Annotated in this window: 50 protein-coding genes and 3 riboswitches (2 of these 53 running past the window's edge); of the genes, 18 read left to right on the forward strand and 32 right to left on the reverse strand. The window is 32.2% G+C overall.

Features of this window, described 5'->3' with window-relative positions; genetic code table 11:
* From lysA to ribD, 5 genes are all read right to left on the reverse strand, one after another.
* Positions 1-568: the 5' portion of a diaminopimelate decarboxylase gene (gene lysA / locus AC0N0V_RS10590; protein ID WP_474463990.1), read on the reverse strand. 731 nt of this gene lie to the left of the window's left edge; only the first 568 of its 1,299 coding nucleotides appear in the window; it begins with the start codon at positions 566-568; its stop codon lies beyond the left edge, outside the window.
* A 140-nt stretch (positions 569-708) separates the two neighbouring features.
* Positions 709-877, reverse strand: a riboswitch (Lysine riboswitch).
* 98 nt (positions 878-975) lie between these two features.
* Positions 976-1,154, reverse strand: a riboswitch (Lysine riboswitch).
* A 390-nt stretch (positions 1,155-1,544) separates the two neighbouring features.
* On the reverse strand, positions 1,545-2,006 hold the full coding sequence (gene ribH / locus AC0N0V_RS10595; RefSeq protein ID WP_474463991.1) for a 6,7-dimethyl-8-ribityllumazine synthase: 462 nt from the start codon (positions 2,004-2,006) through the stop codon (positions 1,545-1,547).
* 1 nt (position 2,007) lies between these two features.
* Positions 2,008-3,219 carry a bifunctional 3,4-dihydroxy-2-butanone-4-phosphate synthase/GTP cyclohydrolase II gene (locus tag AC0N0V_RS10600; RefSeq protein WP_474463993.1) on the reverse strand — a complete coding sequence of 404 codons (1,212 nt, stop codon included), beginning with the start codon at positions 3,217-3,219 and terminating at the stop codon, positions 2,008-2,010.
* Between the two features lie 43 nt (positions 3,220-3,262).
* The gene (locus tag AC0N0V_RS10605; protein WP_474463995.1) at positions 3,263-3,913 is read right to left on the reverse strand and encodes a riboflavin synthase; all 651 of its coding nucleotides are present in this window, start codon (positions 3,911-3,913) and stop codon (positions 3,263-3,265) included.
* Positions 3,914-3,990: 77 nt separating this feature from the next.
* Positions 3,991-5,088: a bifunctional diaminohydroxyphosphoribosylaminopyrimidine deaminase/5-amino-6-(5-phosphoribosylamino)uracil reductase RibD gene (gene ribD, locus AC0N0V_RS10610; RefSeq protein WP_474463997.1), complete on the reverse strand. Its 1,098-nt coding sequence runs from the start codon at positions 5,086-5,088 to the stop codon at positions 3,991-3,993.
* Between the two features lie 179 nt (positions 5,089-5,267).
* A riboswitch (FMN riboswitch) is annotated at positions 5,268-5,382 on the reverse strand.
* A 335-nt stretch (positions 5,383-5,717) separates the two neighbouring features.
* Between ribD and mreB (AC0N0V_RS10615) the strand changes: the two genes are divergently transcribed.
* A complete protein-coding gene (gene mreB / locus AC0N0V_RS10615) occupies positions 5,718-6,719 on the forward strand; it encodes a rod shape-determining protein MreB (protein WP_474463998.1) in 1,002 nt (333 codons plus the stop codon).
* 377 nt (positions 6,720-7,096) lie between these two features.
* On the opposite strand, the gene AC0N0V_RS10620 is transcribed toward mreB (AC0N0V_RS10615), so the two are convergent.
* Positions 7,097-8,209 carry an Ig-like domain-containing protein gene (locus AC0N0V_RS10620; protein WP_474464000.1) on the reverse strand — a complete coding sequence of 371 codons (1,113 nt, stop codon included), beginning with the start codon at positions 8,207-8,209 and terminating at the stop codon, positions 7,097-7,099.
* 577 nt (positions 8,210-8,786) lie between these two features.
* Here AC0N0V_RS10620 and AC0N0V_RS10625 point away from each other — a divergent pair.
* Together AC0N0V_RS10625 and AC0N0V_RS10630 are read left to right on the forward strand one after the other, a co-directional pair.
* Positions 8,787-9,983, forward strand: coding sequence for a glycine C-acetyltransferase (locus AC0N0V_RS10625; RefSeq protein ID WP_474464002.1), 1,197 nt, complete (start codon positions 8,787-8,789; stop codon positions 9,981-9,983).
* A gap of 33 nt (positions 9,984-10,016) precedes the next feature.
* A complete protein-coding gene (locus AC0N0V_RS10630; protein WP_474464004.1) occupies positions 10,017-10,973 on the forward strand; it encodes an L-threonine 3-dehydrogenase in 957 nt (318 codons plus the stop codon).
* Positions 10,974-11,394: 421 nt separating this feature from the next.
* Here the strand turns inward: AC0N0V_RS10630 and AC0N0V_RS10635 are convergent, their stop codons facing one another.
* Positions 11,395-13,110, reverse strand: a complete 1,716-nt coding sequence (locus AC0N0V_RS10635) for a methyl-accepting chemotaxis protein (protein WP_474464007.1) — start codon at positions 13,108-13,110, stop codon at positions 11,395-11,397.
* A 611-nt stretch (positions 13,111-13,721) separates the two neighbouring features.
* Here AC0N0V_RS10635 and AC0N0V_RS10640 point away from each other — a divergent pair.
* A complete protein-coding gene (locus AC0N0V_RS10640; RefSeq protein WP_474464009.1) occupies positions 13,722-15,212 on the forward strand; it encodes an amino acid permease in 1,491 nt (496 codons plus the stop codon).
* Positions 15,213-15,456: 244 nt separating this feature from the next.
* Here the strand turns inward: AC0N0V_RS10640 and tkt are convergent, their stop codons facing one another.
* From tkt to AC0N0V_RS10655, 3 genes are all read right to left on the reverse strand, one after another.
* A complete protein-coding gene (tkt, locus tag AC0N0V_RS10645; protein WP_474464011.1) occupies positions 15,457-17,439 on the reverse strand; it encodes a transketolase in 1,983 nt (660 codons plus the stop codon).
* A gap of 431 nt (positions 17,440-17,870) precedes the next feature.
* On the reverse strand, positions 17,871-18,779 hold the full coding sequence (locus tag AC0N0V_RS10650) for a peptidoglycan-binding domain-containing protein (RefSeq protein WP_474464013.1): 909 nt from the start codon (positions 18,777-18,779) through the stop codon (positions 17,871-17,873).
* A gap of 164 nt (positions 18,780-18,943) precedes the next feature.
* Positions 18,944-19,387, reverse strand: coding sequence for a PaaI family thioesterase (locus AC0N0V_RS10655; RefSeq protein WP_474464015.1), 444 nt, complete (start codon positions 19,385-19,387; stop codon positions 18,944-18,946).
* A 221-nt stretch (positions 19,388-19,608) separates the two neighbouring features.
* On the opposite strand from AC0N0V_RS10655, the gene AC0N0V_RS10660 reads away from it, so the two are divergent.
* Positions 19,609-20,046 carry an HNH endonuclease gene (locus tag AC0N0V_RS10660; protein ID WP_474464017.1) on the forward strand — a complete coding sequence of 146 codons (438 nt, stop codon included), beginning with the start codon at positions 19,609-19,611 and terminating at the stop codon, positions 20,044-20,046.
* 128 nt (positions 20,047-20,174) lie between these two features.
* Positions 20,175-20,591, forward strand: a complete 417-nt coding sequence (locus AC0N0V_RS10665; RefSeq protein ID WP_474464019.1) for a deoxycytidylate deaminase — start codon at positions 20,175-20,177, stop codon at positions 20,589-20,591.
* Positions 20,592-20,692: 101 nt separating this feature from the next.
* Here the strand turns inward: AC0N0V_RS10665 and AC0N0V_RS10670 are convergent, their stop codons facing one another.
* The 5 genes from AC0N0V_RS10670 to AC0N0V_RS10690 form a co-directional block, all read right to left on the reverse strand.
* A complete protein-coding gene (locus AC0N0V_RS10670) occupies positions 20,693-21,520 on the reverse strand; it encodes a thymidylate synthase (RefSeq protein WP_474464021.1) in 828 nt (275 codons plus the stop codon).
* A 516-nt stretch (positions 21,521-22,036) separates the two neighbouring features.
* Positions 22,037-22,600 carry a flavodoxin family protein gene (locus tag AC0N0V_RS10675; protein ID WP_474464023.1) on the reverse strand — a complete coding sequence of 188 codons (564 nt, stop codon included), beginning with the start codon at positions 22,598-22,600 and terminating at the stop codon, positions 22,037-22,039.
* 175 nt (positions 22,601-22,775) lie between these two features.
* On the reverse strand, positions 22,776-23,495 hold the full coding sequence (locus tag AC0N0V_RS10680) for an NAD-dependent protein deacylase (RefSeq protein ID WP_474464025.1): 720 nt from the start codon (positions 23,493-23,495) through the stop codon (positions 22,776-22,778).
* A gap of 124 nt (positions 23,496-23,619) precedes the next feature.
* Positions 23,620-24,273: a leucyl/phenylalanyl-tRNA--protein transferase gene (aat, locus tag AC0N0V_RS10685; RefSeq protein ID WP_474464027.1), complete on the reverse strand. Its 654-nt coding sequence runs from the start codon at positions 24,271-24,273 to the stop codon at positions 23,620-23,622.
* 145 nt (positions 24,274-24,418) lie between these two features.
* Positions 24,419-25,111: a YARHG domain-containing protein gene (locus tag AC0N0V_RS10690; RefSeq protein ID WP_474464029.1), complete on the reverse strand. Its 693-nt coding sequence runs from the start codon at positions 25,109-25,111 to the stop codon at positions 24,419-24,421.
* Between the two features lie 203 nt (positions 25,112-25,314).
* On the opposite strand from AC0N0V_RS10690, the gene AC0N0V_RS10695 reads away from it, so the two are divergent.
* Positions 25,315-26,409 carry a DUF5667 domain-containing protein gene (locus AC0N0V_RS10695; protein ID WP_474464031.1) on the forward strand — a complete coding sequence of 365 codons (1,095 nt, stop codon included), beginning with the start codon at positions 25,315-25,317 and terminating at the stop codon, positions 26,407-26,409.
* 327 nt (positions 26,410-26,736) lie between these two features.
* Here AC0N0V_RS10695 and AC0N0V_RS10700 read toward each other — a convergent pair whose 3' ends face one another.
* The 9 genes from AC0N0V_RS10700 to AC0N0V_RS10740 all read right to left on the reverse strand — a co-directional run bounded on the left by AC0N0V_RS10700 (position 26,737) and on the right by AC0N0V_RS10740 (position 35,902).
* Entirely contained in the window at positions 26,737-27,612 is an 876-nt protein-coding gene (locus tag AC0N0V_RS10700; RefSeq protein WP_474464033.1) for a uroporphyrinogen decarboxylase family protein, read from the reverse strand.
* A 4-nt stretch (positions 27,613-27,616) separates the two neighbouring features.
* Positions 27,617-28,450, reverse strand: coding sequence for a putative manganese transporter (locus AC0N0V_RS10705; protein ID WP_474464035.1), 834 nt, complete (start codon positions 28,448-28,450; stop codon positions 27,617-27,619).
* A complete protein-coding gene (locus AC0N0V_RS10710; RefSeq protein WP_474464037.1) occupies positions 28,435-29,379 on the reverse strand; it encodes a CobW family GTP-binding protein in 945 nt (314 codons plus the stop codon). The genes AC0N0V_RS10705 and AC0N0V_RS10710 overlap by 16 nt, the downstream gene beginning before the upstream one ends.
* Before the next feature lie 15 nt (positions 29,380-29,394).
* Positions 29,395-31,122, reverse strand: coding sequence for an ASKHA domain-containing protein (locus AC0N0V_RS10715; protein WP_474464039.1), 1,728 nt, complete (start codon positions 31,120-31,122; stop codon positions 29,395-29,397).
* Positions 31,123-31,124: 2 nt separating this feature from the next.
* Entirely contained in the window at positions 31,125-32,135 is a 1,011-nt protein-coding gene (locus tag AC0N0V_RS10720) for a uroporphyrinogen decarboxylase family protein (RefSeq protein WP_474464041.1), read from the reverse strand.
* A complete protein-coding gene (locus AC0N0V_RS10725) occupies positions 32,128-33,183 on the reverse strand; it encodes a uroporphyrinogen decarboxylase family protein (protein WP_474464043.1) in 1,056 nt (351 codons plus the stop codon). Before AC0N0V_RS10725 ends, AC0N0V_RS10720 begins: the two co-directional genes overlap by 8 nt.
* A gap of 1 nt (position 33,184) precedes the next feature.
* A complete protein-coding gene (locus tag AC0N0V_RS10730) occupies positions 33,185-33,832 on the reverse strand; it encodes a corrinoid protein (RefSeq protein WP_474464044.1) in 648 nt (215 codons plus the stop codon).
* 313 nt (positions 33,833-34,145) lie between these two features.
* Entirely contained in the window at positions 34,146-35,252 is a 1,107-nt protein-coding gene (locus AC0N0V_RS10735; RefSeq protein WP_474464506.1) for a glycoside hydrolase family 113, read from the reverse strand.
* A gap of 221 nt (positions 35,253-35,473) precedes the next feature.
* Positions 35,474-35,902, reverse strand: a complete 429-nt coding sequence (locus AC0N0V_RS10740; protein WP_474464045.1) for a VOC family protein — start codon at positions 35,900-35,902, stop codon at positions 35,474-35,476.
* 112 nt (positions 35,903-36,014) lie between these two features.
* On the opposite strand from AC0N0V_RS10740, the gene AC0N0V_RS10745 reads away from it, so the two are divergent.
* From AC0N0V_RS10745 to AC0N0V_RS10790, 10 genes are all read left to right on the forward strand, one after another.
* Positions 36,015-36,956, forward strand: a complete 942-nt coding sequence (locus tag AC0N0V_RS10745) for a helix-turn-helix transcriptional regulator (RefSeq protein ID WP_474464047.1) — start codon at positions 36,015-36,017, stop codon at positions 36,954-36,956.
* Positions 36,957-37,102: 146 nt separating this feature from the next.
* Positions 37,103-37,222, forward strand: a complete 120-nt coding sequence (locus AC0N0V_RS10750) for a VOC family protein (RefSeq protein WP_474464049.1) — start codon at positions 37,103-37,105, stop codon at positions 37,220-37,222.
* A gap of 689 nt (positions 37,223-37,911) precedes the next feature.
* A complete protein-coding gene (locus tag AC0N0V_RS10755) occupies positions 37,912-38,502 on the forward strand; it encodes a hypothetical protein (RefSeq protein WP_474464051.1) in 591 nt (196 codons plus the stop codon).
* On the forward strand, positions 38,495-38,719 hold the full coding sequence (locus tag AC0N0V_RS10760; RefSeq protein WP_474464053.1) for a hypothetical protein: 225 nt from the start codon (positions 38,495-38,497) through the stop codon (positions 38,717-38,719). The genes AC0N0V_RS10755 and AC0N0V_RS10760 overlap by 8 nt, the downstream gene beginning before the upstream one ends.
* A gap of 29 nt (positions 38,720-38,748) precedes the next feature.
* The gene (locus AC0N0V_RS10765; protein WP_474464055.1) at positions 38,749-39,177 is read left to right on the forward strand and encodes a VTT domain-containing protein; all 429 of its coding nucleotides are present in this window, start codon (positions 38,749-38,751) and stop codon (positions 39,175-39,177) included.
* 34 nt (positions 39,178-39,211) lie between these two features.
* Positions 39,212-39,904, forward strand: a complete 693-nt coding sequence (locus AC0N0V_RS10770) for a response regulator transcription factor (protein WP_474464057.1) — start codon at positions 39,212-39,214, stop codon at positions 39,902-39,904.
* A gap of 89 nt (positions 39,905-39,993) precedes the next feature.
* On the forward strand, positions 39,994-40,917 hold the full coding sequence (locus AC0N0V_RS10775; RefSeq protein ID WP_474464058.1) for an ATP-binding cassette domain-containing protein: 924 nt from the start codon (positions 39,994-39,996) through the stop codon (positions 40,915-40,917).
* Complete coding sequence (locus AC0N0V_RS10780) at positions 40,910-41,665, forward strand: ABC transporter permease (protein WP_474464060.1); 756 nt, start codon at positions 40,910-40,912, stop codon at positions 41,663-41,665. Before AC0N0V_RS10775 ends, AC0N0V_RS10780 begins: the two co-directional genes overlap by 8 nt.
* 17 nt (positions 41,666-41,682) lie before the next feature.
* Complete coding sequence (locus AC0N0V_RS10785) at positions 41,683-42,582, forward strand: sensor histidine kinase (protein ID WP_474464061.1); 900 nt, start codon at positions 41,683-41,685, stop codon at positions 42,580-42,582.
* Positions 42,583-42,637: 55 nt separating this feature from the next.
* Positions 42,638-44,086, forward strand: coding sequence for a serine hydrolase domain-containing protein (locus tag AC0N0V_RS10790; RefSeq protein ID WP_474464062.1), 1,449 nt, complete (start codon positions 42,638-42,640; stop codon positions 44,084-44,086).
* A 473-nt stretch (positions 44,087-44,559) separates the two neighbouring features.
* Here the strand turns inward: AC0N0V_RS10790 and mreB (AC0N0V_RS10795) are convergent, their stop codons facing one another.
* On the reverse strand, positions 44,560-45,567 hold the full coding sequence (gene mreB / locus AC0N0V_RS10795; protein WP_474464063.1) for a rod shape-determining protein MreB: 1,008 nt from the start codon (positions 45,565-45,567) through the stop codon (positions 44,560-44,562).
* 491 nt (positions 45,568-46,058) lie between these two features.
* Here mreB (AC0N0V_RS10795) and AC0N0V_RS10800 point away from each other — a divergent pair, with 491 nt between their 5' ends.
* Positions 46,059-47,156 (forward strand): DUF5667 domain-containing protein, encoded by a 1,098-nt coding sequence (locus AC0N0V_RS10800; protein ID WP_474464064.1) that lies wholly within the window; start codon positions 46,059-46,061, stop codon positions 47,154-47,156.
* Positions 47,157-47,354: 198 nt separating this feature from the next.
* Here the strand turns inward: AC0N0V_RS10800 and AC0N0V_RS10805 are convergent, their stop codons facing one another.
* The 7 genes from AC0N0V_RS10805 to AC0N0V_RS10835 form a co-directional block, all read right to left on the reverse strand.
* Positions 47,355-48,071 (reverse strand): endonuclease V, encoded by a 717-nt coding sequence (locus AC0N0V_RS10805; RefSeq protein WP_474464066.1) that lies wholly within the window; start codon positions 48,069-48,071, stop codon positions 47,355-47,357.
* Positions 48,072-48,210: 139 nt separating this feature from the next.
* Positions 48,211-48,744 (reverse strand): GNAT family N-acetyltransferase, encoded by a 534-nt coding sequence (locus AC0N0V_RS10810; RefSeq protein ID WP_474464068.1) that lies wholly within the window; start codon positions 48,742-48,744, stop codon positions 48,211-48,213.
* Between the two features lie 11 nt (positions 48,745-48,755).
* Positions 48,756-49,838 carry a ribosome small subunit-dependent GTPase A gene (rsgA, locus tag AC0N0V_RS10815; RefSeq protein ID WP_474464069.1) on the reverse strand — a complete coding sequence of 361 codons (1,083 nt, stop codon included), beginning with the start codon at positions 49,836-49,838 and terminating at the stop codon, positions 48,756-48,758.
* A 254-nt stretch (positions 49,839-50,092) separates the two neighbouring features.
* Positions 50,093-52,039 (reverse strand): molybdopterin-dependent oxidoreductase, encoded by a 1,947-nt coding sequence (locus AC0N0V_RS10820; RefSeq protein WP_474464071.1) that lies wholly within the window; start codon positions 52,037-52,039, stop codon positions 50,093-50,095.
* 133 nt (positions 52,040-52,172) lie between these two features.
* Positions 52,173-53,507: a protease complex subunit PrcB family protein gene (locus tag AC0N0V_RS10825; RefSeq protein WP_474464073.1), complete on the reverse strand. Its 1,335-nt coding sequence runs from the start codon at positions 53,505-53,507 to the stop codon at positions 52,173-52,175.
* Between the two features lie 149 nt (positions 53,508-53,656).
* Positions 53,657-55,870, reverse strand: a complete 2,214-nt coding sequence (locus AC0N0V_RS10830; protein ID WP_474464074.1) for a putative bifunctional diguanylate cyclase/phosphodiesterase — start codon at positions 55,868-55,870, stop codon at positions 53,657-53,659.
* A 474-nt stretch (positions 55,871-56,344) separates the two neighbouring features.
* A protein-coding gene (locus AC0N0V_RS10835; RefSeq protein WP_474464075.1) for a VanW family protein crosses the window boundary here: on the reverse strand, positions 56,345-57,671 show its 3' portion. It continues 11 nt past the right edge of the window; the window shows 1,327 of its 1,338 coding nt (coding positions 12-1,338); its start codon lies off the right edge, out of view; it ends in the stop codon at positions 56,345-56,347.

Raw genomic sequence — 57,671 nt, forward strand, 5'->3', positions numbered from 1 at the left:
TTACTTCACCAATATCCTCACTAAATATTGATTCTCCAAACTTGGAATCGTTCTTTGAAGTTTGAATATACTCATGAGTATGAGCATCAATACCCGGATTTACTCTTAGCAATACATCTACTTTTCTCTCAAGACCCTCACATAGATACTCAATTAGTTCTAATTCTTGTCTGTTATCCACTACTATCCTTCCTATTTGTGATTCAATTGCTAAGGCTAATTCATGTTTTGTTTTGTTATTTCCATGCATATAGATTTTGTTTGTCGGAAATTCTGCCTTTAAAGCTGTGTAAAGTTCTCCTCCTGATACAACATCCAAGGACAATCCTTCCTCCTTGATAAGCTTACAAATGGCTATATTTAAGAATGCTTTAGATGCATATATAACTTCAGTATCGATACCTTCCATTTGAAAATTTCCTTTAAAGGTTCTACAAGTATTTCTCACTAGATCTTCATCTACTACATATAAAGGAGTTCCATATTCCCTTACTAAATTAGTTGTATCAACATTACCTATTTCTAAATGTCCTTCATTGTTTATATTCATAGTTCCAAATAACTTCATCTTTTTCTCCTCTTTCTATTTAAAATTAAATTTCCGAATACTTATATAAATCAAATCTTCTATATTTTTAAAAAAGCAAAAAAACAATCACGAGCAAAAGGTACTCATGATTGTTTCATATAACATCGCCTTTTGCCCCAATATGATAAGCACTCCTTCAGAAGATTGGGCAATCTCCTGAAGACAGTACTATACTTGTTAAGCATAGTCCCAATACATAAACAGAACTCTTTTATGTATTTCGGCAGTTAACCCTTTCCTACATATAAATATGTAGTACTAATGGTAACCGCGGCCTCTGTATCATATCGTTTATATTAAATTTTTTTCATTTTTAAGTAAATAAAAAACAGTTATGAGCAAAAGGTACTCATAACTGTTATATTTAATAACAGAACCTTTTGCCCCAATGTGATAAGCACGCCTTTAGAAAATTGGGCAATTTTCTGAAGACAGTACTATACTTATTCAGTATAATCCCAATACATAAAATTTAATTTATATATTTCGGCGGGTGACCCTTTTGTGTATATTTATCCAAAAATTATACAGTACTCATGACAACCGCGACCTCTATACCACACTGTTTATACATATATTCGTTTTTTTATTCATACTTACTATATTTAGAAGTGTATCAGATTAAAGTAATATAGTCAACTACTTTTTTCATTTAAGTATAAGTTTTAATATTTTAACTTTAAAGCATATAGATAAATCAATTTCATTTTAGACTTATACATAGGGATATATTAGTAATTCTGAAGCACATTTAAATACTTTTTTATGAGTCTTGGCGCAGAATTTGAGAAAAGATTAGAAGATTTGATTGTCTGAGCGTGAGCGAGTTATCAAAGCTTCTTAGCTTTTCTCAAATTCGAGCCTTAGACGAATTAAAAGTATTTATAGTGCAAAAGAATTGCTAATATATCCCGGCATATAAGTCGAGCTCTATATTTGGTTATCTATAAAAATCCTATACTTGTTTTAATAAGTTAGCCATTTCAATTGCTGTAACTGCAGCATCGTATCCCTTATTTCCAGCTTTTGTACCTGCTCTTTCAATAGCCTGTTCAATAGTATCAGTAGTTAATACACCAAAAATAACTGGAACTCCTGTTTCTAGAGACACACTTGCAACTCCTTTTGATACTTCGGAGGATACATAATCAAAGTGAGGCGTTGCTCCTCTTATTACAGCTCCTAAACATATTACTCCATCATATTTTTTTGTATTTACCATTTTCTTTGCTACTAGTGGCATTTCGAAAGCGCCTGGTACCCATGCAATTTCAATATTCTCTTCTTCTACACCATGACGTTTAAATGCATCAATAGCGCCAGTTAAAAGTTTTCCGCCTATAAACTCATTAAATCTTCCTACCACTATACCAAATTTTAATCCTTGTGCTACTAAACTTCCTTCATAAATTTTCATCTTATTGTTCCTCCCCAAAATTTAATATATGACCTAATTTTTCTTTTTTTGTTTTTAAATAATCCTCATTTCTCTCATTATGATTCATTTGAATTGGTACTCTATTTAAAATCTCTATTCCATAACCAGAAAGACCGGCAATTTTTCTAGGATTATTCGTCATTAAATTTACCTTTTTTACTCCAATATCGACTAACATTTGTGCTGCTGCACCATAATCTCTCATATCCGCTTTAAATCCTAAAGCCAAATTTGCTTCAACTGTATCCATCCCTTGGTCTTGAAGAGCATAGGCTTTCAATTTATTAATTAGTCCAATTCCTCGTCCTTCTTGACGCATATATAGAATAATTCCTCTTCCTGCTTCGTTAACTCTCTCCATAGCAGCAGCAAATTGTTCTCCGCAATCGCATCGTAGAGAACCAAAAGCATCCCCTGTAAGACACTCAGAATGAACTCTTACTAAAACAGGTTCTTCACCAGAAACATCTCCTTTAACTAAAGCTACATGATGCTCACCATTTAGTGTATTTATATAGCCTATTACTTTAAAATCTCCGTATTTTGTAGGCATCTTAGCCTCAGTTGCTCTTTCTATAAAAACTTCATGTCTTTTACGGTAAGCGATTAAATCTGCAATGGTAACTATCTTCAAATTGTGTTTTTTTACATATTCTATAAGTTCAGGAGTTCTTGCCATAGTTCCATCTTCACTCATAATTTCACAAATTACTCCTGCTGGATAAAGTCCTGCAAGTCTTGGCAAATCTACGGCTGCTTCTGTATGTCCTGCCCTTTCTAAAACTCCACCTTTTTTAGCTTCTAGAGGAAAAATGTGTCCTGGTCTTCTAAAATCTTTACCAGAAACATTTGGGTCCAGCATTTTTTGTATGGTAGCTGCTCTCTCATATGCAGATATTCCTGTTGTAGTTTCTAAAGCATCTATAGATACGGTAAAAGCAGTTTGGTGGTTATCTGTATTCCTACTTACCATCTGAGGCATTTCTAATTCCTTTAGTCTTTCTCCCTGAATAGGTGTACAGATTAGTCCTCTTCCATACTTTGTCATAAAATTTATAGCTTCGGGAGTTACTTTCTCCGCTGCCATTAATAAATCGCCTTCATTTTCTCTATCCTCATCATCGACTACAACTATCATTTTACCTTCTTTTATATCTTCAATAGCTTCTTCAATAGTATTAAACTTATACATTATTCTTCCCCCTATTTTTATAATTTCATTATCATAATCATGTTTATACAAAACCATTTTGGCTTAAGAAGTCTAGATCAATACCTTTTTTCCTTACTGCCTGTTCTTTAGTAGCTATCAGTTTTTCAATGTATTTACCCACCATATCACATTCTAGGTTAACTTCAGCACCTATTTTCTTTCTGAGTAATGTAGTAACGTCTTTAGTGTGTGGTATTATAGATACTTTGAATAGAGAATCATCTACATAGGCCACAGTTAAACTTACTCCATCAATTGCAATAGATCCTTTTTCCACTATGTACTTTAGTATTTCTGGAGATGTTCTAATGCTAATCCAAACAGCATTATCTTCATTTTCATATTGAGATATTGTTCCCACTCCATCAATATGACCACTTACCATATGGCCTCCTAGTCTATCGCCTAGTCTTAATGCTCTTTCCAAGTTAATCTCATCTCCTGAAGATAGATTCTTTAAGTTACTTCTTCTCATAGTTTCTGCCATTACATCTACTGTGAAATGACCTTTACCAAAGTCTGTTACTGTTAAGCAAACTCCATTGGTACTTATACTATCCCCTAATTTTGTATCTTCTAGTACTTTACTAGCTTTAATAGTAATTTTAGCTGACTTTGTAGATTTCGTAATAGTCTGAATATGTCCTACTTCTTCTACTAATCCTGTAAACATAAAGGAATTCTCCTCCCCTTTTGTAAAGTGATACTAACTACAATTAAGTTTTAAGCACCCTGCCTTGGGTGAAAATTTTAATGTTTTCTTATATATCCTTCTAACATGAAATCGTTTTCAAATCTATATATTTCAATATCTTCAATTGAAATCGCTTCTCTCATGGCTGCTTTTCCAAGTCCTCCAATTGGTGTCTTTGAGTTTCTGCCACCTATGATCTTTGGAGCGATAAAAGCATTAATTTTATCAACAATTCCTTCTTCAACTGCTGAATAATTTAACTCACTTCCGCCTTCTAAAAGCACACTATCTATTGATTTTTCACCTAATACTCCCATGAGGAATTTTAAATCTACTTTATTATTTTTTAATGGTGTAGTAATTATTTCTATGCCAATATCCTCCAAGGTCTTTATCTTATTCTTATCGGCTAACTCTGTAGTAGCTATAATTGTTTTTGCTTTTGATTCAACATGAAGCACTTTTGACTCTAATGGAATTCTTGCACTACTATCAACTATAATTCTTGTTGGATCACTACTATTTCCTGTAGAAAGCCTTGTTGTTAGGAGTGGATTATCAGTAAGTATTGTACCTATGCCCGCCATAATACCTGAAACTCTATGTCTTAATTTATGAACATATTTTCTGGAAAATTCATTCGTGATCCATTTTGAATCACCAGTATATGCTGCAATTTTTCCATCTAATGTCATGGCTGTTTTTAATATACAAAAAGGAATTTTAGTAGTTATGTACTTTAAAAAAATCTCATTAAGCTTTTTGCCCTCTTCCTCCATAACTCCTGTAACAACTTCAATATTATTATCTCTTAGTATCTGAATGCCTTTTCCGGCTACTAGGGGGTTAGGATCTTTTAACCCAATAATAACCTTTTTGATTCCCTTTTCTACTATTGCATTCGCACATGGCGGTGTTTTACCGTAATGTGAGCAAGGTTCTAGAGTCACATACATAGTAGCACCTTTTACATTCTCAGTTGCATTTTTAAAAGCATTTACTTCTGCGTGGCTACTTCCATAAACTTCATGATAACCTTCTCCTATGATTCTTCCATCTTTAACAATTACAGCCCCAACTAAAGGATTAGGATTTGTATATCCACTTCCCATAGCGGCTAACTTTAATGCTCTTTCCATATACTTAGTTTCCATGCAACCCCTCCAGTCATCGTATACATTAAGTAATCCCCAATTTTTAAAAAAGAATGCAAAATAAAAAACGCCCTGAATAAAAAATTCAGAGCGTTGACTTACACAAATATAGGGTAGCTTCATATGCCTACATCAAACATACATACTTATGCATGTCAATATAAATAAAGCTATACCATATTTATCTTCTTTCATCCAGACTTTACTGTCGGCCTCGGAGTTTCACCGAATCATACCTTACGGCTCGCGGGCTATACCGCCGGTGGGGAATCTAACCCCGCCCTGAAGACTTATTTTATGTTTAAAGGATACCACTAGTTTACTATGATGTCAATATATATACATAACTTTTTTTAAAAATTCCTCTTAAGCTAATATTAATAAATCATATTACCTATTTTTAATGTCTAACCATATCATTCACTAAATAAACATAAGAATACTTATCTGATACATTAAAGCTTATGGTTCGTTATATTATTTTGGATATACCCCCCTAAATTTAAATTTAATTACGTACAAGCTATATGTAGGATATTACATTCATTGTATCATATCTCAAAACAGGTCAAATATGGGTACTTAATAAAGCTTTAATAGACAACGTAAATTTGAAAGGAGAAATCTTTATGAAGTTTTTTATAACGTCTAAAGACATAGGAATAGATTTAGGAACATCAAATACTTTATTATATGTAAGGGGCAATGGAGTTGTACTAGTTGAACCTTCAGTTATAGCTTTAAATGCCACAAATAAGGAAATTTTAGCAGTAGGTTCAGATGCTAAAAAAATGATAGGTAGAACACCAGAAGATATTATTACTATAAGGCCGCTAAAAGATGGGGTAATTGCTAACTTAGGTGTTACTCAACAAATGCTGAAAATGTTTATTAATAAAGTCTCCGCTAAGGGTAGCTTTAGAAATTCTAGTGTTGTAATCTGTCATCCTTCAGGAATTACTGAACTTGAAAAAAGAGCACTTAACGATGCAACTAGTTATGCTGGAACTCGTAAAGTTAAACTGATTGAGCAACCTGTAGCTGCTGCCATTGGTGCCGGCCTACCTGTAGATGAGCCTGTTGGGAATATAATAGTGGATATAGGTGGCGGTACCACAGAAGTTTCAGTTATTTCTCTCGGAGGAATTGTCACAAGTAAAAGTTTGAGAGTTGCAGGAGATGAATTAGATGAGACAATTATAAACTATGTAAAGAAAGAGTTTAATTTATTCATAGGCCAACTAACAGCTGAAAATATTAAAATTGAGCTTGGTTCAGTGTGTCCAGATGGTGATGATGAAGAACTGAAAATGCAAATACGCGGTAGAGATTTAATCTCTGGACTTCCAAAGGTAATCACAATTACTAGCAGTGAAATTCGAGAAATATTACAAGAGCCAGTTTCTCTTGTAATTGATGCAATTAAGACCACTATTGAGCAAACTGCACCAGAGCTTGCTGCAGACATAATGGACAATGGTATAATGCTCTCAGGTGGAGGTGCACTTCTTAAAGGCTTAGATAAACTTATATATAGTAAACTGCATATACCTGTTTATATCGCAGAGAACCCTATCCAATGTGTTGCTCTTGGTGCAGGGAAATGTCTTGATATGATGAGCAAAATTTAGGATGTTGCTATATTACATATATTCCTATAATAAATTAAGCTAATTTATTTTTATAGAAAATAACATAAGAAGAATGAGTAAGATGATTTTTTCATACCTCATGTTCTTCTTATTTCTTTGAATCGTAGTAATTAAGAAATTATTGAAATCGTAGGTGGTAAATTTGCAGGAACTGAAGCTTCAAAAAATTTTCATATTGTTAAATGGTTCGGATCAAAATACTAATTATTATATTTTAAAATTAAAACCTCTTGATAGCAATAATCTAATTACTAGTCAAGAGGTTCTACTTTGTCATATAATTAATTTTTAAAATCCCTAATTCCTCTATTTAGAGGTTAGCGAATATAAATAATAAACTTATGATTTTCAAATAATTAATTTACAGTGAATTTTTTCTCAACGGGCTTTGTAAGTTTTTTACCATCTTTAGATTGTACATTTTCTCCAATTAAGATAGTATAACTCTCACCCTTCTTAAATCCGTCACTTGTCTTAATAATAGCCTCATTAGTATTTGAATCGTATGATATATCAGTATCTAATATATTGTTTTCAGAATCAATAACCAATATATTTTTTGAGTTGATTGTGTCTGATTTCACTGGTATAGTAAAACTTATTTTCCAATCTCTCTTTTGCTCATCTATTTTTTGTTCTTCCATTACTTTCTTATTTGTTTTGCTTTTTAAGCTATTAACATCTTGCTGTTGAACACTAGATAATTTATTAATTGCTTCCTTTACTTCATTTATTAAAGCATCTGTTCTAGTGTTTAACTCCGCTATTTGTGGGTCATCGGCGTAACCAGTTCTATCAAGTTGTCTTTTTACTGTATTAAGTCTGTTTAAAACCGCATTTAGCTTACCGATAAAGCTATTGTCAGTTTTGTTATCTTCATTCTCGTATTCCTTCTCAAAGTCATCGCTTAAATCTTGTTCATCTCCATCATCTACTGTATTTACATCACCAGTATTTTCAGTAACCACCTCTGACTCAGTTTGTACATTTTGATTATCTGTTGACAGATTTGTGTCCTCTATTGATTGGTTACTACTATCAGATAATTGTTCTGCACTACTTGATTCAGTTGGATTTGTTGTCTGTTCTGTAGTATTCTGTGTAGCTGAACTTCCATCAATTGAACTGCCAGTAGTGGTTTGTGATTCACTATTCGTATCTTCAAAATACTTATCCATCTTCACATTAATTTTACTCAATGTATCTTCAATATGATCCAATCTTCGATCAATTATCTGGGCTTCTTTTGAAATTTTTTTATTATTGATATTTTTTTTCATATCAACATTATTTTTTTTCTGCTCTGCTTTGCTTGAATCTTTACTATTAGTATTCGCTTTTGATTTTTGGCTAGTCGCACTTGAGTTTTTACTACTGATATCTGGTTTAGAAGCAAATACTGTTCCTGTTGAAAAAGTGGTTGCTACTAAAGCGGTTAAAACCATTAACTTTATGTTTTTTTTCTTCAATTAAACTCACTCCTTAGAAATAATTATTTATAAATCAAATAGATTTATAAGTAATTTTCGGTATAAATTTAGAATTCTTTATAAGTTTATTAGAATTTATAGTTAAATTTAACATTACATTTAATTATCTCATTTATTAATCTTTTTTTTGACTTCCTATACATACAAAATTTGACTTATCTATTATTTTATCAATATAGACTATTGTAAAAGTCAGAAATATTAATAATTTTGTTTTAAAAATTTTAAAGATTTATGTAACATGATAACTATTGTATAAAAAATAATTATAAATTTAGTATGATTAGTTATAAAAAAAGGAACTATATTAATAGCAAAGTTAATTACTTTAAGTTAATAATAATTAATTGATATTAATTATTATTTAGTATTGACTTTGTTATGATAACGATGTAATATAAATGTATAGCAACAATTACTTGTTATAGCATTTATATACATAATTTCTTGTTGTTAAAAGTCATAGTTATTTTATGACAAATACTGAATATTATTAGATTAAGCACAATTAATCACAAAATGTATTAATCTATTATAAATTTAAGGAGGTAAACTCATGGGAAGTAAGTCGTTAGAAAAGTTTTTAACTGAAAACTTGCAAGATTTAAGAAGCAAAGGTCTCTACAATGAAATAAATACGGTTATTGGTGCTAATGGTCCAATAATCGATGTTAACGGTAAGAGAGCAATTAACCTTTCTTCAAATAACTACCTAGGTTTAGCTAATAATGAAAGAATGATTGAAGCTAGCATAAGAGCTACTCAAAAATATGGAGCTGGTGCGGGAGCTGTAAGAACAATAAATGGAACATTAGATATTCATGATGAGTTAGAGGAAAAACTTGCAAAGTTCAAGCACACAGAAGCAGTTATAACCTTCCAGTCAGGATTTAACTGTAATATGGGGGCTATTTCAGCTGTAATGAACAAGCAAGATGCTATATTGTCAGATTCATTAAATCACGCTTCAATTATTGATGGATGCAGACTTTCAGGTTCAAAAACAATTAGATTTGAACACGCAGATATGGATGATTTAAGAAAGAAAGCTAAGGAAGCTAGAGATTCAGGACAATACGAAAAAATAATGGTTATAACTGATGGAGTATTCTCCATGGATGGTGACATAGCCCCTCTTCCTGAAATGATAAAAGTAGCAGAAGAATTTGACTTAATTACTTACGTTGATGATGCTCACGCTTCAGGGGTGCTTGGTCAAAATGGATCTGGTTCTGCAACTCATCACAATTTAGTAGGTAAAATAGATTTCCAAATAGGAACACTATCAAAAGCTATAGGAGTTGTTGGTGGATATGTTGCAGGAACTAGAGATTTAATTGACTGGTTAAAGGTTCGCGCAAGACCATTCTTATTCTCAACTTCTATGACTCCAGGCGCAGCAGGTGCATGTATAGAAGCTATAAATATATTAAGTGAAAGTACTGAGCTTGTTGATAAACTATGGGAAAATGGAAGATATTTAAAGAAAGGTCTTCAAGAATTAGGTTTTGATATTGGTCACAGCGAAACTCCAATTACTCCTTGTATTATTGGAGATGCTGATAAAGCTCAACAATTTAGTAAGGAATTATTAAATGAAGGAGTTTACGCGAAATCAATAGTATTCCCAACTGTACCACTTGGAACAGCAAGAGTAAGAAATATGCCTACGGCTGCACATACAAAACAAATGCTAGATGACAGTATTGCAGCATATGCTAGAGTAGGAAGAAAAATGGGTATAATAAAATAATAAGTTAAGGTATTTATTTAAGGAGGAAAAAATATGAAAAAAATATTAGTAACAGGTTCCCTAGGACAAATTGGATCAGAACTAGTTATGCATATGAGAAATGTTTATGGAAATGATAACGTTATCGCAACAGATATAAGAAGACTTGAGGGAAATCCAGCAGTTGAATCCGGTCCTTTTGAAATACTTGATGTTTTAGATGCAAAGGCTATGGCAGAAGTAGCAAAGAAATATAATGCTGATACGATAATCCACCTTGCTGCTTTATTATCAGCTGTTGCAGAAGCAAAACCAGTGCTAGCTTGGGAAATTAATATGGGCGGATTATTTAATGCACTTGAAGTGGCTAGAGAGCTAAATTGTTCCTTCTTCACTCCAAGTTCAATTGGTGCATTCGGACCTAATACGCCGAAAGTTAAAACTCCACAAGATACAATTCAACGTCCTCAAACAATGTATGGGGTAACTAAAGTATCTGGTGAACTTCTTTGCGATTATTACTTCAAAAGGTTTGGTGTTGATACTAGAGGAGTACGTTTCCCAGGACTTATTTCTTATGAAACATTACCTGGTGGAGGAACAACTGACTATGCAGTAGATATTTATTACGAAGCTTTAAAACATGGTAAGTATACATCTTTTATTGATAAAGGAACTTATATGGATATGATGTATATGCCTGATGCTTTAAATGCTATTGTTAGTCTAATGGAAGCAGACCCTAACAAACTTGTTCACAGAAACGCCTTCAATATTACAGCTATGAGTTTTGAACCAGAAATGATAGCTGCAGAAATTAAAAAACATATACCAAACTTTGAAATGAGTTATAATGTTGACCCAATAAGACAGGCAATCGCTAATTCATGGCCAGATTCTATAGATGATGCAGCAGCTAGACAAGAATGGGGCTTTGATGCAAAATATGATTTAGCTTTAATGACAAAAGATATGCTTGATAAATTAAGACCTAAATTAGGTGTAAAATAATTCAACTACTATATAGATTGAATTTTAATTTAATATTAAATAAGGGACTCTAGCAGCTTTTGCTAGAGTTCTTTTAACAATATTTTTTCTTCAGAAAGCAAATCATTTATTCTATCAAAGGCTTCTTTCATTAGATTACCATTAGCTTGGTTTTATTAATTATATAATGAAAGTATATGCAGAGTAATGCATAACTAGTACTTTTGCTATGGAATCATTAACACATCCTAAATTGCATAATTATTAAATTATGCAATTTGCTTCATATTATTGAATAAAAAACATAAAATGAACAGCTCTATCAATGTATACAGTATATATTTCTACATATACCGTATACATCGAAAAAGCTGCTCAATTTTAGCTCATAATTAAATTAATATCTTACAATATTTATACTTAACTACTTGTTCTCTTATATTTACACAGTGAACTTCTCCATATGCTTAGCTAATTTTTCAGAACTTGTTGCATTATTTACTGTTTCTATTAAAATTAGATTTGTTTCTTCACTTACGTCACCTACGCTTGAAGCTATTTCTCCTGAAGATTTAGCTACTTCTGCCACTGAAAAGGCAACTTCATTCATACTGATAACAATTTGCTCTATAGAATTAGAAACATTTTCTGACGACTCTGCAAATTTTTCAATGATGTTCCTGATAGTTTGTCCATCATTTTTGTACTGAGTGCTAATTTCAATTAATTCTTCATAATCTTTTATAACATCATTCTCAATAACCTGTAGCACATATTCTGAAGAATTGGAAAGTGTATCTACGGCTCCTATTACTTTCTTTACATTAACTTGAATCTCAGTAACAGTATTAGAAGATTGCTCAGCTAATTTGCGCACTTCTTCTGCTACAACTGCAAACCCCTTTCCTTGTTCGCCAGCACGAGCAGCTTCTATTGCAGCATTTAACGCTAATAAATTTGTCTGCTCTGAAATTCTTAAAATTGCATCAACCATTTCAGAAATCTTTTCAACAACATTCACATCTTCTATAGCTTTTTTTAGTTTTTCTTTTGACTGGTCATATATATTTTTTACATTTTCTTTTGATTTAATGGCATCTTTATTTACATACTCTGCTCTGTCTTGTATATCTAAAGCTAACTTTACACCATCTTTTGTTCTTTCCTTTGTGATACTAGCCTCTTCCTTCACTGTGGAAGCCATAGATGTAACTTCTTCAACCGCCGCTGCGGATTCCTCCATGCCTGCAGATATTTCTTCTGTAGCTGCTGACATTTGTTGTATTTCTTGATTTATACTATTAAACTTAGCCTCAGTTTTACGAGCAGAAGCTATTGCACTATTGCTTTCATTTTTTACTGATGAAATTGTATCTTTTAAGACACTTACTGCAGAGTTTAAAGCCTCAAAGGTTTGTCCAATCTCATCCTTTGCATGTATTTGAATTTGAAAATTTAGTTCTCCCCTTGCAAGCTTACGAGTAGCTTCTAATAGTTCCTTCATTTGAAGAGAAATACTTTTTCTAATACCAAATGAGAATAAAAGAGCTAACAAAACACTAATAATTGTAACCGTGTACATTAACCTGATAGTAGAATTGGCCTCCAGTTTAGCTTTACTTGCGGCTTCCTTTGTGGATTTATCTTGATGATCTACTATGGCTTGAAGACTTGCTGTCCAATTTTGCTCAGGCTTATCTAACTTTAAAACCATTGTATTAAGCTCACTCTGGCTAATATTTTCATTCATTCCTTGTTTAATAATATCATTAATAACTGGAACAGTAGCCTGTTCAATTTTTTCCGCATTATTGAATAATCGTCTTCCTTCTTCAGAGCGAACTAGATTGTTCAATTGGCCTTTAGATGTATTGTATTCTTTCAAATTTTTATCTACTATCTCTTTCTGCTCACTTATATATTGGGCATTGTCACTAACCAATATATTTCTAACACTTGTTTTTATTACTCCTATGTTATTTCGCATGTTATTTGCCAATTCTACTTTTTTATTATAGGAATCAGCAATTTCATTAAAAGAACTACTAATTTGGTTTAAGTGAACAATTGAAACAACTGAAATAATAACGATTGATAATAGCATCGTAGCAAAACCTAAAAATAACTTATGTCCTAATTTTATTTTCTTTAAATTCATTATGTATCTCCTTTACTTATAAATTTTAATGTAATGTAAATAATATCATAAATTATTTAACTTATAAATGAAATTTCAATATATATATCGAAACTTTATATTTGTAATATTATTATGTTTATACAGTTATTTCCTATATAATACTAACTATGAATTAAAAAACTAATTTTCATGTATATCTATTTCTTCAGTAACAAACTTTAGTGTAATAATTATATTTTATTCAAGAGGAAACTCGAGCAAATATTAGCTATTAGAAAATAAAATGATTATTTTTAACTTTAAATAAGAATTCGGTAATATAAAGAGAAATTTAAAGAAATTTATAAAGATATGCCGAAAAAGTACTTCAAATTGACTGTCAGAGTTCTTGTATAATTATTATTAATTTTTTATACTTATATAGTCTTTTACGAAATGAGACCTATAATTATGTAATATGTGCATGTATTTAGAGTAATTCAAGAACCTAATGATATTTTACAATACAGCTTTAACATACTAATTTAACAAATTGATATCACAGTAGATTAGTAATGTAGTGAAAAAATAGTTATTCTAAGTTATAGCTTGTAAGAATACAGGTGAATAAGAATGAAAGGAGTTTTTAAATGAGTACAAACATAGAAACAAAACATGAGGGTGAATTGCATAGAAGCCTAAAACCAAGACACATGAACATGATTGCAATCGGCGGTGCAATTGGGACGGGTCTGTTCCTTGCAAGTGGTAATGCAATTAGTTCTGCAGGTCCAGGTGGTGCTATAACTGCATTTGCAGTTATGGGTATACTGGTTTACTTCTTAATGACTTCACTAGGAGAAATGGCAACAAAAATGCCAATATCAGGTTCTTTTGAAACTTATGCAACAAAGTTTGTTGATCCTGCTTTAGGCTTTGCATTAGGTTGGAATTTTTGGTTTGCATGGGCTATAACTGTTGCAGCTGAATTAGTTGCCGCTGGACTTATTATAAAATTTTGGTTTCCAAACACAGGAACTACCGGTTGGAGTATACTTTTTCTAGCGATTTTAGTTGGATTAAACATATTATCTGCCAAAGCATATGGAGAAGGTGAATTCTGGTTTGCAGGTATCAAAGTTATAACAATTATTATATTTATTATATCTGGTATACTTATGATTCTCGGTATCATGGGTGGAAAATCACCAGGGTTTAGCAACTGGGTTCTTAGTGATGGACAAGGTCACTCTGCGCCTTTTGTTGGTGGAATATCAGCTATACTAACTTCGTTTTTTACTGCTGGATTCTCTTTTCAGGGTACTGAACTTGTTGGTCTTGCAGCTGGTGAATCTGAAAATCCTGAAAAAGACGTACCAAAGGCTATTAATACAGTATTCTGGAGAATTTTATTGTTTTATATAGGTACAATTACTGTTATAGGATTCCTTATTCCATTTACAGAGCCAAACCTATTAAAGAGCGGTGTAGCCGATGTAGCTTTTAGCCCCTTTACAATAGTATTTGAAAGGTCTGGTATTGCAATTGCAGCCTCTGTAATGAACGCAGTTATACTAACTTCTGTTCTTTCCTGTGGTAACTCTGGACTTTATGCAGCATCTCGTATGCTATATGCTATGTCAAAAGAAGGTAAAGCTCCAAAAGTCTTCGGAAAAGTAAATAAACGTGGTGTTCCAATGAATGCAATTTATCTAACAACACTAGTTGCATCTACAGCATTCCTCGCTTCAATGTTTGGAGATGGAAAAATATACTACATTCTTTATAATGCATCTGGACTTACTTGCTTTTTTGCGTGGCTTGGTATAGCTATTTGTCATTATAGATTTAGAAAAGCTTACGTTGCTCAAGGTAATAAAGTTGAAGATTTAAAGTATAGAGCATTATGGTATCCATTTGGTCCTATATTTGCAACTATATTATGTACAATTGTTATATTTGGTGCAAACATATGGGTATTTCAAGCCGAAACCTTTAGCTGGTTTGATTTTATAACTAACTATGCCCTTATTCCTATATTTGTGTCAATTTATCTTGTATATAAAATAAAACATAAAACAAAAATGGTTCCTCTTATGGAATGTGATTTTGAACATTCGGAGTATAAAAAATCAGTGTAAGAAGGGTTATTCTTTAGTAGTTTAAATATTTTTTGTAATTAAAAGGAAGGTAGCTTATAAGTTATCTTCTTTTTGCTTTTCCATATAATAATTTATGGCTATATCATGAATAAGTTTATTATAAATAAAATAAATCTATTTTATTTATATCATATTCCTGAGTTTTATGACTGCTACTTAAGAATGTTCTAAAAGCAAAAAATAAAATAGCTGCAAATTCATAACTTGAATTTGCAGCTAATAACTACTTTAACATATTCAATGCTTTCTCTACTACGTTCTCTATAGTAAATCCAAATTCTTTAAATAACACATCTCCCGGAGCAGAAGCTCCAAAAGTATCTATAGAAATTGTATCTCCTTCAAATCCCACATATTTGTGCCATCCGAAAGAACTAGCCGCTTCTACAGCAAGTCTTTTTGTTATATTAGATGGTAATATTCTTTCCTTATAATCATTACCTTGTCTTTCAAAAGTCTCCCAAGAAGGCATACTTACTACTCTTGAATCTACTCCCTTCTCTTTCAAAGTTTTAGATGCTTCATATATTAATTCAACTTCCGATCCACTAGCCATAAGTATAATGTCTGGCTCTCCTTTTTCACTGTCCTTCAGAATATAAGCACCTTTTAAAGCTTCTTTAGAAGTTTCCTTATATAAAGGTAAGTCCTGCCTTGAAAGTACTAAAGCTGTTGGCCCATCTTTCCTCTCTAAAGCTGCAATCCAAGCTGCAATGGTTTCTTTTGAGTCAGCTGGCCTAAATACGGTAAAGTTTGGAATACTTCTAAGAGAAGCTAAATGTTCTATTGGTTCATGAGTAGGTCCATCTTCCCCAACTCCAATGCTGTCATGAGTTAGAACATACACTACTGGCAGCTTCATAAGTGCGGACAGCCTCATAGCGCCTTTCATATAATCGCTAAATACAAAGAAAGTAGCCACAAAATTTCGAAGTCCTCCATGGACTGCTATACCATTGCCTATAGCTGCCATAGCATGTTCTCGTACTCCATAATGAAGATTTGCACCACCCCTATCTTCAGCAGAGAAATCTCCCTTATCTTTCATATAAGTTTTATTTGAAGGTGCTAAATCTGCAGAACCTCCAATTAGATTAGGAATTATACTAGCTAATTTATTTATGACAATTCCTGAAGAGGCTCTTGTAGCCATCTTCTTTTCAAATTTCCAAAGATCTTCACTATTTAATAAATCGACTGGTAGATCCTTGTTATTCCAGGTGTTCCACTCTTTTGCAAGTTCAGGATACTTATTTTTGTAGTCTTCAAACAACTTATTCCATTCATCTTCAGCTTCTCTACCTTTAGCTTTAAGAGTTTCTATATGTTCTCTAACTTCTTGTGGTACATGGAAATCTTCTTCGTAAGTCCATTTTAAAAATTCTTTTGTCTTGTGAATATTTTCTATTCCTAATGGCTCGCCATGAACAGAAGGGGTACCTTGCTTTGGAGATCCGTATCCTATTTGTGTTTTTACTATTATTAAACTCGGTCTTTTCTTATCTTCTTTTGCAGAGCTTACTGCTTTGTTTATAGCTTCAATATCGTTACCATTTTCAACAGTTATAACTTGCCATCCATAAGCTTCGTATCGCTTAGCTACATCCTCTCTAAAGGCAATGTCTGTATTTCCTTCTATGGATATGTTGTTAGAATCGTATAGAAATATAAGTTTTCCTAATTCTAAAGTACCGGCTAAAGATGCTGCTTCTGCTGATACACCTTCCATCATACATCCGTCTCCAGTAATAGCATATGTGTAGTGATTTACTATATCATAATCTGGTTTGTTAAACTTATTAGCTAAGTAAGCTTCTGCTATAGCCATACCAACAGCATTAGCGACACCCTGACCTAAGGGTCCTGTAGTAGTTTCTACTCCAATAGTATGACCATATTCCGGATGTCCTGGAGTTTTGCTTCCAAGCTGTCTAAAATTTCTAATATCATCCATACTCAGTCCATATCCAAAAAGATGTAGTAAAGAGTATAGAAGTATTGAACCATGCCCAGCGGATAACACAAATCTATCTCTATTTAACCATTCTGGATTTTGCGGACTATGACTCATTTGATTTGCCCATAAAGTATAGGCCATAGGAGCTGCACCTAGTGGCAATCCGGGATGCCCTGACTTTGCTTTTTCAACCCCTTCAGCACAAAGAAGTCTAATTGTGTTTACTGATAATTCCTGAATATTTTTCATTATAAAAGTTCTCCTCTCTAAGTTATATTTATGTTATATATAGTATGGCCCTAAGTCTCGCTAATATTTTATTTAAGTAAAAAAACGATATAATTTTACGGTTTGTTATAAAGATAAACCTAAAAACTCTTTCCTGAAGTTTACGATTAAATTTAAATAATTGTAATTTGTATCAATATTTTTTATGGACAAATATATAAAACCAGCACAAAACTAATTATATGATAAATTTTTACACATATTCAGTTTTCTACAATATTATAAATTAGTAATACTTAGATTTATTTTATATTAGATCAACTGTTAGCTCCCATAGATCATAATTATATATGGAAAAGGCTAAGATTTAATTATGAGAGATGATTTAGCAAGTTATCTACTTTTAAAAGATAAAACCTCTGTCTTTTAGTTAAAGTCAGAGGTTTTATTTATTAAAATACTTTTATGGTTGTTTTACTTGGTATTCCACTTAGAAATTGTGCGCTTTCATCAGAAATTCTTAAACCATATCCTGACTCCTTTTCAGCAGAATAAAAGACATGAAGACCATCAATTTGAGTAAAATTTCTCATTACTACTTCATTAAAGTTTGCTTCTTTTCCTCGAATTCCAGATATGTAGTTTCCGCTATTAACTTTTCCTGAAAGAATATCAAAACATCTAACTTCCTTCCACTGACCATTTATCTTCTCATATACTCTAGCAAGATGATCAGAAGAGTTCACTGATATATAATAGTTAGTATCTGATTTAAATTCTTTTGTTTCATTTATTTTTATATTATGATTTTTACAAAATTTATCTATCATCTTAGTATCCACTTTTCCGGTTACAGGTAAACCATTTACTTTTTGAAAATCTTTTATAGCTACTATGCTGTCATAGCTAGATAAATTTCCGTTCACCTTTAAGTTATAGCCGCAATCTATAAGCTGTTGTTGAATTTTAATAGATACTGGGCTAAAACCATCCTTGTCTCCTATAGAAGTATTATTAACATACTTTAGTATAGCTTTAGCTGTCTTAGGCCCAAATACTCCGTCGACACCTACTACTAACTTTTTTTGTGCACTTTTTACAGCTTCTTCTGTAAGTTTTCCATATACTCCATCTTCAGCTAATCCAGCTCCAAAATATAAATTTAAGGTACACTGTATATGCTTAACAATGTCCCCTTTTCCATTCAATTTAATTGATGCTTTAGAATAATCATTATAATCATTGATTGTTGGCTTAGATATTTCTGTAGTTTTTACCTGCATAGCGTGTACAGATTTCCCGCTTAAAGTTATTCCAGCTGCAATAGATGCTACTACTAATAAGTGTTTTGAATTTTTCACAAGCTTACACTCCTTAAAACATTAATACTAATATACTTTTACCAAACGACTTATTGTGACAATGATACATAGTCTTTTTTTAGTATAAAATCGAATTTTGGTCGTACGTGTAATATGTACGTAAGAAGTTAATGGTTTTGAAGGGGTACTTATGAAAAGTTTCATTATTTTTCTTTTATTAACATCATCTTACTATCTGATGTAGCAATCAATTCACCTTCATTACTGAAAGCTTCAGCAAACATATTAACAATAGTATTTCCTTTATATTTTATGTAAACCTTAATTGTAAGATCATTTCCTTTAAGGATAGGTCTATGATAATTTGTATTTAAATCTAAGGTAACCGCCTTTCTTTTAGTAACCATCATATTTAATAGTCCAAAAGCATTATCAAGGGCAGCAGAAATAAATCCTCCCTGCATTCCGTTAAAAGGATTTAGATATAAATCCAAAACAGGGAATTTGATTTCAAACCTTTCTTCAGGTATATAATCTATAAAAGTAGGCTCCATTACGCTTAGACAGTTTGGTATTTCCATTTCTAATATATGTTCTATTCCTTGTTTTTTTGCCTTAGCTAAAAATTCTTCTGTATATTTTACCATATTTAATTCCACCTTTCACTTTATACTACATGATTATATTACTATTAATTTAGTTTCATTTCTACATAATATTTCTATTGAATCTGTACACTATAAGTAGTGGAGGTGTTACTAAATTTATCTATATACTTAAAATCCTTTAGGAGTTATATGTGATTTACATGAAATTTTAAATTACTGAATACACTATTTACTATGCTTAATAGGAGTTTTTAAATTTTATGAATATAAAGGATACAGACAAACAATACATATATCAAAGAGATGATAGGAGGTGCTTCTTCTGCAATAAAGCGCTTAAATATAATAAGATTACCTTAGATCACTATCTTCCTAAAAGTAAGAAAGGTACAATGGATGTTTTCAATCTTGTTACCTGCTGTAAGTTCTGCAATATTATGAAGGGAAATAGAGTACCTAAAGACTATGAAGAAGTGATTCTAAGATTATTTTTGAAAGCTGTTAATGATAATAGAATAACAAAAGCTTCGCTTAAAATTCCTCTGAAGGAACTAAGTATGGAATTAAATAAAGTTGATAAGGTTGAAGACCTAACGGAGCATTTTATTTTTCAAAGTGCTACTAGAAGGTTTTATGTAAAAAATAACATGGTCTTCAAGATTGTTTATCTTGGATCCTCCAATAAGGTAAATACTTGAATTTGTTAACAATTTTATATCTTATAATAAATAATAGACTTCATAGAATATATGAAATCTTCATGTAAAATAACTAAAACCTACTGTTATGTGTTACTGTAAACTAGACATATAAAGGAGCTAACTATATGAGAAAATCTTGGGACGAATATTTTATTGATATCGCTTTTGAGGTTGCTGGAAGAAGCACCTGCGCTAGACTACATGTTGGATCAGTACTAGTTAAGAATAAAAGAATTAAGGCCACTGGATATAATGGCAGCCCTAGAGGTTTAACCCATTGTGATGATGAAGGTTGTTACATGAACAATAATCATTGCATAAGAACTATTCATAGTGAGGTAAATTGCCTACTAGAAGCAGCTCCTGAAGAAAGAGAAGGAGCTACACTTTATGTTACTCACAGACCATGTCCTGACTGTCAGAAATTAATTATAACTTGTGGAATTTCTAGAGTTGTTTATTGTGGTGAATATGAACCTGAAGTTGATTGGTTTAAGGAGACCCCTTGGATAGAAGTAGTTCAGATAAACAAGCATATATAGTTCAAGACTCCTAAATCACATAGGAGTCTTGAACTGTTCTAAGACTATAAATTGGATATTTTTATTTCTTGAAAATAAGATTTTTGAATGACCTATTCTTCTTAAATACCTAATTCAAATTTAATATTTGGCTTTACTGGTTCATAATCAATCATAGCAAAATCATCTATTGTAAAATCATAAAAATTCTTTTTTTCTGAGCTTAATATAAATTTTGGAAGTTTGCTACTTGGCACCCTCTCAAGCAGAATGTTTGCCTGTTCTAGGTGTCTATCGTATATGTGAAGATTTTCGACATAATGAGTAAACTTTCCAGGTAGCAATTCAACATGACGTGCGACCATCATCTGAAGTGCTACGTATTGTATCTTGTTTATATGATTTGCAACAAGATAATCAGATGAACGTTGTATTAGTGTCATATCTAGGTATTCTCCTCTAACACTCCATAGAGTTTGATAGGCACATGGATACAACCCCTTTGTTTCCTCAAAATCAGCGAACTGGTATAAATCTATTATATGCCTTCTTCCATAAGGTTGTTCTTTTAAGCCTTTTAATAGTTTATTCATCATATCATATTTTTTTACTGTGGCACCATAACGTTGTCCAATGGTATCATCGCCTATATTCCATTCATCCCACCATGTAATACCATACTTATTTTTTAACACTTTAAGATCAGATGTCTGATCCTGATAAATCCATAATATTTCTTTAACTCCGCTCTTCCAAGGAATATGCCTTAATGTTGTGATAGGAATTTCTCCCTTACTAATATCATATGTCTCAGATACATGTGTAATAAATTTTGTATGAGCTGGGTTGCCATCTATGTAAACTGGCCTTACATCATGACCAGCAGTACTCATACCGTTAGTTAAAATCTCTCTAACTGCTTCTTTAAAAACCTTATCAGCTTTTAGCACACTTGTTCCCTCCTCTATCATCATGAAGACTCTGACTACTAAGATATTTTTAGTATATCACCGATTTGCTAATTTTACATGTTAAATTAGAACTTGACTATAATTTAGATCACTTATAAATAATATTAAGATATTGTCGATAATTAGTATAATAAAATTACAATAAAGGAGATAGATTCAATGAAGATAAAAATTGACGATTTCACACTACAGATAATTAAAGACATGATGAAAGTGGAAAATAAAGATTGTCTTAGAATAAATCTAGCAGAATATACTTGAGATTCATTAATTTATGAACCTGTACTGGATGTACAGAAAGATAAGGATTTAGAATTTTACTATAAAGATATAAAAGTAATTTGTACAAATCAGGTTGAAGCGGTTGTTTCTTCTGTAACTATAACGCATGAAGAAACTGCTCCTGGAATTAAGCTTAAATTAGATTGGTACTAGTACAATTTATTTATAAATTTTAGCCAATGCTTTAAAACACTAAGCATTGGCTTTTCCATTTTAGACTTTTAAATTTTTTATTCTATCTGCCATTGCTTTTGCAGCGTATTTTATAGTATCGAGCTTATAATTACGGTTTTTTCTTGTAATACCTATAAAATCAAATTTTTCTGCGTTAACATGGGTTAGTAGTCTTTCCATAGTTGTTAAGCATGGAACTATTCCATTTCCACTGCCACCTGCAGCTGCCACTGAAATTACTGGCTTTCCATTTAAATAACTTTCTTCATTTTTCCAGGCTTCACATCTGCGTAGCCTATCAAAGAAGGCCTTAGCAGATTCACTCAAGTCACCCCAGTAAACCGGTGTAACTATTACGAAACCATCAAATTCCTTTATTGACTGGTGGAGTTCTTGAAAGTTATCCTTTACCTGACACTCATGATTTTGGAGACAAGGGCCCCAACCGTTCCCACAGGCATGACAAGTTCCAACACTTAGGCTATTTAAATTCACAACCGCAACTTCTGCTCCAGCCTCCCTAGCACCTTCTTCAGCTGCTTTACCACATGCAGCAGTTAGCCCGTCCACATTTGGACTACTAGTTATAACCATTATTTTCATATACATAAATCTCCTATCCTAAAGTAATTATCAGTAAATATTATAACTCTTATATTTGCTTTGTGCATATTTTATTTTTATAATCTACAACTAGAAATTTTTATCCCGGGACATAGCCGTTCTTTACTCCCTCTTTAGAGAAAAGAGATTAAGAAGGCCTTAAGCCTTCCTTGCATTAAAAAACACTTTTCAATATTTCCCCAATACTGTCGTTAAAGATTAAATCTGCTTTATTGTCATGTTGAGTTTTAGATTTATTAATTAAAATCAAATTATTTCCATGGTAATAATTTACTAAATTTGCTGCTGGGTAAACTGATAAGGAAGTCCCACCAACGATTAATACATCAGCACTTTCTATATGTGAAACCGCTGAATTTAATACCTCCATATCAAGACTTTCCTCATAAAGTACAACATCTGGCTTAACAACACCTCCACAATCACACTTTGGTATTGCTTCTGTATTAATAATATATTTTAGGTTGAAAAATTTTTTGCAATATGTACAATAGTTTCTGTGTATAGACCCATGCAGTTCTAAAACATTTTTTGAACCTGCCGCTTGGTGTAGTCCATCAATATTTTGAGTAATCACAGCTTTCAATTTTCCAAGCCTTTCTAGCTCAGCTAAAGCAATGTGTGCATTATTAGGTTTAGCATCTTTATAGATCATTTTGCTCCTATAAAAGTCATAAAACTCCTCAGTATGTCTTACAAAAAAGCTATGTGATAATATTTCTTCCGGCGAATAGCTTCTATTGTTAGTTTCACTATAAAGTCCATTAGCACTTCTAAAATCCGGAATGTTTGACTCGGTGGACACACCTGCTCCTCCAAAGAACACTATGTTGTCAGAGTCTTTTATTATTTTTCTTAATTTGTCTATACTCATAAAATTCACCTCATTTTTTATTAAAAATATTATAATATTACTTAACGCTAATCTTTATGCTTCGGAATTAAAATTTATAATTGGCTTGGTTTAATAGAAAAAAAGCATAATCATTTTAGGGGGTTTACCATAATGATTGTGCTTCCTTTTCCACAATTTCCAAAAATTCTTCTCTAGAAATATTCACTGCACCTAAACTTTCAAGATGTTCCGTATAAACTTGACAATCTATTATTTTAAAATCCTTCTCTTCTAAATTCTTACAAAGAGTAATGAAAGCTGCCTTCGAGGCATTACTCATAATTGAGAACATGGATTCTCCAAAAAAACACTTTCCAATACTTATTCCGTATAGTCCACCAACCAGCTTATCTTCATACCAAGCCTCTACAGAATGTGCAAATCCTAGTTCGTGAAGTTTACAATAGGCTTCTATCATATTATTTGTTATCCATGTACCACTTTCTTTTCTTACATTACCACAACTAGATATTACATCTCTAAAGCAAGTATCAAATGAAACTCTATATGTATTCTTTCTAAGGAGCTTTTTCATGGAGTGAGAAATTTTTACCTCCTTTGGATAAAGAACAAACCTAGGGTCTGGAGACCACCACATTATTGGTTCGTCTTCTGAGTACCATGGAAATATTCCATTACTATAAGCAAGTAATAATCTTTCAGGGGATAAGTCACCCCCTACTGCTAAAAGTCCATCATCCTCTGCAAGAGAGGGATGAGGAAATATTAAATCATCTGATAATCTGTAAATAGGCATAGTTGACTCCTTTCAAAAGCTATTAGTGTCAGTTAATAAATAGCATCCATCTGATATTATGAAGCTTAAAAAACTCTTAAATTCTTTGAGAATTATTGATAATCAAAGCAATGTATCTGTAATTTGTCAATAATCCTCTATATCCTTACTTTTTTTCATGTTTTAAGATTAGCTCAATGTTGTATTTTTCAATATCATTTAGCTCTCTATCCTTAAAATTTGAATTAGGTTTATACCATGACTTACCTTGAAAATAACTTTTGTATGGTTCTGTTTGAAAAATAAGCCCATGTCTTGCAAAGATTTCGTTTCTAGCTAAAGCTAGATTTTCCTTACTTATTGAAGATAAATCTGAATCTAAAAGTTTTTCACTCTTGCTTTTAGGAAATATATAATTATCACTAGACTTTATCCTACTTTCAATGTTATTAGTATCAGTGTCTGACTTACTAACATTAGATTGATCTTTATCTTTAGAAGTAGTTGTATCATTTTTTGAATCATTATTTGATTTTGGTATTATCTTAGGGTATGCATTAGTTTTTTTCGTAGCATCAGCAGACAGTATTGAGGAGCATACATAATATGATCCAAAACCTACTAATAGGACTATTAAGCCTGCTAGAATTCCAATCTGGGTAGAATTATAACGTCTTTTTTCTTTATTACGTTTTTTATTACTATTTTCATCAGTTTGTGCATCTGCATGCTTAGGCTCAATGAAACTTATTTTTTCAATGTTACTAATTAGTTTATTTTTAATTAGTTTTGCACCACATTTATGACAGAAATTGGCTCCCTCCATTTGTTTAGAGCCACATTTATTGCAAAATCCCATAATAATATCATCCCCCAACTGTGTAAGAATACATTTTGTATCATTATAAATAAAATTAACTATAATTGCAACAGATGTATCTTCTAATCTACAACAATATATACATTTATATCCATTTCATTAGGTACCCCCCTAAAAAATAAGTTGTCTATCGTAAATATATGTGAAAAGAAAATGATAAACAAATTTGAGGAGGAAAAGACATGAAAAAGATAGCATTATTTGTTGCAGCTATAGCTGTATCACTAAGTTTAGGAGGAAGAGCATTTGCTGATACTAATACAGCAACGCTTGAAGATAAGGCTGGTATAACACCTGATAATACAATACTTTATCCTATAGATAAGGCTATAGACAGTTTAAAAGTTAACATTGCTTCTGGAGATGATAAAAAAGCTGAGGCTTTAATAGATGTAGCAGAAGAAAGACTTGGAGAGGCTGAAGTTATGGCTGATAAAAAGAATACTGAACTTTCAAGTCAAACATTGAACGAATATAATGATAAGATGACAGAAGCGCAAGATAAGGTAGAAGATGCCATAGATAAAGCATCTAATAGTACTACTGATAGTGCTGTAAAATTGGATGAGCTAAATAAGTTAGAAGGAACATTAGCTGATAGACAAATGAAATCTATTGAGGTTCTTAAGAATGTTGAAGGAAAGGTTTCTGGAAATGCCAAGGAAACTTTAGCACTTGTTATAGAAATGCAAACAAGAAAGAAGGAAGCAACTATAGCTGTTGCTAAAGAAAGACAAGCATTACTTGAAGTTAAAAAATCAGTAGAAACAGCTGAAAAGAACCTAGAAGACGCTAAAAAAGCTGGCGATGATCAAGCAATAAAAACTGCTGAAGATGCATTAAAGCAAGCAAAGCAAGCACTAACTACTCAAAATGAAAAATTCACTCAAGTACTTGCAGCTAAAAAAGAAGCCATGAAGGGTGGAGTAGGTCAACTTAAGAAACAAGCTAAAAAGGATCAAAAAGAGCAAACTAAGGATACATCAGCTTCCACTAATGATGCTACTCCTGAAGATAAGAGTACAGTAACTGTACCTGCACAAAATAATGAGACTACTACAAACACAGATACTACTAATGCCAATATAACTACTGAAAGTACTACAAGTAGCAATACAGCTGTTACAAATAGTGCTAAGCCTGAGACAACAGTAAAAGAGAATAAAGGTCAAGAAATGAAATCTAATAAAGAGAATCACTCAAATGGAAATAATGGTCAAGAGATGAAAAATAATAAAGAAAATAATTCATCAAATGAAAATAAGTCAAAACATTAATGTATATTTACGCTAAGTATTAAATATTATATATTCTAAAGAAAAAGAGTTGCAATCATTAATAGTAGAGTTACTATATAGATTGCGACTCTTTTTTAATAAATATAATTCTCATCTATAGGAGTTGTTTTTTCCTCAAATCATTTATCCGATGACTACCCGCTTTAATGCTCCCTCGCACTCTGTGAAAGCGATTCGCACCAAATCAGAGATTTGGGATTTCTGATTTTCTCAAAGTGGGAGCAAAGAGCGGCTACGTCCCTGGATTGGTTCAACTAAGAATCAGGTGGGGTTAAAACCCCATCTGATTCAAGTTTCACTTTATATTTAATGCAAAATTATCTCCCATACTACAGAATTTTTTGTTTTAAATGGACTTCTTTTTATACAAGCATTACCTATAAAATTTACAGTGTTTTTTTCTTTTAATATTTTATTTATTGCCTCACCATAAGTTATATCTTCCTCAATAGTTAAAGCTTTAGACTCACTTAATCCCATAGTTTCAAAGGCTGTGGATGTTTTACCACAAATGTGAATTAAAGCATCCCCTAAATATGGCTCTACCCTTTTTAATATATTATAAGTAGTTTTACCACTATAGTCTTTATATACTTTGGGTCCTACAATATCAATTGCACCAACGGGGTCTCCATAGGATATTATTTTCGCTCCCCTTTTTATGCCTTCTATTATATAATTTACAAGGCTATCTTCTATAAATTTCAGAAGTTTCTCTACAGCTTCTTTATTCTTCCTTATGCCTTTGTAAAATATCATAGGATCTATAAGAGAAGATATTATTGTAAATGGTCCTTCTACACTAAGAGCAACTGTTTCCCCTTGATTGCTAAGCAGCTCTACAGAGTTAAGTACTTCTCTTATTCTCCCACTATTTAAATCCATTTCTCTTATATTCTCTAATTCTTCGATAGTGTTAAAGATATAGGATTCTACTCTTGGACCAATTTTCATATTTCCAAGTTTTATCTTTGCTCCTAAGGCTTCAGCTTCTACCGTAACGCAGAAAGGTACTCTACTTATACTGTCTTTCTTGTATTTTCTCATTTCCACTGCTAGCAAAGCCATATCATCTTTATTTATATGAGCCTTTGGAAATGTTAATCCTGTTTCCATAACAATACTTTCTGGTATTTCTTCTAAGTTATCTCCCTGACATTTAAATTGAATATTTTTTTCCAAACAATCATCTCCCTAGAAAGAATATTATCTCACCTACAACTATGCTTATAAACTGAAGTATAAAAATTATTTTAAGACTTTTTTTGAAGTTTAGCTCTTTTAAAATAATAAGGATACCATAGCCTGTATTTGCACATAGACCTGATATTAAAGCACCTAAGCTAATGGCGCCTTTTATATAAGCTTCTGCTAATATAACAGAAGAAGCACAGCTCGGTATCATTCCTATTAATGAAGCAAATATAGGTTGAAGAAAGTTATTTTTCCCTAGTATCAAATTAAAAGTATCTTCTCCTAACTTATCTAAGCCATAATTAATAATAAAAACTGTTATTATTAAAAATATAGTTAACTTTATAATATGAACTAGATTGCTTATCCATATGTTCTTGTATTTCTTACATTTTGGACAAGTACAATCTGCACTGCAGGCTTTAATTCTGTTTCTTTTCTCTTTAATGAAAAAATTAATTAAAAAACCTGATCCAACAGCTATTATAATCTTTACAACCATTAGTTTTATCATAAATAAAAATTTTTCCGGATGAGCACCTATAATTATAAGTGCTTCGTCGGAACTAGATATAAAGACTGCTACAAGCATACCTAGTGTTATATATCCACTGCTATATAGGTTGGCCATAGCCACAGGTATTCCACATTGAGGTATTATTCCAAGAAGGCTTCCACCTAAATAGTCATACTTTGAAAGCTTGTCTATAAATTTATTATCCTTATTTACCTTTCTCATAAATAAATCAACAAGAAAGAAAATTACAAATAATAGTGGTACTACTTTAATGGTATCATTAAAGCTGTCTATTAAGATTTCAACCAACTAAAAATACCTCCATCTTTTGTTTTAAATAGTTTCTTAATTTCTTCTTCTTCTAAGCTTCTTCCAATTAAGCATAGCTTACCACTGCTTTTAAACTTATTTTCTTCAATAATAAATTGACCATTTGTATAGCTAAATTCTAAAAACGAATTATACCCTTTTAAGAATCCTTTACCTCTTAGTACTTCTCCATATTTTTCATCTTTAAGTTCTTCTAGCACTGCTTCTAATTCATCCTTAGTAAATTTCTTTGAAGTCTTTATTCCTAAAGTTTTAAATTCATTCTCGCTGCAAGGTTTATATTCCGTACGGAACAATTCTTTAAACTCTATATTTATATTTCCGCTTAAAAGCCCGCTTATCTCTGAATCATTAAATTTATCCCATCTTGAAGTGATTATCTCCCCATGATCATTGAACTCTCTGAGTGATTTTAGAATTTCTTCAAGCTTATCCTCATCTACGAACTGACTTTTGCTTAAAATTAAAGTTTCAGCATTTATTATTTGGTCTTCAAAGAATTCTCCAAAAGCATCACACTGTACCAAATAATTTACGCTATCAATCACAGTTATAAGTGAATTTATACTACATTTTTCTGCTACTTCCTTCATGCTAAGTATATCTATAATTTCACTTAAAATACTTAGTCCTGTAGGCTCAATAATTATTCTTTCAGGATTAAACTCTTCAATCACTCTACACAAGACTTCTTGAAAATCCTTTTTCATAATGCAACAAATGCAGCCACTGCTGATTTCAAATACTTCAAAGCCATCTCTTTCAACAATATCCCCATCAATCCCTATTTCACCAAATTCATTTTCTATGAGCACTACCTTTTCATCTTCATAAGCCTTTAAAAGCTTTTTAATTAAAGTAGTTTTACCAGCTCCTAAGAATCCAGATACTACATCTACTTTTATCATTTGTTCACCTCTATTTTAGAAACTTAATGCCTTTACAAAATAGTCTTGAAAGCTATCTTTAGTAGACAACTCCAATACCTTTATATATTGCTTAAAATTCTCAATAGTCTTAATCACTTCTTTATTTATTAATGCTAATCTTGCACCCTCTATAGAGGAGTTTCCAACAAAAGTGATATCTCCATTAAAACCCTTTGGTATCAATCCAATAACTTTAATATTGTCAGGGTTTATGTGATAGCCAAAGGCACCTGCAATAACTACTTCTTGTACTTCTTCAATCGAAATATTAAGTTCACTAAGCAGCATGGAGACACCTGCGGCTATTGCTCCCTTAGCTAGTTGAATCTGTCTTATATCCCTTTGAGATATAAAAATATCTTTAGTTATGTAAAACTTTTTATCTTTTAACCTATTTTCTATTTCCGGCGATAGGTTACTATTAAACCTTCCATTTGGAAGTACAATTTCTCTTTTTACCATAGAAGCTACTACGTCTATAAGTCCACTACCACATATTCCTTTAGCAGGAGCACCCCCTATGGTGGTAAAACTAATGATATAGCTTTCATCTATACTGAAAGTATCAATTGCTCCTTCCTCTGCTCTACAGCCACAGGAAATATTCATTCCCTCAAGCGCTGGACCAGCTGCAGTAGATGTTGCTGCAAGATTACCACCTGATATAACTACTATTTCCCCATTGGTACCAATATCTATGAATATAGAAGAATGTTCTTTCCTATGAAAATCTGTTGCTGCAACACCAGCTAATATATCCGCTCCTACATATGATGAAACAGATGGTAGTAGTGTAACTATACCATTCTCATTTATCTCTATTCCAATGTCTTTAGCATCTATGTCCACTTTGTTTAAGAAAACTGATCTATAAGGGGCTTTTGCTATAGAATGAGGATTAATACCTGCAAATAGGTGAAGCATAGTAGTATTAGCTGCAATAATAGTCCTGTATATGCAGCTAATATCGCAAATATCCCTTGCTAAATCTTTTACTATTTCATTAACTTTATTGACTATGGAGTTTCTTAATTCCTTAGTACCATTTTCATTGTTTTTAGCATAAGCTATTCTTGACAGCACATCTCCACCAAATTCCGTTTGTGGATTTAGACAAGATATCTTATTTAAAATTTCTCCACTTTCCAAATCCACTAGATAAGCAGAAATTCCTGTCGTTCCAATGTCAATTGATATACCAAAAACTTTGTTTATATCTTCACCTATATCCATTAAGGTTCTATTATAAGTTACTCCATATATTGTTCCTGGTTCACTTTTTTCTAGTCTTGCTATTTTTTCAAATAAACTTAATGACTTTACCTTTCTATTTAAAACTTCCTCATAAGGCATAGCAGTACCTTTGTCAATTTTAGGAAGTATCTCTTTTTTTATTTCACTATCAATCTCTACTTCTATGCTGTATCCTCTATTAATCGTTTTTAAACCTCTATTTGATTCAATAAGTTCGACTTCTACATCACCTTTAACTTTTGCCAAGCAAGCAAGTCTAATTCCCTTTTCCCCTTTTAAGAAGTTCTTTTCTTCCAAGGTAGGTTCATCTAACTCACCAGTTACCTTTACCTTACACTTTCCGCAAAGCCCCATGCAATTACATGGGGTTTCTAGGGAAAGCTTAGCCATTCTTATGCATTCGGAAATCTTAGTATCATGATCCACTTCTAAAGTTATATTTTCATTTTTAAAAGTTATTATTGGCATTACTAATATGCTCCTCCTTTAACGTAGTCTGTAAGAGTTTTTAAATTATCTAAAGGAGTAGCCATACTTAAACCGCAGGCTGGTGAAACAATGTCGACACCAGAATCAATACAATTTTTTGTTATAGAAATTATTTTCTCCCTTTCTCCCGTATGAAGAAGTTGAGTGTTTACATTACCCATTAATTTAGTTTTTACCTGTGACTTTGCATATCTCATGTTTACCATAGAATCAAAGCTTAAAGCATTAGCATTTATTTCATTTAATCCATTGATAATAGTTTTTGCATTTCCACAAATATGAACAATTACAGGTACATTAAACTTGTGTATAGTTTCAATTAATTCCTTATAAAGGGGTACACAAAATTTCTCGAAATTTTTGCCTCCTAGTATCTCACCGGTAGCAGTAGGGTCTGAAATAGCAATTATATCTGCACCCGCATTAATAGATTCCTTTGCATATTCAATTAAATAATCATTTATATATTTTAAAAAGCTATAAGCTCTTTCAGGTTCTTTCCTAAGCATTTTTAAAAATATTAAAGGATCTACAGCAGATGTAGCTGTACTTATATGTCCGGTTATATTTCCTATGACTGGCACTTCATCATTTTTTAGCTCTTTAATTGCATTTAGTACAGTATTCATTCTGCTTTCATTTTTAGGAACTACTTTATAATTTTTCATAATCTGTTCAAGAGACTCATTATTATATTCAATAACTCTTTCTTCAACCAGCTTGTCACCAACTTGAACTTTAGCTCCTAATGGTTCAGCCTCAACTATCATAGCAAAAGGAACTCCATAATTTTCAAAGCCTGCTTCTTTATATATTTTTTTAGCAACCTCGGCCATAGTTTTATAATTAAGATTATGATTTTCTTCTATGTCATTTAGTAATTCAGTCACGCACGCACTCATCATACCTCCAGGACAAATTACAGGAGGACGATCAACAGCTTCGCCATTTAATGTCCTTAATAATCTCTCTTTTTCATTCAAATTAATCACCTACATTATATTCATATAATCCATAAATTCTAGATGCATCCATCATAGCTTGTATATGTTCAAAAGGCACTTTATTAGAAGTTTCACAGCCTGTAGAAAGGACAAAACCTGGTTTGTAATCTTTCATAATTTCTATGGCATCTTTGCAAACTTCATGAATCCTTTCAACTGGCCCAAATAATAATTCATCAGCTGGATTTATATTACCAAGAATTACAGCTCTTCCAGCAACTTTTTCCATTGCTATACTTAAATCACATCTATCTATACTTATGATATCTGATCCAGTGTCAGTCATTTGATCGATAATTTTATGAGTTTTACCACATATATGTAGTGGAACAGCACTACCGAGCTCATGAGAATAATCTACTAATTCCTTTATATATGGGAAAGCAAATTGCTTGAACATTTTTGGACTGAATAAACTTCCAGAAGCAATTGGTTCTAGTATTATTGGAATAGCGCCATGAGCTACTATTTCTTTAATAAAGTTTTTGCAGCTGTCGGTAGACATCCTTAAAAGTTTATGGCAAAGCTCTGGATTAGCATATGTATCTCTAGCAAAATCTTCTGTTCCTCTTAATGTTGCGGCAGTAGATACAGGGCCAGAGAAACAAACAGATAAAAATACTTGATCTCCGATTTCCTTATTTAGTATATTTAATGCTTCATAATAAACAGGAAACTTTCCATCTTGTGCTCCTGCTACATGTATTTTTCCTAAGTCTTCTTCACTTTTTATAATGTGCGTTTCACAATTTGCTGGTTCATCTTCTAAGTATTGAAGTGGCGCACCCATAGCTTCTGCTATATAAGAACAATTAGTAAATAGATAAACTAAGTCATATTTGAATCTATTAAAAGCTTCTATATGAGACTTTGCCATCACTTCTGCATCTTCCTGAAATTCTTTAACAGTTTTTCCGATAAGATGAGCCACATTGGTAGTAACTATTGGCATATTTAAGATTCTGTCTAGAGGTTGTCCGGTTAAGAATGCTCCTAGTCTTTGCTTTGGTGTTAGGATATCTTCTCTTAAAACCATTTTAGTTTACCCCCATTATTTCCTTAGCTTTTCTTACAGCTTCACTGGCATCTTTTGAATAAATATCAGCTCCTATCATATCTGCAAAACGTTGCGATATTGGACCTCCACCAATCATAATCTTATATTTATTTCTTATGTCTTTTTCCTTTAATCTGTCAATAACAGTTTTCATACCATCCATGGTAGTAGTCATCAATGTAGACATACATATAATATCAGCATCAACTTCTTCTGCTTTTTCAATAAAGCTTTCAAGCTTAACGTCTCTTCCCAAATCATAAACTTCAAAACTTGACGCTGCCATTAATATTCTTACAAGATTCTTACCTATATCGTGGGTATCCCCTTCAATAACTCCTATAACTATTTTTATTGATTTTGTTGTAGCGCTCTTTTCAATATGAGGTTTAACTACTTCTAATCCTGAATTAAAGGTATCTGAACACATTAAAACTTCTGGTAAGAAATATTCTTCTTCCTCATAAAGCCTACTAACCTCATCCATTCCAGGTACTAATGCATTTGTAATAGTTTCATAAGCATCGAAATTTTGTGCTAGTGACTCTTTACATAGTTCGACTACTTTCTCTTCTTCCATTTCTATTACTGAGTTCGAAATTTCCTTGAATAATAGCTCTTTTTCCATAAATATTCCTCCAATTTATACATTTTGTTATAATTATAACACGGACAAGTTTCTACATTTACAATTATAAATAAATTTAATACTTACACCGTAAACAATTACAAAAGCTAATCATTCACTAGGAAAATGCCTTATTAGAACCCTATTGATAAGCTAAACGAGATTATAAAAGGAAGAGTCTATTAAACTCTTCCTTTTATAATAAAAACTTATTTTTAATATATTTTTAATACCTTTAAAATAATATAGTAATAATCGCTTTTGCAGATATTTCATAATTTTTAACAGGTTATCCTGTTTATATTTCTTGATTTTAATTATTCTCTTTATACCAGTTCTTAATAACAATAGTACTTTCCTCGCTGGGATAATAACGTTTATCTGCACTCTGTTCCCCTATGGCAAATATTGAAAATCCTAAAAACCACGATTGATTTTCAAAGCTTCTTCTGTAAGCTTCAAAGCAATTAGCCTGTTCAAGATCGTTAAAAATATCATTTTGATATGGATTCCATGGGTGAACTGATGCTTTAACAGTTTTTGGAAAACCTAGTTCTCCAAAGAAAATAGGCTTGTTCCATTTATCATAAAAATTCTTTATTTCTTCCTTTACATTTTGTTTTCTATTGTATATTTCCGTACTCTCTATTGAACTAACTAAGTCTTCCACTTTATTTGTATCTTTATCTGTAAGTTCAAAATAGGCTGCTATAGAAATAAAATCTAACTTCGAAAACATCTTGTTGTTAAGTTTATTTTCATATGCTGTAATAGTTTCTGGTTTCCATTCAGCAGTATACCACCAGCCAGTTCTGTATGTAACTAGTCCTTTATAGTATTTCCTAACATAATCTATAGTGTCGCACCAATATCCTTCTGCATATTCCATATTTACAAAGCTAGAGCCTATATTTAATGCATCTACATGATAAGGAACTGCTATATCATCAATTAATACTTTTAATACATTCGTTTTCCAGTTCCAGAAAAAAGTATTAATATTATCGGGTCTCCATGCTGTTTCATACTTACTACCATTATCAATCCACGGATAAGGCTCTAGTATTATATTTATCTTTTTGCCCCTCAACTTTTTAATTAAACTTTTAGCCCTTTCTTCACTACCTTTATCCACTGTCATACTACTAGATGAAAGGTTGTCTATATTTATAACGATAGGAATATTTAAAGTATTTAATCTAAATTTATCTACATCACTTAGCACTTGATCTATGTTATAATCTGTAGACAGATCACCAGATTTAATTTTTGTTTCAAACTTTTCATTTAAGGTTTTTCCTTGGATTTTGTTTATATTTTTATTAATAAATCCTCTGGCTTTTGGATTTGTTTTAAATTCATAAAACATAACCATAATTATAAATAGCATGAAAATTATAGCAAATCTTTTCTTAGTCATCACTTTACTTGTCTCCTTCTTGTGAACTTCACTCTATATTGTAGCTGTTTTGATGAAATAAATCCATCTACAATATTAGGGGTGCAGCCAACATTTTCGATTTCCCCCCCGTTAAGGAATATATTAGAAGACTTATCAATAGTTCACCTTATTGTTCAAGGACAGTTACTCCTTTATGAAATGGTAATAGCCGCTCTTTCGAACGGCTCATCGTTTTTCTTTTAGAAAGCATTCCCGCTGTCGTGGGTAAATTGCCAGCTGATACCGAACTTATCGGTTATAGAACCGTACCAGCCGCTCCAAAATGTCTCTTGAAGATCCATGGCTACTTGTCCGCCGTCGTCCTTTAGGCGGTTAAAAATACGAGTTATTTTGTCCTTGTCCTTTGTGCTATAAGCCAGGCTAAAATTGTCACCTTGAGTAACAGGCATTCCCGGCGGGCAATCGGAGAACATGACATCGTATCCGTTAATGCTTAAATAGGTATGCATAACGTAATTTTTTTCTTCCTCGGACATATGAAAGTCTGATTCATTATGGAATTGTCCGAAGGTCATGATGTTTTGTTTTTGACAACCGAAAACTTCTGCATAGTATTCTACAGCTTGATGACAGTTGCCGTTGAATCTGATATACGCGTTCAATGACATTGAAAACACTCCTTTAATTTGTGATAGAATAAGCATATCACATAAACGTTGACAACAGTATGTCATCATTTTATAATAAAGTTAAAATTCTTTATTAAGGGGCTGATGTAACATGAAAATGAACAGGCTTATCTCCATCATCATGTTGCTCTTAGAACGTAAAACTATAAGCGCCGCCGAGCTTGCCCGAACATTTGAGGTGTCCAAGCGCACGATTTACCGCGACATCGAAATCATAAACGAGGCAGGAATACCCATTATTACATTTCCTGGTATTAACGGCGGTATTGGCATTATGGAGGAGTTTAAGGTAGATAAGCGCCTGTTTTCTGAATCGGACTTGACGACGCTTTTAATCGGGCTTTCCGGTGTGCATTCCGCACTTGACAGCGAAGAAACAAAGCAGGCTATGAGTAAGCTAAAAGCGCTTATCCCCAAAGAAAAGCAGAATGAAATTGACGAACTTACAAGCCGAATCGACATTGACCTTAGCCCGTGGCAAAAGGACATCATGCGTGAGGGCTATCTGCAAATCATCAATTCAGCCATTGTTGAGCGAAAAATTCTCAGTTTTGATTATTTCAACATGAAGGGTGATGTTTCTTTTCGGGAAGTCGAGCCGTACCGTCTGATGCACAAGAGTAATAGCTGGTATCTGCAAGGATTTTGCCTCTTACGTCAGGAAATGCGAACTTTTCGGTTTTCTCGAATACGTAAGCTAATAACTTCAGAGCGAGCCTTTACGCCAAGGGATGTTGATTTCTCGACATTAAGAAAAGAAATTGATTACGATATACCACAAGTTATGGTGAAAATCAGGTTTGATGATACGCTTAAAGGACAACTTTTAAGTTATTTCAGCGATATTGACATGGAGCATGAAAATGGAAAATACATTGCGACAATTCCAATATTAGACGGAGACATTGGAATACGGTTCTTGCTTTCACTTGGGGAGTCCTGCGAGTGCCTTGAGCCGCAAACCGTAAGGGAAAAACTCATTCAAAAAGCTGAGGCGTTACTTGGGATTTATAAGCAGAACCTCAAGTCTTAAATGCAAAAACACCTCGTTTTGCTCTTGAAGGAGATTAGCCACCTACTTCAGTCTAAACATCAATCTTAATCCTGACTAATACCTTCTTAATACAAAATTGCAGCACGGTTTTCAACTTGTTCATGCTTACCTTGCGCAGGTTGGACATGTTGTTAAACAAACAAGGAGTTACTTTTACTAAAGAACCAACAAAAATACCATGGAGTGGAATGGAAGCTTTTTTTGTTGATCCATTTGGTAACACTTTTATGCTTCATGAGGCTTAAGAGTTAAATAAGTCCAATTTAAATTTGTGTAAAAATATATATCATGAGTGTTCTATAACCTCTCTTCTTTATAGGGGGTACATCTTTACGCAAAATAAATATTAATGCGTATTAGTATCATCATTCTATTAAAGCACATGTAGAGTGTGTGGTGCTGATAGAGAAGAAATAGGCTGATATGAAAGGCTTTGAAGGTTTTTAATTAAATATTGAAGCGTGTTCTATGTTCCCTCATACTACGGTTTGAGGGAACTTTTGCTTAGGGGGACGGCCCTCTTAAGGAGATTTTAGGCTATTTTGCGATAAGGTTTAGGTTTTGCGTAATTGTTCATATCTTATGAGGCAGACACCTAATATAGCTTTAAAAGTAAGGGAAAATAGATTTAATTATTACTAAATCCATATCAAGATTTTCATGAAACATAGCTGTTATGTTGGAGACAGTAAGGGCACTTAGGTGGTGATAATTTTATACCAGGCATTTGTAAATATCTTTAATGTCGTGATAGAAAATATTCATATCAGTTGGGATGAAGTGATTTCACCTTGATTAGCTTTTTTATTTTATGTTCTGTTAAAAAGAAATACTTAAAGAATAAATTAAGCTTTTCTTAAGACTTTTTTTATTAGTTCTTAAATTTTATATATCATAATGAATACATCAATTAAATTCTTGGAGGTACTTCATTATGGAAAAACATTATTTATATATAGTTCTTACAAGAACAAATACTGTGATGTCTAATCTCATCCGAATTTTTAAAAATGATGAGTATACTCATGCGGCTATATCTTTAGATAAAGAACTCAATTATATGTACAGCTTTGGAAGAAGGGATACGTATAATCCTTTTATTGGAAGGTTTAGAAAAGAGGATATCACCGAAGGCGTATACAAGTTCTGTAATACCTTACCTGGTGCAATAATTGAGGTTGAGGTGTTCAAGCAGCAGTATGAAAAGGCTAAGGTAATATTAGACCATTTCATTTCTAATAGCCACCTTTATAAATATAACTATAAGGGGCTTGTTCATAGCTTGTTAAACAAGCCAGTATGCAGCGATTACAGCTTCTTATGCTCAGAATTTGTGTATCACATCCTAAAGGAAAGCGGTATAGTAGACCTTAAAATATCAAGAAATCTGGTTAGGCCACAAAGTCTACTAAATATAGAAGGCAGAATTATTTATAAAGGCAATCTTAAAGAAATAAAATTACCAAAGAACAATTTATATGCAAATGAAATAAGAACAAGGAGGCTGAGTGCAATATATGAATAAACCTAAGGATAGAATAAAATTTTGTTTTTACTTACTAGCGGTTATTGATGGACTCATATGGATATTTGTTTATATGAAATCAAGTGGTATTTTAAATTATATGTTCTCAGCTGAAGAATTTAAGAAATATATTGAGGTATATGGTGAGAAGGCTTATGTAGTGTTTTTATTATTCAGTTCATATCTGTTATTATTGCACCAATACCTAGCAATGTAAGTGCTGTGGTAGGTGGGACAGTATCTGGCATGTGGGGTTCACTTTTCATTAGCATGTTAGCAATCCTAAGCGGTTCTACTGTAGTGTTTATTCTTGGGAGAAGATTTGGAAGAACTTTTGTTGAATGTTTTATAAACCCTAATCTTTTAAATAAGTACGAACAGCATTTTTCATCCAGGAAAGGGGAACTACTACTTATATTGCTATTATTCCTTCCATTTTTCCCCGATGATTCTATTGGTTTTGTAGCAGTACTTAGTAAGATAAGTTTGAGAAGATATGTTATAATAATGCTGCTTACAAGGCCTTGGGAAATACTTGCTGCATCAGCATTAGGCTCCTCTAAGATAGAAATACTGTTGTGGGGCTTAGGAGTATTAGCTTTAGTTATTATTTGTATATCTAAAAATAGCGACAAAATAGAAAAGAAGTTGGTTGCTTCTGTTAAAGCAACTTAATATATAAATTAATTTAGGTAGGTGTTAAGGGCAAATGAATAATAGAATTTCAATATTGATTATAGAAGATGATAGTGATATAAGTAATATGATTTGTGATTTACTAGAACAGAACGGATATAATGCAAAGCCAGCTTACTCAGGTACTGAAGCATTGATGGTTTTTAATAACAAAATAGATTTGGTATTGCTTGACCTCATGCTTCCGGGGCTTAATGGGGAGATGGTATTGCAGGAGATCAGAAAACACAGTAATATTCCAGTTATCGGGCTTTCAGCAAAGAGTGATAAGGCCTCAACAATCAATCTGCTAAAGTCCGGTGCTGACGATTATATTGTAAAGCCCTTTAATAATGATGAGCTGCTTGCAAGAATTGAAGCACAGCTGAGAAGGTATAACCAGGCTTCAAGTCTTCCTAGTGAAAATAATAATTTATCCTACAAAGATATATCGATAGATACAGAAACCTATTCGGTACAGGTTGGCGATATCCCTGTAAGCCTTACTAAGCGGGAATTTTTAATACTGGAATTATTGATGAAATATCCTAAAAAGGTGTTTACCAAATCAAATCTTTACGAGCATGTATGGAATGATGAATTTTTTGGAGATGAGAATACTATAAATGTGCACATTAGCAATATTCGCTCAAAGCTTGCAAAAGCAAACCCATCAGAGGAGTACATACAAACTGTTTGGGGAATAGGCTTTAAGATGAGCGAGTAAACTTTAGACTTTCTTAAGACTTATTTTATTGATTCTTAAACCCTATACTTCATAATAAGGTCATAAACTAAAGAAAGGAAGTGCTTAAGTTGGCTGAATATATTTTACAAACCTTTGAGCTTACTAAACAGTACGGAAAAAATACTGCAGTTAATAATGTGAATATGAAGATTAAAAAGGGAGATATATATGGTTTTATTGGCAGAAACGGCGCTGGTAAAACAACAATGATTAGAATGATTACAGGTCTTGTTACACCAACAAGCGGTGAAATAGAATTGTTTTCACGAAAGGGTGAAAACAATATTAATGCTGGACTGCCTAGAATAGGCAGCATAATCGAGCATCCTGCTTTATATCCTGATTTTACTGCACTTGAAAATATGGAACTTCGAGGCAAACTATTAGGAATACCCGATAAAAAAGTTATTAACAGCATATTGGAAATAGTGGAATTATCAGATGTGGGAAAGAAAAAGGTTAAGAATTTTTCTTTAGGAATGAGACAACGTCTGGGTTTGGCGCTTGCGCTACTTGGAAATCCGGATTTTCTCATACTTGACGAACCAATAAACGGACTTGATCCTGAAGGTATTGTGGATATGAGAAGACTATTAAAAAGACTTAATGAAGAGCAGGCTATAACAATTTTAATTTCAAGCCATATATTAGGGGAACTGTCTAAACTGGCAACACGTTACGGAGTAATCAACAATGGTACATTATTGGAGGAATTTACAGCTAAGGAATTAGAACTAAAATGCAGAAAGTACTTGAATATAAAGGTGAGTGACAGTTCTGTAGCTTCTTTTGTTTTGGAAGATATCTTTAAAACAACAAATTATGAGGTGCTGCCAGACAATATAATTAAGGTTTATGATTTATTGGATATGTCAGGTGAAATCTGCTTGGAGCTTGCAAAAAATAATGTAAAAATATATTCTATTGAATCCAAGGGTGATGACTTGGAGGAGTATTTTATGAAATTGATGGGAGGGAATAATTATGCTTAACTTATTGAGAGTCGATTTTTATAAATTAAGACGAAGCAAGTCCTTTTTTATTTGTTTAGGTATTATTGCTCTCTTTGTAACCTATGTAATAATAGACTTCAGTTCCTCAGCACATATAAAGGAACAGCTTAGCCCAAGCACTTTTCACTGGATTTATATGCTCTTTAAGGAAAGAGCTTTTTTACCATACTTTATTCCAATGCTTCAGGCTATATTTATTACAATGCTTATAACAAGCGAGTACAGTACAGGAACAATTAAAGATTCTGTTTCCTTAGGCTTCAGCCGAACTAAAATTTATATGTCTAAACTGATCACAGTATCAGTGGGTTCAATTATAATGATGCTTGTTGCTATATTTTTTACAGGAATTACAGCGGTTTTCGTTTTTGGTATATATGGTTCTTTTTCTATGTATGATTTTCTGCTGTTTGTTCGAATTTTTTTAATCCAGAGCTTGTTATATACAGCTTATGGCTCCATATTTCTAATGACAGCATTTTTGATTAAAAATGTAGGGGGCACAATGGCCTTTAATGTATTCTTCAGCTTGATATTAGGCTCTTTGGGTTCTATGGTTGGGGAAAGCTATTTGGGAAGAATTTTGCTTCTTATGAATTTTTCACCTACTGCGATGCCGCATCCACAAGCAGTGGATATAAGGATAGCAATTGCAGCGGCTTTATCCTACCTTATTTTGTGCGTGGGCATAGGAGGATTTACCTTTAAAAAGCAGGATATTAAATAGAGTTGGAGGTAGACTTTATGCTTTGGTTAATTATTATAATGCTTATATTAGTCATAGGCGTACTATCCGCCTACATTTTGGTTTATAAAAGAGAGATTAAAGATATAGTTAAAAAAATTCAGTTTATTAGAGATAATGATACAAATAAGAAAATTAATCTCCAAGTTAGAGCGAATGAAATTAATGAGCTAGCAATTCAATTAAATCATTTAATAAACTATTATAAAGTTGAAAAAATTGCTATTTCAAAAGCGCAACAGGAGTTTAAAGAGGAGATAACCAACATATCTCACGATTTAAGAACTCCTCTTACATCTATTTCTGGATATGTTCAGATGCTGGAGTCGGGAAACGTCACGGCAGATAAGAGGTCAGAATATTACAGTATAATTAGAGGGCGTATTGATACATTGGTTAAAATGCTGGATGAGTTCTTTGAATTTACTAGAATTGAATCGGATGAATACCTATTGAAGCTTCAAAAAGTTAATGTGAGCAATGTGCTTGCGGATGTAATTTCTCTATTTTATTATGATTTCATATCAAAAGGCGAAGAGCCAAGCATCCAAATACCTTCAACGCCAATCTATATCTATGCAGATAAAGATGCCTTAACAAGGATTTTTCAAAACCTGATAAAGAACTATTTAAATCATGGAACTGGGAATATATCTATTTCAATAAAAGAAGAAGAAAAATACGTATGTATTAGTTTTAAAAATTATGCACCTAATATAGATAGCGAAGAGGCTGAAAGCTTGTTTAAACGCTTTTACACCGCTGATAAATCCAGAACTAAGAAAACTACAGGCTTGGGACTCTCAATTGTAAAGAACTTAGTTACTAAGATGAAGGGCGAAATTAAAGCGTATGTTGAGGATTCATTTCTCATCATTAATATAACTTTCAACCTTTAGGAAGTGTAGCTGATTACTTACAGATTTATAATTATAACAGATGGGAGATTTTAAAATGAGAAAAAGGTTATATATTATTTTTATGCTAATAACATTCTTAATTCCATTAGCTTTTTATCCTTTATCAGTTAATGCTGATACTATTATAAAAAAAGAAGCTATTGATGAGTTTGTTACAAACTATATGGAACGTAACGGACTACCTGGTGCATCCATTGTAATCGTAAAAGATGGAAAATTAGTATACGAAAAAGGATATGGTCATGATTCAGAAGGCAAACCCTTAACAGAAAAGTCATTAATGAGAATAGGTTCTGTATCCAAATCATTCACTGCATTTTCAGTTTTGCAATTGGTTGATGAAGGCAAAATTAAGCTGGATGATCCAATTGTAAAGTATTTGCCAGAACTTAAAATGAACGATACTAGATTGCAAAAAGTTACAATAAGGCATTTGTTAAGTCATACATCAGGGATTCCAAGCCCAACGATTGTGCCACCAGCGAATACCTTAAAAGCAGGTGTTGACCGTCTACATGATTGGAAACTTAAGTGGCAACCTGGAGATAAATATTTGTATAGTAATGCTAATTATTGGATACTTGCACGACTGGTAGAAGTAGTAAGTGGTATGGAATTTCCAAAATATCTTGATGAAAAGATATTTTCTCCATTAGGAATGAATGATACACTATCTGCTGTAAACTCTGCTGATCCTGTACAAGGACTATCTCGAGGATATATTACAGCATATGGTACTGCACTTCCCTGGTCGGAGCTTGAACAAATGTTTAGTGGGGCAGGTGGAATAGTTACCACGGCAGCTGACATGGGGAAATGGCTTTCCATGCACACAAATGAGGGAAAAAATGTGAATGGAGAAAGGTTACTATCAAAATCATTGCTAGATGAATCCTATTCTCCTCAAGCTGGAAGCCCTAAATATGGTCTTGGGTGGTCTTTAAGTTCTCCAAATGTTAAACCAGCACGTATTTCTCATAGTGGGATCTTATCTACTATCCAAGCACAGCAAGATATTGTACCTTCTAGCGGGTATGCTGTAGCTGTGATGCTTAATAGCTTTACAACTACTTTAGAACACTCATATGAAATTAGTTCAGGAATTATCCAATTGACTGAAGGGCAAATGCCCGCTGCTAAAGCTCCTACACCTAAGATAATAGATTTATCACTTGGATTCATTACACTAATATACTTGATATTAGGTATCAAGGGTATTTTGCGGAGTAAGGAGTGGTCGAATAGACGTAAACAACATCCTACTTGGAGATATTATCTTCGTTTAGTGCCCCAAGTAATTTCAGTATTGTTTATAGGATGGTTGTTTTTTATTGTTCCAAACCTACAAAATAATAGTGCTACAATCAAAGATGCTTTTGGCATTTGGCCAGCGGCTATGTTTTTTTTAATTGTAGTTTTCTTAATTGGAGTTATAGTTACAATTAGGAGAGTATATTATAGAGGAAGATTAAATAGAAATTGATAGATTTAGATATAAAGTGGTTAATAAGATAAGTTTGATTAATGAGGTCTAACCCACTATAATTCAAAGGGGTCTTAGGGGGGTAACGCCATAATTTCTGCGTATTAGTATCATCTTTCTATCAAAACACATATTGAGACGGTTGTTAAGATAGAGAGAAAATAGTTTAATATCAAAGGCTTTGAAGGATTTTAATGAGATATTGAAGTTTGTTTTATGTTCTCTCAAACTAGTAGGGTTGGGAGAACCTTACTTTAGGTGAGCTAACTTTTACGCAGAACTAAGAAGTTTTGCGTAAAAGTTAGCTCGCTTTTTATACGTCCTCACCGCGAAGATATATGCCATAAGCTATAAAGACAATAACGTCTGCTTTAAGATGTATTTTTGTAAAATTTTATTCGTTATACCCATAATACAAATTAAAGCCAATGCCTAGTATCAGTAAGCATTGGCTTTAGTTTTATTCATCTTACTTAAATCTTATCTATTACATCTAAACATTTTCCTGCACCTATAACAACACACTCAAGGGGCTCTTCTGCAATATGTGCAGGTATGTGCAATTCACTACTTATTAGTTTATCTAAACCTTTTAGAAGTGCGCCTCCCCCTGAGAGCATTATACCCTTGTCCATTATATCTGCTGCAAGTTCTGGCGGGGCTTGTTCAATAGTGGTTTTAATTGCCTCAATAATTAAAGACACTGGTTCCATTAAATTTTCTCGTATTTGACCCTCTGTTACGGCAACAACTCTTGGAAGACCAGTAATCAAGTCTCTTCCTCTAATTTCCATGCTTCTTTCTTCCTCATTTGCATCTTTATCTGCAAAAACAGAGCCTAGTTCAATTTTAACATTCTCTGCGGTCCTCTCACCTATCATAAGATTAAATTCTCTTTTTACGAAGCCTATGATTGTCTCATCTAATACGTCTCCAGCGACTTTTATAGTTTTACTTGTTACAATTCCTCCAAGTGAAATGACTGCTACTTCAGTAGTACCGCCACCTATATCAAGAATCATGCTGCCAACTGGTTCATTTACAGGGAGGCCTGCCCCAATTGCAGCGGCTACAGGTTCTTCAATTAGCATAACCTTACGTGCTTTTACCTGATTTATTGATTCATTAATTGCTCTTTTTTCCACCTCAGTAATTTCTGAAGGGTGGCAAATTGCAACTCTTGAATTCTTAAAAGAACCTTTCCCTTCAGCCTTTTCAATAAACTTCTTTAGCATTTGTTCGGTTACATCAAAGTTAGCAATTACTCCATCTTTCAATGGTCTAATAGTGATAATATCCTCTGGTGTTCTTCCTATCATATTTTTAGCCTCTTCACCAACAGCTAAAACTTGTCTATTTTTAGTGTTTATAGCAACCACGGAAGGTTCTTTTAATAAAATTCCTTTTCCTTTAACGTATAATAGCGTATTTGATGTTCCTAGGTCTATTCCTATATCCTTAGACGTTATAAAAAATCTCATCAGAATTTCTCCTTTCAAATTTTCAATATATCTTTTTAAGATAATATTGAGGATAATGCACAGAAAAGCAGACTTGTATTTTTCATAAAGTCTCCTCTAAATCACTTTTTTAACAGTATATACTTTAATTTGCCTGCTTTTCAACTCATATTTATTTCCTGTGTTTCCTTTATTTATGGTAATTACAATAATGTGGTTGAATACTATACAGCTTTTATACCCTTATTTTCATTAAATTTTATTTTTTATAACAAGCTAAAATCATTGTATAACAATGAAATATATTAATTTTTGGTTTTAAGCTATCTTGATGTTAACAGTACAATTTAAATAAGATTCTATTAACTAAAATTGCCACTAAAATAAATGCTAAATTTATTTATTTTTAGAACTTTTTAATATTTTTTTATACGTACCCCCCTAAATAGTAATCCTCAATCCGTAAATATATGTGAAAAGAAAATGATAAACAAATTTGAGGAGGAACAAACATGAAAAAGATAGCATTATTTGTTGCAGCAGTAGCTGTATCATTAAGTTTAGGAGGAAGAGCATTTGCTGATACTAATACAGCAACGCTTGAAGATAAAGCTGGCATCACACCTGATAATACAATACTTTACCCTATAGATAAGGCTATAGATAACTTAAAAATTAACATAGCTTTCGGAGATGACAAAAAAGCTACGATTTTAATAGAGGTAGCAGAAGAAAGACTTGGAGAAGCTGAAGTTATGGCTAATAAAGAAAAAGGAGATCTTTCAACTCAAACACTAAATGAATATAATAATAAAATGACTGAAGCGCAGGATAAGGTAGAAGATGCCATAAATAAAGCAGATAAAGATGTCAAAACTACCGATAGTACTACTGATAGCTCCATAAAGCTAGATGAACTAAATAAGTTAGAAGGAACATTAGCTGATAAACAAATGAAGTCTATTGAGGTTCTCAAGAATGTTGAAAGTAAGCTTTCTGGAAATGCCAAAGAAACTCTAGCACTTGTTATAGAAATGCAAACAAGAAAGAAGGAAGCAATTATAGAAGTAGCTAAGGAAAGACAAGCATTACTTCAGGTAAAAGAATCAGTAAAAGAAGCTGAAAAAAACCTAGAGCAAGCTAAAAAAGCTGGTGATGAGCAAGCAGTAAAAACTGCTGAAGATGCTTTAAAGCAAGCAAAGCAAACCCTAACTACTCAAACTGAAAAATTTGCTCAAGTACTTGCAGCTAAGAAAGAAGCCATGAAAGGTGGAGTAGGTCAGCTTAAGAAACAAGCTAAAAAAGAACAAACTAAAGATGCTACAACTTCTGAAGATAAGAGTACAGTAACTGCTCCTAAACAAAATAATGAAACTAGTGCAAATGTAGATGCAAATACAACATCTCAAAGCACTACTAGCACAACTTCATCTACTACAAGTGACACTACAGTAAAAGAAGATTCGAATCAAGAAATTAAGTCTAGTAAGGAAGATCACTCATATAAAAACAGAGGTCAGGAAATTAAAGCTAACAAGGAAAATAAAGGTCAAGAGATGAAAGCCCATAGAGAAAATAATTCATCAAATGGAAATAAAGCTAATCACTAAAAACAGTTTTAAATAAATATGATTTGTCTTAGATGGACTATATTAAAATCTGCAGATTTTAATATAGTCCATTTAAATTTAACCGATAACTAATCACTCTACTAATGCATTGTGAAACCAGAAGTAAATAGTAGTTAAGCCCTTGGATAACAATTTGTGGACATCAATTGGAGTAAAAAACTCTATCGACTTTATGGATTATTGGCAAATTTGGAGATACTTATTTCTAAGCACATGCGTTTCCAAATCGGCAAGCCTTGTTGGTATAGGTACTCTACTGTCTGCTGAAATCAGCTTCATCGTTAGCTTACAACAGCTTTCTAAATCAATATAATTACCACAAGAAACAAAAATAGGCTTCACATCCTTACTGCTTCTAAACACTCTCCCGTAAACCTTTTTATTAATAACTATATCCGAATATGCTCCTACATTATTTTTTGGCATAATAAAGTCTACATTATTTATTTTTAAGTAAGTTTTTGCCACTCCTATTGTTGGTCTATTTAAAAAGAAAGAAGCATGAGTAGCTATTCCCATATTGTTATAATGTAAAAACCCATTTCCATCAAACATAAAAATATCTGGTTCAACAGTAATTTTCTTTGCTGCCTTTAGTACTAGAGGTAATTCTCTAAAGGCTAAGAAACCTGGTACATAGGGTACTTCTATCTTACCGAAACTATCTACTTTTTCTAATATTGTTCTACTCTTAATATGAATAATAACTATACTGCAAACTCCAAATGTTGTATCATTCTTTTCAAAATATGCAATGTCCACTCCTGCACATACTTCCATATCTTTCAAATCTAACCTATTAGAAAGCTTAATCTTCCCTTTTAAACTATTTTGTATCTTTAAAAATTCTTCTTCTGTTTTTTGATTAAATTGATGTACATAATTTATCTTCAATGAATACTCACCTCATAAACAGAATCTGAAAGCCAATGCTTATGTTTACTAAGCATTGGCTTTTGTTGTAATATAAAAACTACCTGAAGCTTCCCACTAGTGCTAAGCCTTTTTAATTGTAATCAGTTAAGGTAACATACTACTCTTCAAAAAACTCTTTAGGATAAATAACTGTACCTTGAACACCATTAAGGCTAAATTTTTCTAATTCCATTGCCATAAATGCTTCATCTGGGACTTCAAATGGTGCTTTTATCCCCCATCGATTTGCTGTTCTAAATCCAAAACGCGGATAATATTTTTCATGTCCCAGTACAATAACTGACTTATATCCAAGCTCCCTTGCTACTTCTAGGCTTTCATTAATTAATTTACCACCTATACCTTTGCTTTGGTAGTCTGGTAAAACTGATAAGGGGGCTAAAGCCAATGATTCAAATTGATTTTCTCCGTTATCTATCTTTAGTTTAGTAAGCAAAATATGGCCCACCACTTTTCCATCAACTTCTGCAATCAAAGAAAGTTCTGGAATAAATGCACTACTTTTTCTTAGCCTTGAAACTAAAAAATGCTCTTTATGGTCTGTAAATTCAACATCCTTAAACGCTTTTTCAATTAAGTTCTCAACAGTATTATAGTCATAATTTGTTTCTTGCCTTATTATATTACTCATAATTGTCGCCCCTATCTTCTTTTGTTTTTGTTTTTTACGAACCTAGTTACTTCTTTCAAAGCTCCCATGCTGCCAAACATTTCATTTATTTTCTCTCGTTCAAGTTGTCTGGAATTAAGACCACTATATTTTAACTCTCTTTGGAGCTTTTTATAATTTTCTAAACGCTCTATATCAAGCAATCCATTTTTTATAGCTTCTCTAACAGCACACTTTGGTTCATTTTCATGACAACAATCTGAAAATTTACATTGACTAGCAAGTTCTTCTATGTCACTGAAGGACTTATCTAAATCAGCGCTTACTATTCCTAGTTCTCTCATTCCTGGAGTATCTATTACAACTCCACCTTGAGGCACTACGAATAACTGTCTATGAGTAGTAGTATGTTTTCCCTTATCATAATTTCCTATATCATTTGTCTTTAAAACTTCATCACCAATAAGCTTATTTATCAAAGTAGATTTACCAACCCCTGATGATCCAATAAAAGCTACAGTTTTTCCTTTTTCTATATATACTTTAATACTTTCATATCCTTGATCTAACAAACTACTAGTAACTAGAATGTCAATTCCAAAGGCTATATTTTTAACTTCTAAAAGAATTGCTTCAATATCAGTACATAAATCTGATTTAGTTAGCACAACAACAGGTGTTGCTGCACTATCCCATGCAACAGAAATATATCTTTCTAGCCTACGGATATTGAAATCATTATTAAGTGACATACATATAAAAACTGTATCTATATTAGTAGCAACTATTTGACCATCCATTTTTGTGCCTGCTACTTTTCTTTCAAAGGAGCTTTTTCTTGCAAGTACATGGTGAATAATTGCATTACCATTATTATTAGTATTTCTATCGACCAAAACCCAATCTCCTACTGCAGGATAACAAGTAGCAGATTTTAATGAGTAATTCAATTTACCAGAAACCTCCGCTAAGATTTCTCCTTCAGCAGTAACTACCTTGTAAATATCTCTATGTTGGACAGAAATTCTTCCTATATATAAGTTTTCATCATACATAGAAGCCTCTTGAGTATATCTTTCATTTAAACCTAAGTCATATAAATCTATTTTATTCAATTTTTTCTTCCTCCCATACTAAATTGTAAAATTTCATATAGTGGGGAGGCAAAGAGTATTACTCTGCACACACCTCCCCGTTTATTACACTATCCATTACAAAGCTTTTATTTAGCATCTAACATCATTCCTTTCATTTGAATTTTTTAATTCCAAAATATGATAACATATTTAAAGTGGAATGTATATAATTTATACTATACTTACTTTATAGCCTATTTAGCATGTTTTCTATAGATAGCCAATTGCAAAGATTAAGATTTCTTTTTAATCTCTACAAAAGTGTCATAGTAAGCTATTTGTTTGCCCATATCAGAAGCTTTACTTTCAGTTAGGAAATTTGGATTTGAGCTTTTTTCCCACCAACCTACTTCCATATGGATTATGCTATCAATAAGCTTATTCACTATATTTATCTGAACATCTATTTCCCCATTGGTAGACTTTAATGTGACAACCTCTCCATTCACTAAATCATAAGCCTTAGCAGTATTATCACTTATATTGGCTATAGCCATTGTATCTACATCTTTAAAACTTTGAGACATCAATGATTTTTTAGGATGAGTTGTTAAAAGTCTAAGACTATGGTTTTTCTCATTAACATAAATCGGTATTGGACTTAAATTATCATTTTTCGCACTTTCAGAATATATCTCTATTTTCTTTGATGGCGTTTCAAATACTAAATCCATCCATGCAACATTATTTCCTTGTATAGTTACATACTCATTCTTTATTTTTTCAAGAGTTATTCTCTTTTCAGCTAAAGGCTTTATAATTTCACCTAAATATTCTTTCTTAGATACATAAGGATACTCTTTCATTTCCATTTTTCTTGCAAGTTCTCTAAAGAAATAATATTCATCCATTAACTTATGCTTTGGTTCTACACATTTTTCATTATAAACTATATATGGATTGCTCATTGAGGTATATAATAAATCTTCGCTCTCTAAAGTATTTGTACATGGAATAACCAAATCACAATGTTTTGCTGTATCAGTTAAAAACATATCTATACATACTTTAAATTCTATACTTTTAAAAGTCTTTATAAACTCATTTAGGTTAGGCCATTGATTAAGTGGATTTGCTTTACTTATAAATATAGCTTTTATATTGTCTCTTGCATAAGTATCAAATTCATGCAAGTCGAAGTATCTTTCATCCAATGCATATTTACAGCTATTATAAGGATCTAAATTTAATTTATCAGGGTAAATTCTATTGTTGTAGTTAACGCCCCCACCCTCTTTTCCTATACTTCCTGTTATAGCTGCCAGAGCATCAATCGCTCTTATTGCATTCCCTCCATTTTTATATCTTTGTACTCCATAACCTATGTATATAGTACTATATTTTTCCTTTGCATAAAGATAGGTAAGTTCTTTTATTCTGTTTAAATCCACTCCGCATTCTTCGGATAAATAGTTTATATCTAAGGTTTCTAAATAATTCTTATATTCACTAAAGCCTATAACATTTTCTTTTATAAATTCTATATCATGTAAATTTTCATCTATAATTATTTTTGTCATAGCCATAGCAAGGGCGGCATCTGTAGATGGATTTGTCTTTATATGAATATCTGCAATTTTAGCAGTATCAGTGTAGATAGGGTCTATTACTATTACTTTAGCTCCATTTTCTTTTGCCTTTTTTATTCTTTGAAACAACTGTATATGAGAATTTGCTGGATTCTTACTCCATAGTATTATGTTTTTTGAATTCAGAACATCATCTATAAAATGAGATTTATTGTATCCAAAATCATACTTCTGAGCTTTTACACCTGCACTCCAGCAAGTTCCACCATCAGCTTTTGTTATGCCACCATAAAAGTTGAAAAATACATCTTCTATTCCTTTTAATATTGATCCTGAACCTGACTCATAATAATGCATCACAGAGTTTGAGGAATAGTTTTCCTTATAATATTTTAATTTATCTGCAATTATACCCAAAGCTTCTTCAAAGCTAATATCTATCCACTTTCCATTTTCTTTTTTCATTGGAGAATATAGCCTGTCTTTATCATTCAATCTCTTTAAATGATTTCTTCCTTTTTCACACATTAAACCTTTTGTATAAGGATGATTTTTATCTGCCTCTATTTTTACCACTTCATTATTTTCAATATGTACATTTAGCTTGCAGCATCCAAAGCAATCAAGAGTACATCCGTTACCTTTTATCATTTACAACCCCTCCTATAAGTAATATTATACAATAAGTGACAATGCTTTGTTACTCAAATTTGCTTTTTAAAATAGAATTTCGACCTAAAAGAACACCCCTATATCTAAACAAATCAGATATAGGGGTAATACTTTACTTCTTTATTAGTTCAACATCTTCTGGTTGAACATAAACAACATTATTAGCTAGTACAAATTCATATCCATTTTCAGTCTTCATAATATAATGCATAGGACCAATGCTTTGTGAAGTTTTCATTATTACTTGCTTAGCACCATTTTCAATAGTATAAATGGATGCATTTTCTTTAATTTTGATCATATCAGTTGAAATAATCATAGGAACGATAACAGGTTCCTTGTAAGCTTTATCCAAGTATTTTATTGGTACATAGTACTGCTTTTGAGTAGCATTACTTTCGGATGAGCCCTCACTTACTGGAACGGAAAAGTATACCTTGCCATCCCTAGTATCATTTAAATTAATTGAAAAACCTTTTGAAAGGATTCCTACTTGTTTATTTGTAACAGCATCAAAAATAGGTGCATTTTCTGTTCTACTGGACACTACACAAGAATTTGCTTCGTGATTTGTATTTTCTCCGACTGTTAAATCACTTTTAATACTGAAGGTCATACGATATCCTTTTTTATTATTTAAGTCCTTTTGCGTGTTAATCTTATCAGAGATAAAAAGGTAATAAGTTTGTCCCTCAGCATATTTTTGTACTGGAACAACCCTTACTATTTTGTTATCTTCTCCAACAACAAGCTCTACTGGAATCTTACTTCCATTACTATCCCTCACGTAGATTGTATCATTGTTAACAGATGTTTTGGAAATATCACTTTTAAAGGTAATAAGCCATTCTTTATCTTGTGAAGCATCCCAGTAAGGCTTTAAGTTTTTCCAGTTCTTTTCTTCTAGTTCTGATGAATTTACTATTGAGAATAATTCTGCTCCACTATCTGTTACAACCTTGACATTTGGTGACCCCTGCGCAAACTTTACAATTACATATGGATACGTAATCGCCTCTCCAACCATCATGTCAGGTGATGGTTTTGTTTCTTTAATAGTGATTTTAGAGATTCCTTCAATATCCTCTACAGAAGCTACATTAACCCCATAACCAGTGGTATTTCTTTGTCCTAGAGAAATCATCACATAAACGTCAGAACCTTCTATGCCGTATTTTGCATTATCAAAAACATAATATCCAGCATAATATTTAAACTTTTCGATTTCACTTGAAAATTTACCAAATATAGTTTGGACTTCTTTTTCATTTAATACATAGGGTTTTAGTTGATTTGTAGTGATTCCTTGGACAGGCATCATAATAGGACTATAGGTAGCCTTTGATGCTGCTCCAGTTCTAACTTCTTCAGCTTTTACCAGACTTGCTGGTGCTATAGACATACTTGTAAAAATCAATGTGAATATTAATATATTTTTCCTATTCATGTTTATACCTCCTAAATTTAACCTTAGCGACTTCATAAATTTAGACGAATAAACATTATTTTTCGCTCCAGAAATCTTAAATAATTTTTAGCTATTTGAGAATCATTTCATTATTTAGATTGAATTTCGTTAACATCCGTATATATTCATTAGATACTTTCCCAGTTCCTAAGAAATTTCTCCAAATCTAGCTCTTCTAAAGGTCGGCTAAAGAAATATCCTTGTCCTAAATTACAATTATTTTCTTTTAAAAAATTGACTTGCTCCTCTATTTCTATTCCCTCAGCAGTAATAGTACAATTTAGATTTTTTCCCATGTCCAAAATGGTTTTTACTAAAGCTGCTGCCTTTGGACTTTCTGGTATACTTCTTATGAAAGACATATCTATTTTTATATTATCTATTGCCACATGTTGTAACATACTTAAAGAAGAATATCCTACTCCAAAATCATCAATAGATAACTTAATGCCAATCGGACTTAACTCATCAAATACAAATTTTAATTCCTCAGCATCTCTTAAAACACTCTCTGTTATTTCTAATTCAAGATATTTGGGGTCTAATCCACTTTCTTTCAGAGCTTCCTGTATCGAATTGATAAAACCTTTATATTTTAGTTGATGATATGATACATTTACAGCCATATTGATTGGCTGCAGCCCAGATCTTTGCCAAGTCATGCTCTGCAAACAAGCAGTTTTTAATACCCATTCACCAATCGGTATAATAAGACCACTTTCTTCTGCTAAAGGAATAAACTCATTAGGGGGAACTAATCCAAGTTCTGGATGTTTCCAGCGTATTAAAGCTTCAACTCCAAAGACATTACCAGTTACAAAATCTATTTGTGGCTGATAAAGAATTATAAACTCACCGTTTTGCAGCGCCTTCCTAAGGCCTTTTTCTAACTCCATCCTTCTAGAGACTCCCTCACTCATTTCATGTTTATAGAACATGTAATTATTTCTCCCTAAAGACTTCGCTTGATACATTGCAATATCTGCATATTTTACTAATGTCTCCGCATCACTGCAATCTATTGGATAAAAACTGACTCCAATGCTGAGAGTAATATGAATTCTATGCCTTCCAATACTTAGCTGATTTAAAAATCTCTTCATAATCTTTTGTGCTGTTTGTTCAGCTCTATCAGGACAAGTATTATCAAGAACAACGATAAACTCGTCTCCTCCATACCGCGAAATAAAATCCTTTTCAAACAAACATTTTTTTATTTCAAGTGAAACCTGATGTAGTACTGCATCACCAATACTATGTCCCATCGTATCATTTACTATTTTGAACTTATCTAAATCTATAAACATAAGTGCTACAGGACTACCAGTGCTTTTAGATAGTTTTAGGCTATTATCAAGATGAAGATTTAAAGAGTATCGATTTGGAAGCCCAGTTACAGAATCGTAGAGCGCCATTTGATTAATTCTCTCTTCCATTCTCTTTCTCTCACTTATATCCCTTACAATAGTCATAATAGCATTTTTACCATTATAAGTAGTTGAAATGCTTGCAACTTCCGCATCTAAAGATATATTGTTGGCAAGATTCATCTTTTCCTCGCTATATCTCCTATCGTTCCCTTTCAGAATATCTTCTATTTCTGTAATTGCAATTTCATAATCTTTTAGTTGAAGGAATTCAAATACCGATTTACCAACAAGACAATCTCTATTTTCAACTTTAGTTAATCTAGCAATTACTTCATTTGCATAGACGATATTTTCTCGTTCATATACAATAATTCCATCTGGAGAAATATCAAGCAATCTCTGATAATCTTTTTTGCTTTCTTTAAGCGCACTTTTATTCTTGTTTTTTAAGAATAGATTTAATAAAGCTATTATAGAGAAAACTACTAGACAAATAAGAATAATTAGGGCATTGTTATTACTTGAATTCTTGTAAATTTCTTCTGTATGTATCGACAAGCTAACCAAAATCAAAATCGTAATTAGATAATATAGTAAAGAACGTATTTTCTCGAAGGTTAATGCAATATAAAAGACTACCAACATAAGAACAAGTGTGTGCCCCTCTGAAAAATCATTTAGATGTGCGACGTAAACTGAAAAAATGCTTACTAAATAACATAAGCTATGAAAAAAATAGCTCAGGTGCTGTCTTGTAAAATCATTTATATAAATGAGAAAATACAAAAAAACAAATAAAATCGCAATCAGCCAAGCAGCTCCTTTAATATAGACTGATATTTCTGGATTCAGCTTCGCCCAAATGAAAACAAAGCAAGGAGTTATAATTGCACTTAAAAGAGATAGTATTTCTATTAGTTTCTCATCAGTTTTTATAAAAAACTTATCATCATACCTACTTTTAAGATCCATAACTATTTCCTCCACTCTAAAATAAATAAATTCAAACTATATTATAATTTAAATTATAATTGTTATAATAATTCTACATAATTCTGTAAATTTTGTCAACATGCGTGTCGTTTCCTTGCTCTTCACAAAACGCATAATTTATCCATATAATTCGAAAAATTTCTCATATTTCTACAAAGGGGTATTATGACTAACTATATAAATTGTTTGTTACCACATAGCCATTGGCAAGATTTAAGTTCTTCCCGATATTACAGATTTATATCATGTATTTATTTAGAAAATCGCACATTTTTGTATGATGATGAATATGGCAGTTTGGTAAATGCTTATATATAATAGCAAAAAAGAAAGCAGAACCATTATAGTAAAATCACTAAAATGATTCTGCTTCTTTTTACTAGTTCAACATCTTTTTTATATCAATTTACGGTTTCTATTATATAATGTATTAGCCTAATATTTTAAGAAAAACTACTTTGTACCTCTTATTGTTTCTCCATTTATTGGTGCGTAATAATCACTTGAAATAAATTCTGTGTTAACCATCTTACCATTCTCAAAAGTTTTTCTATATACATTTACTTTATACCCGTTAGAGGCACTCTTAATCACTGTAGTTTCACCTTGTAATTTATTAGCATCATCAATATATTTAATAGTTGGCTGTATTGTAGATACTTCTGTAAACAATTCATAAGATTTTTTTGCCAGTTCTTCATTAGCATACATATTAAAATATACACTTTTATCTTTTACATATCCTTCAAGATAGATAGGAGTATTTAAAGTATTCTTAAACTTAAAATCTATATTTCCCCAATCAACTGTAGCGTCTAGTCCCTTGTTAACATAAGACAAAGGGAGTGAATGATTTCTTCTTTCACTAGCTTTAATATTTGCACGTAACATAGCATTATATAAGGTGCTAGATACCTGACAGATACCTCCACCTAAGCCTGATTCTATTTTATCTCCAATTATAACTCCTGCTTCCTTGTATCCCCTTGCCTTCGTACGCTCACCTACTGTTTCATTGAAGCTAAAAGTCTCTCCTGGCATAAGAAGAGTTCCATTAATAGCTTTAGTAGCTAGCTCAATATTATTAATTCTATTTGCTGTAGATGTTGAAAAGCTTGTACTAAAAGAAGATATACGACTATTAATTGTAGCTAGCTTTTCATTAGTAACCTCTGGCTTGATAGTTTCTGTTGGAGCATCAATCTTAACATTTTCTTTTGAAAGTTCATCATCAATCTGTGCTATAATAGCTTGTTTCAATTTTTCTTTTTGAAGTTTTACACCATCAACTTCAGGAGTAATTTTTATATTTCCATTTGTAATAAATATCTTTGCATTCTGAGAATCTTTATTAACTTCCTGTTCTATCTTATCAACTAGTTCGTCAATAGGTTTGGGGTTATAAATAAACTTTAGCTTAAATTCCTTTTTTTCTTCACCTTTGATAAGCTTGTACTTATCAATTATATTGCTTTGTTTTCCATAGTTAAGAGCTTCTTTTATAATCTCCTCTGTGTTATATGTTGCATCAATTTCACTGTAATCTAATGTATAAATTTTATCATTTGCCTGAATTTCAATTTTTTTTGAAAGTATAGGCTCACTATATTTCTTCTTTATTAATTCCTCTACCTCAGCAGGCTGCTTTCCCCCTACATCTATTCCTTCTATATAAACTCTCGGGTAAATAACATCTTTCCAATTGATTCCTGTAGCATATACATGGCCTACTGAAATCGTACCTAATGTTATTACCGCTAATATAGTTGCAACAATTATC

This window comes from Clostridium sp. CS1-1 (assembly GCF_056135525.1).

What these genes read in the sequence shown, in the direction of transcription:
- AC0N0V_RS10830 (WP_474464074.1), bottom strand. Translation starts at nt 55,870, where the DNA reads ATGGATCTTAAAAGTAGGTATGATGATAAGTTTTTTATAAAAACTGAT.
- AC0N0V_RS10780 (WP_474464060.1), top strand. Translation starts at nt 40,910, where the DNA reads ATGCTTAACTTATTGAGAGTCGATTTTTATAAATTAAGACGAAGCAAG.
- AC0N0V_RS10660 (WP_474464017.1), top strand. Translation starts at nt 19,609, where the DNA reads ATGAATATAAAGGATACAGACAAACAATACATATATCAAAGAGATGAT.
- ribH (WP_474463991.1), bottom strand. Translation starts at nt 2,006, where the DNA reads ATGAAAATTTATGAAGGAAGTTTAGTAGCACAAGGATTAAAATTTGGT.
- AC0N0V_RS10695 (WP_474464031.1), top strand. Translation starts at nt 25,315, where the DNA reads ATGAAAAAGATAGCATTATTTGTTGCAGCTATAGCTGTATCACTAAGT.
- AC0N0V_RS10750 (WP_474464049.1), top strand. Translation starts at nt 37,103, where the DNA reads ATGTTGTTAAACAAACAAGGAGTTACTTTTACTAAAGAACCAACAAAA.
- AC0N0V_RS10635 (WP_474464007.1), bottom strand. Translation starts at nt 13,110, where the DNA reads ATGAATTTAAAGAAAATAAAATTAGGACATAAGTTATTTTTAGGTTTT.
- AC0N0V_RS10675 (WP_474464023.1), bottom strand. Translation starts at nt 22,600, where the DNA reads ATGAAAATAATGGTTATAACTAGTAGTCCAAATGTGGACGGGCTAACT.
- aat (WP_474464027.1), bottom strand. Translation starts at nt 24,273, where the DNA reads ATGCCTATTTACAGATTATCAGATGATTTAATATTTCCTCATCCCTCT.
- AC0N0V_RS10765 (WP_474464055.1), top strand. Translation starts at nt 38,749, where the DNA reads ATGTGGGGTTCACTTTTCATTAGCATGTTAGCAATCCTAAGCGGTTCT.
- AC0N0V_RS10725 (WP_474464043.1), bottom strand. Translation starts at nt 33,183, where the DNA reads ATGGTTTTAAGAGAAGATATCCTAACACCAAAGCAAAGACTAGGAGCA.
- AC0N0V_RS10740 (WP_474464045.1), bottom strand. Translation starts at nt 35,902, where the DNA reads ATGTCATTGAACGCGTATATCAGATTCAACGGCAACTGTCATCAAGCT.
- AC0N0V_RS10730 (WP_474464044.1), bottom strand. Translation starts at nt 33,832, where the DNA reads ATGGAAAAAGAGCTATTATTCAAGGAAATTTCGAACTCAGTAATAGAA.
- mreB (WP_474463998.1), top strand. Translation starts at nt 5,718, where the DNA reads ATGAAGTTTTTTATAACGTCTAAAGACATAGGAATAGATTTAGGAACA.
- tkt (WP_474464011.1), bottom strand. Translation starts at nt 17,439, where the DNA reads ATGAAAAATATTCAGGAATTATCAGTAAACACAATTAGACTTCTTTGT.
- ribD (WP_474463997.1), bottom strand. Translation starts at nt 5,088, where the DNA reads ATGGAAACTAAGTATATGGAAAGAGCATTAAAGTTAGCCGCTATGGGA.
- AC0N0V_RS10785 (WP_474464061.1), top strand. Translation starts at nt 41,683, where the DNA reads ATGCTTTGGTTAATTATTATAATGCTTATATTAGTCATAGGCGTACTA.
- AC0N0V_RS10825 (WP_474464073.1), bottom strand. Translation starts at nt 53,507, where the DNA reads ATGAATAGGAAAAATATATTAATATTCACATTGATTTTTACAAGTATG.
- AC0N0V_RS10810 (WP_474464068.1), bottom strand. Translation starts at nt 48,744, where the DNA reads ATGAGTAATATAATAAGGCAAGAAACAAATTATGACTATAATACTGTT.
- AC0N0V_RS10715 (WP_474464039.1), bottom strand. Translation starts at nt 31,122, where the DNA reads ATGCCAATAATAACTTTTAAAAATGAAAATATAACTTTAGAAGTGGAT.
- AC0N0V_RS10600 (WP_474463993.1), bottom strand. Translation starts at nt 3,219, where the DNA reads ATGTATAAGTTTAATACTATTGAAGAAGCTATTGAAGATATAAAAGAA.
- AC0N0V_RS10655 (WP_474464015.1), bottom strand. Translation starts at nt 19,387, where the DNA reads ATGGTAAAATATACAGAAGAATTTTTAGCTAAGGCAAAAAAACAAGGA.
- AC0N0V_RS10690 (WP_474464029.1), bottom strand. Translation starts at nt 25,111, where the DNA reads ATGGGATTTTGCAATAAATGTGGCTCTAAACAAATGGAGGGAGCCAAT.
- AC0N0V_RS10800 (WP_474464064.1), top strand. Translation starts at nt 46,059, where the DNA reads ATGAAAAAGATAGCATTATTTGTTGCAGCAGTAGCTGTATCATTAAGT.
- AC0N0V_RS10710 (WP_474464037.1), bottom strand. Translation starts at nt 29,379, where the DNA reads ATGATAAAAGTAGATGTAGTATCTGGATTCTTAGGAGCTGGTAAAACT.
- AC0N0V_RS10625 (WP_474464002.1), top strand. Translation starts at nt 8,787, where the DNA reads ATGGGAAGTAAGTCGTTAGAAAAGTTTTTAACTGAAAACTTGCAAGAT.
- AC0N0V_RS10680 (WP_474464025.1), bottom strand. Translation starts at nt 23,495, where the DNA reads ATGAGTATAGACAAATTAAGAAAAATAATAAAAGACTCTGACAACATA.
- AC0N0V_RS10630 (WP_474464004.1), top strand. Translation starts at nt 10,017, where the DNA reads ATGAAAAAAATATTAGTAACAGGTTCCCTAGGACAAATTGGATCAGAA.
- AC0N0V_RS10745 (WP_474464047.1), top strand. Translation starts at nt 36,015, where the DNA reads ATGAAAATGAACAGGCTTATCTCCATCATCATGTTGCTCTTAGAACGT.
- AC0N0V_RS10770 (WP_474464057.1), top strand. Translation starts at nt 39,212, where the DNA reads ATGAATAATAGAATTTCAATATTGATTATAGAAGATGATAGTGATATA.
- AC0N0V_RS10665 (WP_474464019.1), top strand. Translation starts at nt 20,175, where the DNA reads ATGAGAAAATCTTGGGACGAATATTTTATTGATATCGCTTTTGAGGTT.
- AC0N0V_RS10760 (WP_474464053.1), top strand. Translation starts at nt 38,495, where the DNA reads ATGAATAAACCTAAGGATAGAATAAAATTTTGTTTTTACTTACTAGCG.
- AC0N0V_RS10755 (WP_474464051.1), top strand. Translation starts at nt 37,912, where the DNA reads ATGGAAAAACATTATTTATATATAGTTCTTACAAGAACAAATACTGTG.
- AC0N0V_RS10605 (WP_474463995.1), bottom strand. Translation starts at nt 3,913, where the DNA reads ATGTTTACAGGATTAGTAGAAGAAGTAGGACATATTCAGACTATTACG.
- AC0N0V_RS10790 (WP_474464062.1), top strand. Translation starts at nt 42,638, where the DNA reads ATGAGAAAAAGGTTATATATTATTTTTATGCTAATAACATTCTTAATT.
- mreB (WP_474464063.1), bottom strand. Translation starts at nt 45,567, where the DNA reads ATGAGATTTTTTATAACGTCTAAGGATATAGGAATAGACCTAGGAACA.
- AC0N0V_RS10735 (WP_474464506.1), bottom strand. Translation starts at nt 35,252, where the DNA reads ATGACTAAGAAAAGATTTGCTATAATTTTCATGCTATTTATAATTATG.
- AC0N0V_RS10820 (WP_474464071.1), bottom strand. Translation starts at nt 52,039, where the DNA reads ATGATAAAAGGTAACGGATGTACTCTTGATTGCTTTGGATGCTGCAAG.
- AC0N0V_RS10640 (WP_474464009.1), top strand. Translation starts at nt 13,722, where the DNA reads ATGAGTACAAACATAGAAACAAAACATGAGGGTGAATTGCATAGAAGC.